Annotated in this window: 54 protein-coding genes and 3 tRNA genes (1 of these 57 cut by a window edge); 28 read left to right on the top strand and 29 right to left on the bottom strand. The window is 66.0% G+C overall.

The genetic code is table 11. The features are described 5' to 3' along the window. The first annotated feature begins 45 nt into the window (after positions 1 to 45). Positions 46 to 471, top strand: coding sequence for a DUF2752 domain-containing protein (locus ABB30_RS09870; protein ID WP_057638138.1), 426 nt, complete (start codon positions 46 to 48; stop codon positions 469 to 471). A gap of 22 nt (positions 472 to 493) precedes the next feature. Here the strand turns inward: ABB30_RS09870 and ampE are convergent, their stop codons facing one another. The 5 genes from ampE to ABB30_RS09845 are packed head-to-tail and all read right to left on the bottom strand — an operon-like array spanning position 494 to position 3875. Beyond that, the gene (ampE, locus tag ABB30_RS09865) at positions 494 to 1339 is read right to left on the bottom strand and encodes a regulatory signaling modulator protein AmpE (RefSeq protein ID WP_057638137.1); all 846 of its coding nucleotides are present in this window, start codon (positions 1337 to 1339) and stop codon (positions 494 to 496) included. Between the two features lie 25 nt (positions 1340 to 1364). Then, the gene (nudC, locus tag ABB30_RS09860) at positions 1365 to 2264 is read right to left on the bottom strand and encodes an NAD(+) diphosphatase (protein ID WP_057638136.1); all 900 of its coding nucleotides are present in this window, start codon (positions 2262 to 2264) and stop codon (positions 1365 to 1367) included. 43 nt (positions 2265 to 2307) lie between these two features. Further along, on the bottom strand, positions 2308 to 2697 hold the full coding sequence (gene erpA / locus ABB30_RS09855) for an iron-sulfur cluster insertion protein ErpA (RefSeq protein WP_057638135.1): 390 nt from the start codon (positions 2695 to 2697) through the stop codon (positions 2308 to 2310). 33 nt (positions 2698 to 2730) lie between these two features. Beyond that, positions 2731 to 3147, bottom strand: a complete 417-nt coding sequence (locus ABB30_RS09850) for a bactofilin family protein (RefSeq protein WP_057638134.1) — start codon at positions 3145 to 3147, stop codon at positions 2731 to 2733. Between the two features lie 5 nt (positions 3148 to 3152). Beyond that, positions 3153 to 3875 carry a DUF6776 family protein gene (locus ABB30_RS09845; RefSeq protein WP_057638133.1) on the bottom strand — a complete coding sequence of 241 codons (723 nt, stop codon included), beginning with the start codon at positions 3873 to 3875 and terminating at the stop codon, positions 3153 to 3155. A 140-nt stretch (positions 3876 to 4015) separates the two neighbouring features. Here ABB30_RS09845 and ABB30_RS09840 point away from each other — a divergent pair, with 140 nt between their 5' ends. The 3 genes from ABB30_RS09840 to ABB30_RS09830 are packed head-to-tail and all read left to right on the top strand — an operon-like array spanning position 4016 to position 8992. Further along, positions 4016 to 4636 (top strand): DUF4126 domain-containing protein, encoded by a 621-nt coding sequence (locus tag ABB30_RS09840; protein ID WP_057638132.1) that lies wholly within the window; start codon positions 4016 to 4018, stop codon positions 4634 to 4636. 33 nt (positions 4637 to 4669) lie between these two features. Further along, entirely contained in the window at positions 4670 to 6643 is a 1974-nt protein-coding gene (locus tag ABB30_RS09835) for an EAL domain-containing protein (RefSeq protein ID WP_057638131.1), read from the top strand. A 6-nt stretch (positions 6644 to 6649) separates the two neighbouring features. Further along, the gene (locus tag ABB30_RS09830; RefSeq protein WP_057638129.1) at positions 6650 to 8992 is read left to right on the top strand and encodes a hybrid sensor histidine kinase/response regulator; all 2343 of its coding nucleotides are present in this window, start codon (positions 6650 to 6652) and stop codon (positions 8990 to 8992) included. A gap of 91 nt (positions 8993 to 9083) precedes the next feature. On the opposite strand, the gene bfr is transcribed toward ABB30_RS09830, so the two are convergent. From bfr to ABB30_RS09815, 3 genes are all read right to left on the bottom strand, one after another. Further along, a complete protein-coding gene (gene bfr / locus ABB30_RS09825) occupies positions 9084 to 9554 on the bottom strand; it encodes a bacterioferritin (protein ID WP_057638128.1) in 471 nt (156 codons plus the stop codon). A 205-nt stretch (positions 9555 to 9759) separates the two neighbouring features. Next, on the bottom strand, positions 9760 to 9969 hold the full coding sequence (locus tag ABB30_RS09820) for a (2Fe-2S)-binding protein (protein WP_057638146.1): 210 nt from the start codon (positions 9967 to 9969) through the stop codon (positions 9760 to 9762). 99 nt (positions 9970 to 10068) lie between these two features. Then, the gene (locus ABB30_RS09815) at positions 10069 to 10689 is read right to left on the bottom strand and encodes an RNA pyrophosphohydrolase (protein ID WP_057638127.1); all 621 of its coding nucleotides are present in this window, start codon (positions 10687 to 10689) and stop codon (positions 10069 to 10071) included. 120 nt (positions 10690 to 10809) lie between these two features. Between ABB30_RS09815 and ABB30_RS09810 the strand changes: the two genes are divergently transcribed. The 3 genes from ABB30_RS09810 to ABB30_RS09800 all read left to right on the top strand — a co-directional run bounded on the left by ABB30_RS09810 (position 10810) and on the right by ABB30_RS09800 (position 11135). Further along, positions 10810 to 10886 (top strand) — tRNA-Met (locus tag ABB30_RS09810). A 9-nt stretch (positions 10887 to 10895) separates the two neighbouring features. Then, positions 10896 to 10970 (top strand) — tRNA-Gln (locus tag ABB30_RS09805). Positions 10971 to 11060: 90 nt separating this feature from the next. Continuing rightward, positions 11061 to 11135 (top strand) — tRNA-Gln (locus ABB30_RS09800). A gap of 305 nt (positions 11136 to 11440) precedes the next feature. On the opposite strand, the gene rpsI is transcribed toward ABB30_RS09800, so the two are convergent. Further along, positions 11441 to 11833, bottom strand: a complete 393-nt coding sequence (gene rpsI, locus ABB30_RS09795) for a 30S ribosomal protein S9 (RefSeq protein ID WP_057638126.1) — start codon at positions 11831 to 11833, stop codon at positions 11441 to 11443. A 2-nt stretch (positions 11834 to 11835) separates the two neighbouring features. Then, positions 11836 to 12264: a 50S ribosomal protein L13 gene (gene rplM / locus ABB30_RS09790; protein ID WP_057638125.1), complete on the bottom strand. Its 429-nt coding sequence runs from the start codon at positions 12262 to 12264 to the stop codon at positions 11836 to 11838. Between the two features lie 192 nt (positions 12265 to 12456). Between rplM and coq7 the strand changes: the two genes are divergently transcribed. Beyond that, positions 12457 to 13101, top strand: coding sequence for a 2-polyprenyl-3-methyl-6-methoxy-1,4-benzoquinone monooxygenase (gene coq7, locus ABB30_RS09785; RefSeq protein ID WP_057638145.1), 645 nt, complete (start codon positions 12457 to 12459; stop codon positions 13099 to 13101). 81 nt (positions 13102 to 13182) lie between these two features. Here coq7 and speD read toward each other — a convergent pair whose 3' ends face one another. Further along, positions 13183 to 13977 carry an adenosylmethionine decarboxylase gene (gene speD / locus ABB30_RS09780; protein ID WP_057638124.1) on the bottom strand — a complete coding sequence of 265 codons (795 nt, stop codon included), beginning with the start codon at positions 13975 to 13977 and terminating at the stop codon, positions 13183 to 13185. Positions 13978 to 14180: 203 nt separating this feature from the next. On the opposite strand from speD, the gene crp reads away from it, so the two are divergent. Both crp and ABB30_RS09770 read left to right on the top strand, forming a co-directional pair. After that, the gene (gene crp / locus ABB30_RS09775; protein ID WP_057638123.1) at positions 14181 to 14870 is read left to right on the top strand and encodes a cAMP-activated global transcriptional regulator CRP; all 690 of its coding nucleotides are present in this window, start codon (positions 14181 to 14183) and stop codon (positions 14868 to 14870) included. A 42-nt stretch (positions 14871 to 14912) separates the two neighbouring features. Further along, positions 14913 to 15680 (top strand): sulfite exporter TauE/SafE family protein, encoded by a 768-nt coding sequence (locus ABB30_RS09770; protein ID WP_057638144.1) that lies wholly within the window; start codon positions 14913 to 14915, stop codon positions 15678 to 15680. Positions 15681 to 15698: 18 nt separating this feature from the next. Here ABB30_RS09770 and ABB30_RS09765 read toward each other — a convergent pair whose 3' ends face one another. The 7 genes from ABB30_RS09765 to ABB30_RS09735 form a co-directional block, all read right to left on the bottom strand. Then, a complete protein-coding gene (locus tag ABB30_RS09765; protein WP_057638122.1) occupies positions 15699 to 16418 on the bottom strand; it encodes a haloacid dehalogenase-like hydrolase in 720 nt (239 codons plus the stop codon). After that, positions 16415 to 17209, bottom strand: coding sequence for an indole-3-glycerol phosphate synthase TrpC (trpC, locus tag ABB30_RS09760; protein WP_057638121.1), 795 nt, complete (start codon positions 17207 to 17209; stop codon positions 16415 to 16417). Before trpC ends, ABB30_RS09765 begins: the two co-directional genes overlap by 4 nt. Positions 17210 to 17251: 42 nt before the next feature. Then, on the bottom strand, positions 17252 to 18289 hold the full coding sequence (gene trpD / locus ABB30_RS09755; protein WP_057638120.1) for an anthranilate phosphoribosyltransferase: 1038 nt from the start codon (positions 18287 to 18289) through the stop codon (positions 17252 to 17254). A gap of 11 nt (positions 18290 to 18300) precedes the next feature. Then, positions 18301 to 18816 (bottom strand): DUF1543 domain-containing protein, encoded by a 516-nt coding sequence (locus ABB30_RS09750; RefSeq protein WP_245626476.1) that lies wholly within the window; start codon positions 18814 to 18816, stop codon positions 18301 to 18303. Beyond that, positions 18813 to 19397: an anthranilate synthase component II gene (locus ABB30_RS09745; protein ID WP_057638119.1), complete on the bottom strand. Its 585-nt coding sequence runs from the start codon at positions 19395 to 19397 to the stop codon at positions 18813 to 18815. Before ABB30_RS09745 ends, ABB30_RS09750 begins: the two co-directional genes overlap by 4 nt. A 9-nt stretch (positions 19398 to 19406) precedes the next feature. Continuing rightward, positions 19407 to 20882, bottom strand: coding sequence for an anthranilate synthase component I (gene trpE, locus ABB30_RS09740; RefSeq protein WP_057638118.1), 1476 nt, complete (start codon positions 20880 to 20882; stop codon positions 19407 to 19409). Positions 20883 to 21076: 194 nt separating this feature from the next. Then, a complete protein-coding gene (locus ABB30_RS09735) occupies positions 21077 to 23179 on the bottom strand; it encodes a Tle-like phospholipase domain-containing protein (RefSeq protein ID WP_057638117.1) in 2103 nt (700 codons plus the stop codon). Between ABB30_RS09735 and ABB30_RS09730 the strand changes: the two genes are divergently transcribed. Further along, the gene (locus ABB30_RS09730; RefSeq protein ID WP_245626475.1) at positions 23178 to 24188 is read left to right on the top strand and encodes an ankyrin repeat domain-containing protein; all 1011 of its coding nucleotides are present in this window, start codon (positions 23178 to 23180) and stop codon (positions 24186 to 24188) included. The genes ABB30_RS09735 and ABB30_RS09730 overlap by 2 nt on opposite strands. Positions 24189 to 24196: 8 nt before the next feature. Then, positions 24197 to 25090, top strand: a complete 894-nt coding sequence (locus ABB30_RS09725) for an ankyrin repeat domain-containing protein (protein ID WP_057638116.1) — start codon at positions 24197 to 24199, stop codon at positions 25088 to 25090. Here ABB30_RS09725 and yegS read toward each other — a convergent pair. The 4 genes from yegS to ABB30_RS09705 form a co-directional block, all read right to left on the bottom strand. Continuing rightward, the gene (gene yegS, locus ABB30_RS09720; RefSeq protein ID WP_057638115.1) at positions 25087 to 26022 is read right to left on the bottom strand and encodes a lipid kinase YegS; all 936 of its coding nucleotides are present in this window, start codon (positions 26020 to 26022) and stop codon (positions 25087 to 25089) included. The genes ABB30_RS09725 and yegS overlap by 4 nt on opposite strands. 202 nt (positions 26023 to 26224) lie before the next feature. Beyond that, on the bottom strand, positions 26225 to 26743 hold the full coding sequence (locus tag ABB30_RS09715) for a GNAT family N-acetyltransferase (protein ID WP_425477395.1): 519 nt from the start codon (positions 26741 to 26743) through the stop codon (positions 26225 to 26227). Further along, positions 26736 to 27410, bottom strand: coding sequence for a ribulose-phosphate 3-epimerase (rpe, locus tag ABB30_RS09710; protein WP_057638113.1), 675 nt, complete (start codon positions 27408 to 27410; stop codon positions 26736 to 26738). The genes ABB30_RS09715 and rpe overlap by 8 nt, the downstream gene beginning before the upstream one ends. A gap of 11 nt (positions 27411 to 27421) precedes the next feature. Then, positions 27422 to 27754, bottom strand: coding sequence for a J domain-containing protein (locus tag ABB30_RS09705; protein ID WP_057638112.1), 333 nt, complete (start codon positions 27752 to 27754; stop codon positions 27422 to 27424). Between the two features lie 148 nt (positions 27755 to 27902). Between ABB30_RS09705 and ABB30_RS09700 the strand changes: the two genes are divergently transcribed. The 6 genes from ABB30_RS09700 to ABB30_RS09670 all read left to right on the top strand — a co-directional run bounded on the left by ABB30_RS09700 (position 27903) and on the right by ABB30_RS09670 (position 33355). Further along, complete coding sequence (locus ABB30_RS09700) at positions 27903 to 28829, top strand: phosphoribosylaminoimidazolesuccinocarboxamide synthase (RefSeq protein WP_057638111.1); 927 nt, start codon at positions 27903 to 27905, stop codon at positions 28827 to 28829. 178 nt (positions 28830 to 29007) lie between these two features. Then, entirely contained in the window at positions 29008 to 29640 is a 633-nt protein-coding gene (locus ABB30_RS09695; RefSeq protein ID WP_057638110.1) for a hypothetical protein, read from the top strand. 40 nt (positions 29641 to 29680) lie between these two features. Beyond that, positions 29681 to 30118 (top strand): hypothetical protein, encoded by a 438-nt coding sequence (locus ABB30_RS09690; protein ID WP_083489797.1) that lies wholly within the window; start codon positions 29681 to 29683, stop codon positions 30116 to 30118. A 256-nt stretch (positions 30119 to 30374) separates the two neighbouring features. Continuing rightward, positions 30375 to 30869 (top strand): hypothetical protein, encoded by a 495-nt coding sequence (locus ABB30_RS09680; protein WP_245626474.1) that lies wholly within the window; start codon positions 30375 to 30377, stop codon positions 30867 to 30869. A gap of 72 nt (positions 30870 to 30941) precedes the next feature. Beyond that, positions 30942 to 32789: a peptidoglycan-binding protein gene (locus tag ABB30_RS09675; protein WP_057638107.1), complete on the top strand. Its 1848-nt coding sequence runs from the start codon at positions 30942 to 30944 to the stop codon at positions 32787 to 32789. Positions 32790 to 32875: 86 nt separating this feature from the next. After that, positions 32876 to 33355 (top strand): Mpo1 family 2-hydroxy fatty acid dioxygenase, encoded by a 480-nt coding sequence (locus tag ABB30_RS09670; protein WP_057638106.1) that lies wholly within the window; start codon positions 32876 to 32878, stop codon positions 33353 to 33355. Here ABB30_RS09670 and ABB30_RS09665 read toward each other — a convergent pair. Continuing rightward, a complete protein-coding gene (locus tag ABB30_RS09665) occupies positions 33349 to 34236 on the bottom strand; it encodes an NAD-dependent epimerase/dehydratase family protein (protein ID WP_425477394.1) in 888 nt (295 codons plus the stop codon). The two genes, ABB30_RS09670 and ABB30_RS09665, sit on opposite strands and share 7 nt — an antisense overlap. 65 nt (positions 34237 to 34301) lie before the next feature. Here ABB30_RS09665 and ABB30_RS09660 point away from each other — a divergent pair, with 65 nt between their 5' ends. The 9 genes from ABB30_RS09660 (at position 34302) to ABB30_RS09620 (ending at position 42507) form a co-directional block, all read left to right on the top strand. Continuing rightward, complete coding sequence (locus tag ABB30_RS09660; protein WP_057638104.1) at positions 34302 to 35222, top strand: universal stress protein; 921 nt, start codon at positions 34302 to 34304, stop codon at positions 35220 to 35222. An 80-nt stretch (positions 35223 to 35302) separates the two neighbouring features. Then, positions 35303 to 38134 (top strand): monovalent cation/H+ antiporter subunit A, encoded by a 2832-nt coding sequence (locus ABB30_RS09655; RefSeq protein WP_057638103.1) that lies wholly within the window; start codon positions 35303 to 35305, stop codon positions 38132 to 38134. Continuing rightward, entirely contained in the window at positions 38134 to 38523 is a 390-nt protein-coding gene (locus ABB30_RS09650; protein WP_057638102.1) for a Na+/H+ antiporter subunit C, read from the top strand. Before ABB30_RS09655 ends, ABB30_RS09650 begins: the two co-directional genes overlap by 1 nt. Further along, the gene (locus ABB30_RS09645; RefSeq protein WP_057638101.1) at positions 38520 to 40061 is read left to right on the top strand and encodes a monovalent cation/H+ antiporter subunit D; all 1542 of its coding nucleotides are present in this window, start codon (positions 38520 to 38522) and stop codon (positions 40059 to 40061) included. The genes ABB30_RS09650 and ABB30_RS09645 overlap by 4 nt, the downstream gene beginning before the upstream one ends. Next, on the top strand, positions 40058 to 40561 hold the full coding sequence (locus ABB30_RS09640) for a Na+/H+ antiporter subunit E (RefSeq protein ID WP_057638100.1): 504 nt from the start codon (positions 40058 to 40060) through the stop codon (positions 40559 to 40561). The genes ABB30_RS09645 and ABB30_RS09640 overlap by 4 nt, the downstream gene beginning before the upstream one ends. After that, positions 40558 to 40842 (top strand): K+/H+ antiporter subunit F, encoded by a 285-nt coding sequence (locus tag ABB30_RS09635; RefSeq protein ID WP_057638099.1) that lies wholly within the window; start codon positions 40558 to 40560, stop codon positions 40840 to 40842. The genes ABB30_RS09640 and ABB30_RS09635 overlap by 4 nt, the downstream gene beginning before the upstream one ends. Further along, a complete protein-coding gene (locus tag ABB30_RS09630) occupies positions 40839 to 41231 on the top strand; it encodes a Na+/H+ antiporter subunit G (RefSeq protein WP_057638098.1) in 393 nt (130 codons plus the stop codon). The genes ABB30_RS09635 and ABB30_RS09630 overlap by 4 nt, the downstream gene beginning before the upstream one ends. Positions 41232 to 41591: 360 nt before the next feature. Further along, positions 41592 to 41897 carry a hypothetical protein gene (locus tag ABB30_RS09625; RefSeq protein ID WP_057638097.1) on the top strand — a complete coding sequence of 102 codons (306 nt, stop codon included), beginning with the start codon at positions 41592 to 41594 and terminating at the stop codon, positions 41895 to 41897. A 10-nt stretch (positions 41898 to 41907) separates the two neighbouring features. Continuing rightward, complete coding sequence (locus tag ABB30_RS09620) at positions 41908 to 42507, top strand: hypothetical protein (protein WP_152980684.1); 600 nt, start codon at positions 41908 to 41910, stop codon at positions 42505 to 42507. Here the strand turns inward: ABB30_RS09620 and hmgA are convergent. From hmgA to hppD, 3 genes are read right to left on the bottom strand one after another with little or no spacing between them, the layout of a single operon-like run. Beyond that, on the bottom strand, positions 42456 to 43751 hold the full coding sequence (gene hmgA / locus ABB30_RS09615) for a homogentisate 1,2-dioxygenase (RefSeq protein ID WP_057638140.1): 1296 nt from the start codon (positions 43749 to 43751) through the stop codon (positions 42456 to 42458). The genes ABB30_RS09620 and hmgA overlap by 52 nt on opposite strands. 41 nt (positions 43752 to 43792) lie before the next feature. Beyond that, positions 43793 to 44251 carry a hypothetical protein gene (locus ABB30_RS09610; protein ID WP_057638095.1) on the bottom strand — a complete coding sequence of 153 codons (459 nt, stop codon included), beginning with the start codon at positions 44249 to 44251 and terminating at the stop codon, positions 43793 to 43795. A gap of 31 nt (positions 44252 to 44282) precedes the next feature. Beyond that, the gene (hppD, locus tag ABB30_RS09605; protein WP_338062348.1) at positions 44283 to 45383 is read right to left on the bottom strand and encodes a 4-hydroxyphenylpyruvate dioxygenase; all 1101 of its coding nucleotides are present in this window, start codon (positions 45381 to 45383) and stop codon (positions 44283 to 44285) included. A 119-nt stretch (positions 45384 to 45502) separates the two neighbouring features. Here hppD and ABB30_RS09600 point away from each other — a divergent pair, with 119 nt between their 5' ends. Further along, positions 45503 to 45985 (top strand): MarR family winged helix-turn-helix transcriptional regulator, encoded by a 483-nt coding sequence (locus tag ABB30_RS09600; RefSeq protein WP_057638093.1) that lies wholly within the window; start codon positions 45503 to 45505, stop codon positions 45983 to 45985. Between the two features lie 25 nt (positions 45986 to 46010). Here ABB30_RS09600 and ABB30_RS09595 read toward each other — a convergent pair whose 3' ends face one another. The 3 genes from ABB30_RS09595 to ABB30_RS09585 form a co-directional block, all read right to left on the bottom strand. Continuing rightward, the gene (locus tag ABB30_RS09595; RefSeq protein ID WP_083489796.1) at positions 46011 to 47192 is read right to left on the bottom strand and encodes a hypothetical protein; all 1182 of its coding nucleotides are present in this window, start codon (positions 47190 to 47192) and stop codon (positions 46011 to 46013) included. 140 nt (positions 47193 to 47332) lie between these two features. Then, on the bottom strand, positions 47333 to 48841 hold the full coding sequence (locus tag ABB30_RS09590; RefSeq protein ID WP_057638091.1) for a peptide MFS transporter: 1509 nt from the start codon (positions 48839 to 48841) through the stop codon (positions 47333 to 47335). A gap of 128 nt (positions 48842 to 48969) precedes the next feature. After that, a protein-coding gene (locus tag ABB30_RS09585; RefSeq protein WP_057638090.1) for an AbgT family transporter crosses the window boundary here: on the bottom strand, positions 48970 to 50520 show its 3' portion. 21 nt of this gene lie beyond the right edge of the window; the window shows 1551 of its 1572 coding nt (coding positions 22–1572); its start codon lies off the right edge, out of view; its stop codon occupies positions 48970 to 48972.

Genomic DNA, 50520 nt, shown 5'->3' with positions numbered 1-50520 from the left:
GCGTGCAATGACCGCTGCCGACACCGGCAGCGGTCATTGCACGCCATGCTCAAGCCACTGCAATCGTTGATGCAGCACCGCTTCGCCACTGCCGGGGCCATTGCCGTGGCCGCCGTCGGTGCGTTCGTGGTGCTGCGTCATATCGACCCGAACCAGCCGGGCAGCGTGCTGCCGCCGTGCCCGATCCATGCCTTCACCGGGCTGTTCTGCCCCGGCTGCGGGGCTACCCGCACCCTGCACGCCCTGGCCCATTTCGACCTGGCCACGGCAATGGCGATGAACCCGCTGCTGGTGCTCAGCCTGCCGGCACTGGCCGTGCTCACCGCCTACGGTGCCGGCGTGTTGCCGGCCGTGCTGCTGCCACTGGCCCGCCAGCTGTGCCGGCCCATTGCCTGGGGCGTGCTGCTGGCCGCCTATGCCGTTGCCCGCAACCTGCCGTGGGCACCGTTAAACTGGCTGGCACCGGGCTGAGCGACAGCCGCTGTTGCCAGCCTCAGCCCAGCCATACCGCCAGCTGCCAATACAGCATCAGCGCACACCACAGGCCCACCGTACGCCAGCTCAGGCGCATGGCCCGGCGCAGGTCCGGCTGCCGCTCCCATACCGGTTGCTCGCGCGGGGCCGGTTCGGTGTGCGCCGGCAGGGCCGCGGCCATGCTGGCACCGAGCAAGCTTTCCACTGACGGGGCCTGCCAGCGCCCCTGGCCCTGCCAGGCCCGGATCACCGGGCTGCAGTTGCCCATCAGGGCAAAGGAGAACACCGCCAACTGGCTGACCGGCCATTCGGCCAGGGCCAGCACCCCACGCAGGCGTTCGTGCGCGGCCAGGCTCAACGGCCCGGGCTGCTGCGCGGCACTGGCCAGCAGACGGTAGGCCAGCACCCCGACCGGGCCGATCACGATGAACCAGAACATCACCCCCAGCGCGCGCCGCAGCAGGGCCACGGCCACGGCCTGGGTGATCGGCGCGCTGTCGCGGTCCGGCTCGTTCATGTCCTGGCGCAGCACCGCCTGCCCCTGCGCCTGGCTGGACGCATCCTCGGCATAGATCAGCGCTTCGACATCACGTTCCAGGTCACGCGGGCCCCAGCACAGCACCACCATCAGCACGCTGAAAACCGCGCCGGGCATGCCATACAGCCAACCATGCAACGCCCATTGCAGCAGCCCCACCAGAAACAAGGGGGCCAGCCAGGCCGGCAGCCAACCCCAGGCCGACTGCCCGGCCACCAGCCGCAGCCAGTGCGGCCACCAGGCCAGTGCCGCCTGCCGCCACTGCGCCACCGGCAATACCTGGGCTACCAGAATGGCCAGCACCGTGGCCACGACTGCAACCAACATGTCATCTCCCGCAGCCTGGCCGCGCCTATTGATCGGCGCGATCGTACCAGTGGGCGATCAAACTCCGTGCGATGGAAAGTTCGCCCGGCAGGTCGATCTGCGGGTGTTTGCCGGCCAGCGCCAGGCCGATCTCTTCACGGCTGTACCAGGCGGCGTGTTCCAGCTCGCCATCCACCTGCGGCTGCCCGCCCTTGGCGCTGGCGGCAAAGCCGAGCATCAACGCGCCGGGGAACGGCCACGGCTGGGCCCCCTGATAGCGGCAACTGGACGGCACGATGTGGATCCGGGTTTCCTCGTGGACCTCGCGCACCACCGCCTGCTCCAGGGTTTCACCGGGTTCGACAAAGCCGGCAATCAGGGAATGGCGGCCCGGGGCCCAGCCGGCCTGACGGCCGAGCAACAACCGGCCCTCATGCTCCACGGCCACGATCACCGCTGGGTCCACGCGTGGGTAGTGCTCAAGCTGGCAGCCCTGGCAACGGGCGACAAAGCCGGCCTTTTCCAGCCGCAGCGGGTGACCACAGACACTGCAGAACCGGGTCCGCTGCTGCCAGTGCAGCATGCCGCGGGCATAGGCGAAGCGTGCGGCCAGCGCCGCCGGCCACTGGCTGGCCGCCTGGCGCAGCTCCAGCAAGGGCTCGGCCGCGCCCTGCGCATCGATCCGCGCAAACCACGGCACCTCGTCGCTGCGGTCGATGCCCAGGAACAGGGCGTCATCGGGCAGGGCATCGGGCTGGCTGGCGCTTGCCGGCTGCCATTGGCCATCGGCAGCCACCACCGCACGCAACTGTGGGTCCAGACGCAACACACGCGCACACGGCCACAACGCGGCCAGCGCGTCCGGGTCATTGCGCAGGGGGTCGGCTCGGTCCAGCCCGGCCTCGGTATAGGCGTGGGCGGCAAACGCGGCAAAAGTCGGGTTCATGTTTGCCAGCCTGCCCGCTTGCGGGCCGGCCGGCAAGCGCGCTTCAGACGCTGAAGCTGGAACCGCAGCCGCAGGTGGTCTTGGCGTTGGGGTTGCGGATCACGAACTGCGCGCCGGTCAGGCTCTCGCTGTAATCCACCTCGGCCCCCATCAGGTACTGCAGGCTGAGCGGATCCACCAGCAGGGTCACGCCCTCGGTGACGATGGCCAGGTCATCCTCGGCACGGTTCTCGTCGAACTCGAAACCGTACTGGAAGCCGGAACAACCGCCGCCCTGGATGTATACCCGCAGGGCCAGATCGGCATTGCCTTCCTCGGCGATCAGCTCGCGGACCTTGGCCGCCGCGGCAGCGGTGAACTGCATCGGGCGGTCAAGGGACTGGTAGTCAGGCGCCGGGGCGGCGGCCCCGGGCAGGGAAATCAGCGTGCTCATAACGCATCAGGATGGGGGTTGCCCCCCACCGATTCAAGCGTTGGATGCGGCCAGCTTCAGGCTGACAGGGGCCGATTCAGTCTCTTCGGCCGAAGTGTGCAGCAGACGCCCGGTCAGCTGGGCACCGGCAGCCATTTCCACCACCTGGTAGTGGACGTTGCCGTTGACCCGGGCCGAGGCGGTCAGTTCCACGCGCTCGCTGGCGTGCACATCGCCGTCCATACGGCCACTGATGACCACGGTGGAAGCCACCACCTGGCCCTCGATCACGCCGTTTTCGGCGATGGTCAGCACCGCCTGGGCACCCTCGGTGGCGATCAGCTTGCCGATCACCTTGCCCTCGACGTACAGGCCGCCGGCAAATTCCACGTCGCCACGAATGACGACCTGCGGGCCGATCAGTGCGTCCACGACCATCTGGCTGTCACGCCCGTTCTTCTTCCCCAACATGGATGTCATCCCCCTCTGGCGCCGGTGGCCAGTTTCCAATCAAAAACCTGCGTGGTATTGCCGCCCGAGCCGGAAAGGCTGACCCGTACCCGCTGCGGCGTGAAATCGGCAGGCAGCATCACGCTGCCATTGAGCTGCTGGAAGTAGCGGAACGAATACGCCTGTCCTGCCACCGCCTGCCGTTGATGCAGCCCGTCCCAGCTCACCGTGGTCAGCTTGCCGCCCTGTACGCCCTCCACGGAGAAGCGCATCTGTCCCTGGCTGATCGCACCACGGTTGAGGTTCTGGGTAAGCACCACAGTGTAGTGCCAACTTCCCGCCGCTTCCTGGCTGAATTCCACAGAATGGGCATTGAGGCCTTTGCGTTGGCTGGTGGATCCGACCAGACGCTCGTAAAAAGCCACATCGGCACGCAGGCCGGCAATCTCTTCCTCACGCTCGGCAAGCGAGGCCTGCACATCGGTCAGGGCGGCCCGGCTGATCCGGTCCGAGGCCTGGGCGGTGGCCTGCTGGCGGGTCAGTTGTTCGATCTGCGATTGCGCCTTGGCCAGGGCCTGCGACTCCTGACGGGATCCACCGCCAGCGGCGCCACCCATGCCGGCAGCCAGCCAGGCCACCAGCAACAGGGACAGCAGCCACAGTGGCAGCAGCCACCAGTAACGCCGCCATGGCGTGACCTGCGGGCCATCGGGCACGATCCTGAAGCGTTTCGGGCTGGGGGATGTCATCACCTTCTCCTGACAACAGCCGTGTGGGATACGGCCGGCAAGCGAGTGTAGCCAGCAAGCCGTGGACAAGGGAAAACTGGCAATGTCTGCCGCCATCGCAGATAGTTGTGGTCCTCACTCCCGTTCATGGGTGTATTGCCATGTCTGAAGCCCATATCTTCACCATCGGTATCCTGCTGGCATGGCTGGCCGGCATCCGTGTCTACCTGACCGTGTTCGGCGTGGGCATTGCCGGTGCCATGGGCTGGGTGGACCTGCCGCCGGCCCTGCAGGCCACCACCTCGTGGTGGGTGCTGGGCACCTCCGGCGCGCTGGCCGCGGTGGAGTTCTTCGCCGACAAGCTGCCCGGCGTGGATTCGATCTGGGACCTGCTGCAGACCCTGACCCGGGTCCCGGCAGGTGCCTTCCTGGCGGCCGCCGCGCTGTCCCCGGACGGCGAACTGAGCAATGGCGTGCTGGCCGCTGGTGCCGGCGTGGCCCTGACCAGCCACAGCATCAAGAGCGGCACCCGGATGCTGCTCAATACCTCCCCTGAGCCGGCCAGCAACTGGCTGGCCTCGCTGTGGGAGGATGCCGTCGCTGTTTTTTCCCTGTTGCTGGCCGCTATCTCCCCTGTAGTGGCCCTGGTCTTCGTGCTCGGTGCCAGTGTGCTGATCGCCGCGTTGATCTGGATGACCTGGTCGCTGCTGCGACGTGGCATCCGCCGCTTCCTGGCACGCCCCGAGCGTGATGTTTCCGTCTCACCGAACGCTTCCCCCTGATCCACCGGGTTGGCGGCCTGTAAAGGAGTTTTCATGGCCAAGCACGACACCCCCTCGCGTCCCGTCCGGGCGGAAACCCCGCCGGCCGATTACGCACAGCGCTGGAACAATGCCCCGGCAACCGCCGGGATAGCGACCGCTGCGCAGGAAAGCGCAGCCACGCCCGCCAGCGCCGAGGCTCCTGCCGCCATCGCATCGTCCATCAACCCGCCGGAACTGCCGCCGGCCATGCCTGCCGCCCCCATGGCTGCCCCGGCACCGGCGCCGGTACTTGCTCCGGCCACCCCTGCCCCGGCCGCCACGCCCGCGCTGGCCGATGTCACCGCGACCCCGTTCCGCGTGCTGGTGGTCGAGGATGACCGCTCCCAGGCCCTGTTCGCGCAGAGCGTGCTGCATGGTGCCGGGATCGAGGCGGTGGTGGAGAACGACCCGTTCGCCGTGCTCACCCGCCTGCCGGAGATCAAGCCGGACCTGATCCTGATGGACCTGCACCTGCGCGAGATGGACGGCATCGCCCTGACCCAGAAGATCCGCCAGCAACCGCACCTGCAGCTGCTGCCGATCGTGTTCCTGTCCGGTGACCCGGACCCGGAACGCCAGTACGAGGTGCTGGCCATCGGTGCCGATGACTTCCTGGCCAAGCCGATCCGCCCGCGCCACCTGATCGCCGCGGTCTCCAACCGCATCGCCCGTGCCCGCCAGCAGGCCATGGCCCTGGGCCTGGCCCACCCGCCGGTGGCCATTGCCGTGGACAGCGCACCGCCGGCACGCCCCAACACCAACCCGGAGACCGGCCTGCCCACGCGCCAGTTCGTGCTCGGCCAGCTGGACACCCTGCTGGCCGAAAAGCGCAGCGGTGGCCTGCTGTTTGTCGAAGTGGCCGGCGCGATCGGCCTGCGCGAGCGTTACGGCTATGCCCATTTCGAACGCCTGATGGTCAAGGCCGGCCACCTGCTGCTGGGTGCGGCCCGCCCGCACAGCCTGGCCCGCCTCAATGACAACAGCTTCCTGGTCCTGGCCCCGGGAGTGGAGCCGGTGCAGCTGGTCAGCCTGGCCCAGACCCTGCGTGACGGTCTGGCCAGCGAGGCCCTGCCGGCCGGCCAGAGCGACCACATCAAGCTGCGCGCCAGTGTCGGTTATGCCCCGCTGGATGCCGGTTTTGCCGATGCCAGCCAGGCCATCGATGCGGTCGAGCGCACCACCCTGGATGCACGCCTGCTGCCCGGTGCGGTCGCCCAGTGGCAGCCGCGCCCCACCCCCAGCCAGCAGGAGCACCTGAAGCTGCTGGAAGGCCACCTGGAACCGGCCTACCAGCCGATCGTGGCGGTGGCCGACAGCAGCAGTGCCCAGTTCCAGGTGCTGCTGCGCCTGCGCCAGGCTGACGGCACCCTGCTGCCCGCCGCCCAGGTGATTCCGGCCGCCGAGGCCGCCGGGCGCATCGCCGACCTGGACCACCAGGTGATGGAGCACGCGCTGGACCTGCTGGACCGCTATCGCCACGCGACCCTGCCGATGCGCCTGTTTGTGACCCAGTCCGCACGCACCCTGATGGCCGACGGTTATGCTGAATGGATCAGCCAGGCCCTGCGCAGCCGCAATGTCGGCGGCTCCAGCGTGGTGATCGACATCCGCATGCCCGATGCCCTGGTGCACGGCTTTGTACTGGCCCAGCTGGCCGACCGCCTGGGCCAGTCCGGCATCCGCCTGTGCCTGAGCCAGTTCGAGGCCTGCAACGACGCCAATGCACTGCTGACCATGATGCCGGTGGCCTATGTGCGTCTGTCCGCGCGCTTTGCCAGCGACCATGCCGATCCCCAGGTGCGCCAGTTGCTGGCCAGCACCATGGAGCTGGCACGCAGCGTCAATGCCCAGCTGATCGCCCAGCAGATCGAGGACGCCCAGGCGGCCGCGGCGATGTGGATCAGTGGCATCGATTACATCCAGGGCAACATGGTCCAGTCCGTCGGCAACGACCTGGACTTTGATTTCCACAACAGCACCTTGTAAGGCCACATGAACCGCATCGTCGTCCGCCCTGAATTGATTGCCCCCGGGCTGGCCGCTGCGGCCGTGCTGATTGCCCTGCTGGCCACCGTTGGCCTGGCCCCCCAGCTGCTGGCCTTCGTGGCCGGCGGCCTGGCCGCCGCGGCCGGCTGGTATGCCTGGCATGCCCACCTGCGGGCAGTGGCGCACAGTGCCAGCCAGGACGATGCGGTCACCCATGCACTGAGCAACCAACGCCGGCTGCAGGCCGAGAACGAACGCCTGACCCGCGAGCTGCGCCGGCATGACCAGCTCAAGGCCGAGCTGGTCCAGGCCAAGCAGGCCGCCGAAGCGGCGGTGCTGGCCAAGGGCGAATTCCTGGCCACCATGAGCCATGAGATCCGCACCCCGCTCAACGGCATCATCCCGATGCTGGACCTGCTGGCCCGCGGCAACCTGGACCGGGCCCAGCAGCAGATGCTGCATACCGCCACCCTGAGCTCGCAGCAGCTGCTGAGCATCGTGGACGACATCCTTGATTACTCCAAGCTGGAAGCCAACAAGCTGGAGCTGGAAAACACCGCGCTGAACCTGCGCGGCGTCTGCAACGAGGTGATGAACCTGCTGCAGGGCTCGGCCGAGCAGAAGGGCCTGCGCATGCAGGTGGAGATCGACCCGGCGGTACGCCTGTCGGTGCGTGGTGATCCGGTCCGCCTGCGCCAGGTGCTGGGCAACCTGGTGGTCAATGCGATCAAGTTCACCGAAAAGGGCCAGGTCGGGATCAAGGTCCGTCGCCTCGGCGAGACCCCGACCCAGCACCTGCTGCGCTTCGAAGTGATCGATACCGGCATCGGCATCGAGCCGGACCAGCTGAGCCGGCTGTTCTCTTCCTTCGCCCAGGCCGATGCCTCCACCACCCGCCTGTACGGCGGTACCGGGCTGGGGCTGGCGATCTGCAAGCGCATCATCGACCTGATGGGCGGGCGCATCGGCGTGCACTCGCAGCCGGGCCAGGGCTCGACCTTCTGGTTCGAGGTGCCGCTGGCCAAGGTGGTCGGCGACCTCAACCTGGATGACGAACAGGCCCGTGCCCTGCAGATCCTGCTGGTGGGCAACGAACACCGCCTGCGCCAGCGCCTGGAGCGTCTGGTGCCGGGCTGGGCGGCCAACCTGATCTGCGTGGATACCGCCCACGAGGCCCTGGAACACCTGCGCCTGGCCGGCCAGGGCCAGCTGGTGCGACCGGACGTGGTGGTGGCCGATTGCGACGCCCTGCGCCAGACCGTACACGCCCTGCACCGTGCGGTGACCCGCGGCGACGCCTCGCGTCCGCTGCGCCTGGTCTGGCTGCTGGGGCAGACCCCACTGGCCGACGAACTGCACGAGGACAGCCAGCAACTCAGCCGCAGCGCCGGCGATGGCGAGCTGCGTCATGCGATCGCCCCGATGCCGGTGCAGGAACAGCCGGCCAGCGTGCTGCAGGCCGCGCCTGCAGCCAGCCCGGTGGCCGACGTGGTGGAACACAACCTGTTCGACCTGTCCGGCATGCGCGTGCTGCTGGTGGAGGACAACCCGGTCAACCAGATGGTGGCCCACCGCATCCTGGATACCTTCGGCATCGAGGTGCTCAGCGCCGACAACGGCGCCCAGGCCCTGGCCCTGCTGCAGGACGAGCTGGTCGATGTGGTGCTGATGGACTGCCAGATGCCGGTGCTGGACGGCTACAGCGCCACCCGCCAGTGGCGCGACCGCGAACTGCTCAGCGGGCAGAAGCGGCTGCCGATCATCGCCATGACCGCCAACGCCATGGCCGGCGACCGCCAGCGCTGCCTGGAAGCCGGCATGGACGACTACCTGTCCAAGCCGGTGGAACCGGCCGGCCTGGCCAAGTGCCTGCGCCGCTGGTGGCAGGCCGAGCGTCCGGTAGCTGCGGCACATGCCCCCGGCGCGGAAGGCGCTGCGACCAACGGCAGCAACGAGACGACCGAAGCCATGCCGTCGGCACCGCTCTCGCAGAGCGCCCTGCCAGCGCTGGACAGCAGCGTGCTGGACGAGCTGGCCCAGGTGATCGGCAGCCAGACCGCCAGCGTGATCAAGCTGTTCCTGGATGACGCCCCGGTGCTGGTGGACCGCATGCAGCTGGCCAGCCAGGACCACGACCTGGAAGCCTTGCGCGAGGCCGCGCACAGCCTGAAATCAGCCAGTGCCAATGTCGGTGCCCTGGGCCTGGCCGATGCAGCGCGCCGCATCGAACTGGGCGCACGCGGCAATGCCCTGGACAACCCCAGCGTCGCCGTGGCCCTGTTGATCGCCGAATTCGCCCGCGCACGCATGGCCCTGCGTGGCTGGCTGGCACGCTTCCAGGCAAGCTGACCACCTCGCACAGCGCAACTACCGGGCATGAAAAAGGCGGGCAAGTGCCCGCCTTTTTCGTTGCCCCGCGGCCGGCTGGCCGTTGGCCCCTTCAGTCTTCCAGCTTGGTCAGCAGGTAGTTGGCCTCACCGATGCGCTCGATCAGCTCCAGCTGGGTATCGGCCCAGTCGATGCGCTCTTCCGACTCGTCCAGCAGGCGGCTGAACAGGTCACGGCTGACGTAGTCACCCACCTGTTCGGCGTGCACCACGGCTTCGCGCAGGATCACCACCGCATCCTGCTCCAGGGCCAGGTCGCAGCCCAGCACTTCGGTCGGGTTCTCGCCGATGCGCAGCTTGCCCAGGGCCTGGAAATTGGGCAGCCCTTCCAGGAACAGGATCCGCTCGGACACGGTGTCGGCGTGCTTCATCACCGCGATCGAGGCCTTGTAGTCATGCCTGGCCAGGCCATTGATGCCCCAGTTCTTGAGCATCTTGGCGTGCAGGAAGTACTGGTTGATTGCGGTGAGTTCGTTGTAGAGCACCTTGTTCAGATGCTGGATGACCTTGGCATCGCCCTTCATGGCCGTGTCCTGTGCAAATCGTGGGAACCGCTGCACTTTACCCAAAGCCGCAGCGCAATGAAGGAACGCGAATCGTGATCAACTGCAATCGCCTTGCCCCGGGCGGGCAGCGCCTGGCGCACAGGCCGGGCCAGCATCGCCAACGCAACGAAAAAGCCCCTGGCCAGGGCCAAGGGCTTTCATCACTACGCCAGCAACGGCAGGCTCAGGCGACCTTGGCCAGGCCCAGCACCGGCAAGCCCAGCGGGGCGGTGTTGCGTGCCTTGTCCAGCAGCTCGGCGGCCATGTCCAGGCAGGAGCCACAGGTGGCGCCGCAACCGGTACGCATGGTCAGCTCGGCCACGCTGGCAACGCCCTGTTCGGCGGCCTCGCGAATCTGGTGGTCGGTAACTCCATTGCAGATGCAGACGTACACGTGATTGACCCAGCAACTGGCCGGAATGGCCTGATGGGCATTTGAATGCAAATGAGAACGGTTGTCAAACCCATGCGTGAATGCTTATCAACCACCCAGTCAGGTCGGGGCTGAGTCCGTTTTGACCTTTTTCGGCCAGTAGCCACGTTTGCGCGAACGCTTGCGCGGCCGCTCGTCGCCACCCACGCTGCCCGGCAGCCAGGCCTCGGCCACGCTGGTGGGCATGTTGCCGATCTGGGTGGAGGCGGCGGTGTCGGCCATCGGCGCCAGATGGCGCAGGGCCCGCGCATAGACGCCGCGTTTGAACATCACCACGTGCTCGACCGGATACCAGAAATCCACCCAGCGCCAGTTGTCGAACTCCGGCGTCTCGTTGGCATCCAGGCGCACGTTGTCCTCGTCACCGGTCAGGCGCAACAGGAACCAGACCTGCTTCTGGCCGATGCAGACCTGGCGTTCATTGCGACGGATCGCCCGCGGCGGCAGCCGGTAGCGCAGCCAGCCGGGCGTGCAGCCGAGTACCTCGACGTGCTCTGGGAGCAAGCCGGTCTCTTCCTGCAATTCACGGTACATGGCCTCAACCGGGGTCTCGTCACTGTTCATGCCACCCTGGGGGAACTGCCACCCGTCACGGCGTACCCGGCGCGCCCAGAACACCTGGCCATCACCACGCATCAGAACAATGCCGACATTCGGCCGGTAACCGTCCGGATCGATCACGATGCGGACTCCTGAAATGACTCTACTGGTAAGGACAATGCCACGCGGTGCGATTTGCCACAAGGTTACAGAAAAGTGTTGACATGGCAGATTGAGTGCTCAATAATGGCGTCCTCCCAAGGCTATGTAGCTCAGCCGGTTAGAGCACAGCACTCATAATGCTGGGGTCGGTGGTTCGAGTCCACCTATAGCCACCATGGGAGTATAGCCCCGTCGCCAAGCGGTAAGGCATCTGACTCTGACTCAGACATTCGGAGGTTCGAATCCTTCCGGGGCTGCCAAATTCAAAGACCAGATCACTGATCTGGTCTTTTTTTTCCAGGACCCCAACCTGCCCTGCGGGACGTCAGCACTGGAAACGCAACACCCCTAGCCCCGTCGCCAAGCGGTAAGGCATCTGACTCTGACTCAGACATTCGGAGGTTCGAATCCTTCCGGGGCTGCCAATTCAAAAGACCAGATCATCGATCTGGTCTTTTTTTATGCCCGCCACATGCAGCACACGCCAACAAGACGCAGCGCGCAAGGCCTTCGGCCATAAATGCCAGAAACATTACACCGGACTTGAGACCACATCCGGCATCCGGCATCCGGCATCCGGCATCCGGCATCCGGCATCCGGCACAAGCCAACAACCCGCCCGCACCGCCCACAAGACCCCAGGCCACGGAAACGAAAAAACCCGGCACGAGGCCGGGTTTTTCCTGTCGCAACCTGGCCCACCGAAGTGGACCAGACAGCCTCGCAGCGATTAACGCTTGGAGAACTGGGTAGCGCGACGTGCCTTGTGCAAGCCGACCTTCTTACGCTCGACTTCACGGGCGTCACGGGTCATGAAGCCAGCCTTGCGCAGCTCGGACTTCAGGGTTTCGTCGTACTCAACCAGAGCGCGAGCGATGCCCAGACGGATCGCACCGGCCTGGCCGGTGGTGCCGCCGCCAGCGGCGGTGACCAGGATGTCGAACGACTCGGTGTTGTTGGTCAGTTCCAGCGGCTGACGCACGATCATACGTGCGGTCTCACGACCAAAGAACTCGTCCAGCGGACGGCCATTGACGGTGATGTTGCCGGTGCCCTTGCGCAGGAACACGCGGGCGGTGGAGGACTTGCGGCGGCCAGTGCCGTAGTTTTGAGTGATAGCCATGATTAGATATCCAGAACCTGCGGCTGCTGTGCGGCGTGCGGATGCTCAGTGCCAGCGTAGACCTTGAGCTTGCGGTACATGGCGCGACCCAGCGGGCCCTTCGGCAGCATGCCCTTGACGGCGATTTCCAGAACGCGCTCCGGGTGACGCTCCAGGGCCTGCTCCAGGGATTCGGTCTTCAGGTTACCGATGTAACCGGTGAAGCGATGGTACTTCTTGTCCTTCAGCTTCTTGCCGGTAACGTGGATCTTCTCGGCATTGATGATGACCAGGTAATCACCGGTATCAACATGCGGGGTGTAGGTCGGCTTGTGCTTGCCGCGCAGACGGCGAGCCAGCTCGGTGGCCAGACGGCCCAGGGTCTTGCCCGAGGCGTCAACGAGGTACCAGTCGCGCTGGACGGTCTCGTTCTTTGCAGTGAAAGTGCTCATAAAGAACTCTAGTTAGGTCGGGCTGATTGCGGCGGATTGCCCACCGGAACTTTGCCACGCGTTGTAAAGGGTGAAGCTCAAGCGGCGAGATTGTACGCGAGCACCCGCGGCAATGCAAGTTGTCCACAGACTGGCTTGGCAGTGCCCCCTGCCGGCGGCGACAATCGTTCATCCCTACCGGAGGCCATCCAGATGCCCGCCGTGCGCACCCCCACCCCGATCGACCACCTGTTCACCGAAGCCCAGCGGGCACTGGACACGGTATTTGGCAACCCGCCAGCACAACGCGCCTATCCCGGCCGCGATACCGCCGATGTGGTCATGGACGCCCCGGCCCGCACCCATGCGGCCGGCCTGATGCGCATCAACCATGTCGGCGAGGTCTGTGCCCAGGGCCTGTATTTCGGCCAGGCCGCCGTGGCCCGCGAGCCGGCCACCCGCGCCCACCTTCTGGAAGCGGCCCAGGAAGAAACCGACCACCTGGCCTGGTGCGCGCAGCGCCTGCGCGAGCTGGACAGCCGCCCCAGCCTGTTCAACCCGCTGTGGTATGCCGGCAGCTACAGCATCGGCCTGCTGGCCGGCCTGCGTGGCGATGGCTGGAACCTGGGCTTTGTGGTGGAGACCGAGCGTCAGGTCGAGGCCCACCTGGACGAGCACCTGGTTGACCTGCCGGCCGAGGACCTGCGCAGCCGCGCCATCCTGGCGGTGATGAAGGAAGACGAGGCCCGTCATGCCGACCACGCCGAACAGGCCGGTGCGCGCATCCTGCCCTTCCCGATCCCTGGCGTGATGGCCCTGGCCTCCAGGGTGATGAAGGGCGTGGCCTACCGGCTATAAGCGCCGCGCCATCGCACATGCGCAAAAGCAACAAGGCCCGGGCTTGCGCACCGGGCCTTGTCGTTTGCAGCGTACCTGCGCTTATTCGCTCAGGTTGCGGCCGTGGAACAGCTCTTCGATCTCGCGCTTGAGCAGCGCTTCGATCTTCATGCGTTCCTTGAACGAGATGTTCTTGGCCTTCTCTTCGAACAGGTACTGGTCCAGGTCGAAGTCCTTCAGGTGCATCTTGGTGTGGAAGATGTTTTCCTGATAGACGTTGACGTCGAACATCTCGTAGCGCGACTTGATGTTCTTGGCCAGGAAGTTCTGGATCGAGTTGATCTTGTGGTCGATGAAGTGCTTCTTGCCCTTCACGTCACGGGTGAAGCCGCGCACGCGGTAGTCCATGACCACGATGTCCGAGTCGAAGCTCTCGATCAGGTAGTTCAGGGCCTTCAGCGGCGAGATCACACCACAGGTGGCCACGTCGATGTCGGCACGGAAGGTGGCGATGCCTTCCTGCGGGTGGGTTTCCGGATAGGTGTGCACGGTGATGTGCGACTTGTCCATGTGCGCCACCACGGCATCGGAGATCAACTCCTTGCCGGCGGCCTTCTTGTCGATCACCGGTTCCTCGGAAATGAGGATGGTCACCGACGCGCCCTGCGGATCGTAATCCTGGCGGGCGATGTTCAGGATGTTGGCTCCGATGATCTCGGCCACATCGGTGAGGATCTGCGTGAGACGATCGGCGTTGTACTCCTCGTCGATGTACTCAATGTAACGCTGACGTTCTTCTTCCGTACGTGCGTAGCAGACGTCATAGATGTTGAAGCTCAGCGCCTTGGTGAGGTTGTTGAAACCCTGCAGCCTCAGGCGAGGCAACGGCTTGACCACGGGCGTGGTTCCTGTAGTTGGGAAAAGGGGGGGCATTATGGGGCAAACATCGGTGCAGCGGAACGTAGTCACGTTCACAAGTCAGCCTGCACCCCGGAATGTGACACTCTATACCCTGTCAATTGCCAAACCGTGCGCCACCGCACGGTTTGCCGCTGTCCCTCCCCGCGTTTAAGCTTCAGAATCCTCGCCGTGAAGTCACTATGAATACAGGGAATGCCCACATCGTGTCTGCCGTGCGTATAACGACAAGTCCGCTCATGCTCGACAACGTTACCGTTGATCGTTTCCTGGCCTACAGCCATCGCCGCCGTTATCCGACCAGGACCGACATCTTCCGCCCGGGCGACCCGGCCGGGACGCTGTACTACGTGATCAGTGGCTCGGTCAGCATCATCGCCGAGGAAGACGACGACCGCGAACTGGTCCTGGGCTACTTCGGCCCCGGCGAATTCGTCGGTGAAATGGGTCTGTTCATTGAATCCGATGCCCGTGAGGTGATCCTGCGCACGCGCAGCACCTGCGAGCTGGCCGAAGTCAGCTATGAACGCCTGCACCAGCTGTTCCTGGGCCCGCTGGCCCCGGATGCGGCCCGCATCCTGTATGCGATCGGTTCGCAGATCTCCAAGCGCCTGCTGCACACCAGCCGCAAGGCCAGCCGTCTGGCCTTCCTGGACGTCTCCGACCGTATCGTGCGCACCCTGCACGACCTGGCCGAAGAGCCCGAATCGATGAGCCACCCGCAGGGCACGCAGCTGCGCGTCTCGCGCCAGGAACTGGCCAGGCTGGTCGGTTGCTCGCGCGAAATGGCCGGGCGTGTGCTCAAGAAACTGCAGGTCGATGGTGTGCTGCATGCCCGCGGCAAGACCGTGGTGCTGTACGGTACACGCTGAGGATACCGGCGTGTTGCCGGCCTGAAGGGGGCGGCAACCTTGATCGAACTGTCTGGCGAGCTGTTCTACTGGTTCATCCTGATCGGCCTGGGCGCGCAGCTGGTGGATGGCGCACTGGGCATGGCCTTTGGCCTGGTCTCTTCCTCGGTACTGCTCAGCCTGGGCGTGCCGCCGGCGGCCGTCAGCGCCGCGGTACACAGCGCCGAAGTGTTCACCACCGGCGCTTCCGGCCTGTCCCACCTGGTCGCCGGCAATGTGGACAAGCGCCTGTTCCTGCGCCTGGCCGGCGCCGGCGCGCTGGGCGGCATCTGCGGGGCCTATGTCCTGACCCAGCTGCCGGCACACATCATCCGCCCGCTGATCTACCTCTACCTGTTTGCGCTAGCCCTGCTGATCCTGCTGCGCGCGGCCGGCAAGCTGATGCCCAAGGGCCAGGTGCGCCGTGTTGGCCTGCTCGGCTTTGTCGCCGGCCTGCTTGATGCCAGCGGCGGCGGTGGCTGGGGCCCGGTGGCCACCTCGACCCTGCTGGCCCGGGGCGGCACCGCCCGCACCACCATCGGCACGGTCAATGCGGCCGAATTCGTGGTCACTCTGGCCATCTCCCTGACCTTCCTGCTGACCATGGGCATTGCCCACCTGGAAGTGGTGGCCGGCCTGCTGATCGGCGGCATGCTTGCCGCGCCGCTGGCGGCCATCCTGGTCAAACGGGTACGTGAGCAGTGGGTGCTGGTCGCCGTGGGCATTCTGGTGCTACTGATCAGCAGCTACAACATCACCATGACCCTGCTGCGCTGGCCCGGTACCAATTGAGCACCGGGCTACGAGTGCTCAGCCAACGCGATCCCCGCCACGTTCCACACAGCCCCAGTTGAGGATGGGCGTGCCCGGTGGCAGCACCTGGCGGAAGAAGGCGACCTTGCCGGGCTTGGGATTGACCACCACCGGCGAGCGCGCCGCCAGCAGCAAGGGCAGGTCGGCACTGGAATCGGTGTAGGAACGTTCGATGTCGCCGTAGCCGCGCTCGCGCAGCATGCGCATCTTTTCCTCGTTGTGGCAGTGGCGGGTGGCGATCATGGCGCCGGCACGCGGGCCGACCTCGCTGCCGATCACCGGCACCTCGTGCTGGGCGACAAAGCGCAGGATCTCCCGCGCCAGCTCCGGCGGCGCGCCGGTGGCCACCACCACCCGGTCACCGGCATCGCGGTGGGCCTTGAACACATCCAGCGCCTTGGGCAGCAGGCGCGAGCGTATGTCCGCCTCGTGCCGGTGCACATACTGGTCGATGATGCGGTTGAACTGACGCGCACCACGCAGGCCGAAGGTGGCAATCCACACATAACCGGAGATACCCCGGCGCCGGGTCGGCAGCATGGCCACCAGCGGCCCCAGCAGCGGCGTGGCCAGCACCGCTGCGGCAAGGCGCAGCGGGTTGCGCTTGAGCAGCCACGCAAACAGGTGGCTGCCCGAATCCCCGTCGTACAGGGTGTGGTCGAAATCGAAAACGACTAGCGGGGCATCGGCCCGCGGCGGCGGATAAGCGTCACTCATGCCGCAAAGAATAGCTCACGCAGGCCCGCGCCGGGCTCGTCAAAACGCATGAAGGCCTCGCCGACCAGGAAGGCATTGACGTTGGCCGCGCGCATCCGCGCCACGTCGGCCGGGCCGGTGATGCCGCTTTCGGTGACCAGCAGGCGGTCAGCCGGGACCATGTCCTTCATCGCCAGGGTGTTTTCCAGCGATACCTCGAAGGTGCGCAGGTTGCGGTTGTTGATGCCAATCAGCGGCACCGGCACCTGCAGGGCGCGCTCCAGCTCGTCCACATCATGTACTTCCACCAGCACATCCAGGCCCAGCTCCAGCGCGGTGTTGGACAGGCTGGCCAGCTGCAGGTCATCCAGCGCCGAAACGATCAGCAGGATGCAGTCGGCGCCCAGCACCCGGGCCTCGACGATCTGGTAGGGATCAACCACGAAATCCTTGCGCAGCACCGGCAGGCTGCAGGCCTCGCGTGCCTGCTGCAGGTAGGCGTCGCTGCCCTGGAAGAAATCCACATCGGTGAGCACCGACAGGCAGCTGGCGCCGCCCATTTCATAGCTCATGGCAATCTCGGCCGGACGGAAATCCGGGCGGATCACCCCCTTGGACGGGCTGGCCTTCTTGACCTCGGCAATCACCGCCGGTTCGCCGTTGGCAATGCTCTCGTGCAGGGCACGGGCAAAACCACGCAGCGGCGGCGCATCGGCCAGACGCGCCTGCAGTTCGGCCAGCGGCACGGCGGCACGGCGGCCGGCCACTTCTTCGGCCTTGCGGGCCAGGATGGTGTTGAGGATGTCGCTCATCGCATGGTTCCTGCAAAACGGGGCGCCGCGAGGCGCGAGTGATCAAGCCAGACCGGCCAGCTGGCGGGTGGTGGCAACAAAGGCATGCAGGCGGGCGCGGGCACTGCCATCGGCAATCACCGCCTGCGCCCGGGCCAGGCCATCGGCAATGGAGTCGGCCACGCCCCCCACATACAGCGCCGCGCCGGCATTGAGGGCAACAATGTCACGCGCCGGGCCAGGCTGGTTGTCCAGCACGCCACGCAACATGGCGATGGACTGCTCCGGGCCATCCACGGCCAGGTTGCGGCTGGCCGACATGGCCAGGCCGAAATCCTCCGGGTGGATGTCGTATTCGATGACCTTGCCATCGCGCAGCTCGCCGACATAGGTGGCCGCGCCCAGCGAGATCTCGTCCATGCCGTCACGGCCCCAGACCACCAGCGCCCGCTGTGCGCCCAGCTGCTGCAGCACACGGGCCTGGATGCCGACCAGGTCGGGATGGAACACGCCCATGACGATGTTCGGCGCACTGGCCGGGTTGGTCAGCGGGCCGAGAATGTTGAAGATGCTGCGCACCCCCATCTCGCGCCGTACCGGCGCCACCACCTTCATCGCCGGATGGAAGATCGGCGCGTACATGAAGCCGATGCCGGCCTGCTCGATGCAGGCAGCCACCTGAGCAGGTTCCAGTTCGATGGCCGCGCCCAGGACCTCGAAAGCATCGGCGCTACCGCTCTTGGAAGAGACGCTGCGCCCACCGTGCTTGGCCACCCTGCCGCCGGCAGCGGCAATGACGAAGGTCGATGCGGTGGAAATGTTGAAGGTGTTGGCGCCGTCACCCCCGGTGCCGACGATATCCACCAGGCCGGTGGTGTCGGCCAGCTCGACCTTGCGCGAGAACTCGCGCATCACCTGCGCCGCACCGGCGATTTCGCCAACGGTTTCCTTCTTCACCCGCAGGCCGGTGAGGATGGCCGCGGTCATCAGCGGCGAGACCTCACCGCCCATGATCTGGCGCATCAACTCGACCATTTCGTCGTGGAAGATCTCGCGGTGTTCGATGGTGCGCTGCAGGGCCTGTTGTGGGGTGATGGCCATGGACAACTCCTTCAGTTCAAGACGATGTAATCGCACAGCACCGGCTGCTCGGTGTAATCACCGCGCTCCAGGTGCACGTGCAGGCGGCCGATGGCACCGATGTGCAGGCAGTCATCCACCTCCACCAGGGCATCGCGGTGCGGCTTGTCCCAGCCTTCGGCGCGAATGCGTGCCAGCGCCGCGGCCTTGGCCGCCGCGGCATCGTCGGCCACCACCAGCTCGTAGTGGTGTTCCTCGCCGAAGCGGCCGGCGATATAGCCGCCCAGGTTGACGAAATACAACTTCGGCGCCGCCGGATCCGGCGCGGACTCATCCAGCCGCACGCGCCAGCCATCCACCCCGGCAATCACCTGCCAGGCATCAATATGCAGGCCGGCGCTCTGGCCGAACCAGGCCTGGCGCAGCTGCGCGTACAGGCTTTGCAGGTCGCTGCCGACGGCAAACACCACGTCATGCAGCTCCACCGTGGCCCGCGGCGCACGCCCGCCGAGCATCACCCGGTACAGCTGCAACGGTTGGCCGCTCACCGCACACCGTCCAGGAAGTTCTTCAGCAGGGCATGACCGTGCTCGGTAAGGATGGACTCGGGATGGAACTGCACGCCCTCGATCGGCAGCGTCTTGTGGCGCAGGCCCATGATCTCCTCCATCGAACCGTCATCGTTCTCGGTCCAGGCGGTGATCTCCAGGCAATCGGGCAGGCAATCCTTGTCCACCACCAGCGAGTGGTAACGGGTGGCGGTGTAACCGTCCGGCAGACCGGTGAACACACCACGGCCGTGGTGGCGCATGGCCGAGGTCTTGCCGTGCATGATCTTGCCGGCGCGGATCACCTTGCCCCCGAACACCTGGCCGATGGACTGGTGGCCCAGGCACACGCCGAGCAAGGGAATGTGCGGGCCCAGCTGTTCGATCACCGCCAGCGAAACCCCGGCTTCATCCGGATTGCCCGGGCCGGGCGAAATCACGATCTGGTCCGGCTTCAGCGCGGCAATTTCTTCCACGCTCATGGCGTCATTGCGCACCACGCGCACATCGGCACCCAGCTGCTGGAAGTACTGCACGAGGTTGAAGGTGAAGCTGTCGTAGTTGTCGATCATCAAGAGCATGACGTTGCCTCACAGCCCCTTGGCGGCCTGGGCCACGGCACGGAACAGTGCGCGGCCCTTGTTCATGGTTTCTTCCCACTCTTTCTGCGGGTCGGAGTCGTAGACAATGCCGGCGCCGGCCTGCACATGCAGGCGGCCGTCCTTGATCACCGCGGTGCGGATCGCAATGGCGGTATCGGCATCGCCGTGCCAGCCGATGTAGCCGATGCTGCCGGCATACACGTTGCGCTTGACCGGCTCCAGCGCACGGATGATCTCCAGCGCCCGCACCTTGGGCGAGCCGGATACGGTGCCGGCCGGGAAGGCCGCGCGCAGCACATCGGTGTAGCTGAGGTTCTCGTTCAACTCACCGGTGACCTCGCTGACGATGTGCATGACATGGCTGTAGCGCTCGATCACGAACTGCTCGCCCACCGCCACCGTGCCGGCCTTGGAGATACGGCCGACATCGTTGCGCCCCAGGTCGATCAGCATCACGTGCTCGGCGCGCTCCTTGGGGTCGGCCAGCAGCTCCACTTCCAGCGCCTGGTCCTGCTCTGGCGTGGCACCGCGCGGGCGGGTGCCGGCGATCGGGCGCACGGTCACTTTGCCGTCCTGCAGACGCACCAGGATTTCCGGCGAGGACCCCACCACCTGCAGCTCACCCACATCCAGGAAGTACATGTAGGGCGAGGGATTGAGCGCACGCAGGGCGCGGTAGACATCCACCGGGCGCGCCTTGAACGGCACGCTCAGGCGCTGGCTCAGCACCACCTGGAAGATGTCACCGGCAACGATGTGCTCCTTGCAGGTGCGCACCGCATCGATGAAGCCCTCGTGGGTGAAGCCGGAGACGAAATCCGCCTCGTCCAGCACCTGCGAGGTGATCGGTGCCGGATAGGCCACGCCCTGGTCACGCAGACGGGCGGTCAGCGCATCCAGACGGGCCTGCCCGGCTTCCCAGGCATCGTCCTGCGCCGGCTGCGCGTGGGTGATCAGGTACAGCCGGCCCTTGAGGTTGTCCAGCACCGCCAGCTCATCGGAGAGCATCAGCAGGATGTCCGGGGTGCCCAACTCGTCACGCCCGGCCGGGCCGGCCAGACGCGGCTCGATGAAACCGATGCACTCAAAGCCGAACCACCCCACCAGCCCGCCGGTGAACCCCGGCAGTTCGGGCAGGCGCGGCACGCTGTGGGCGCTGCGCAAGGCCTCGACCTCGGCCAGCGGGTCGGCCACCTCGCGACGTTCAACCACCACGCCGTCATCCACCACCTCCAGCGTATGGCCGAAGAAGCGGTACACCCGGCGCGCGGGCAAGCCGATGATCGAATAGCGGCCAAAGCGTTCGCCGCCCTGGACCGACTCGAACAGATAGGTATTGGGACCGTCAGCCAGCTTCAGATAGACCGACAGCGGCGTGTCCAGGTCGGACAGCACTTCACGGACAAGCGGGATGCGGGTGTGGCCTTCAGCGGCCTGTTGCTGGTACCGGGCAAACGTGGACAAGGCAGGTTTCCTTCCAAACGGCGGCAGTGGAACGACGGACGACGGCTACGGGCCACCATCGCCAACCACGGCGAGCGGAAAGGGAAAACTGCTTGGTCGTCTGCGTAAACACGGCTCAACTTTACCGCAAGTTCCGCCTCCGGTGCAGGCAGATGCAAGCGGCTTCACGGTTGCATCTGCAAGCATCTGCCCACTCAGCGGGCGACACAGGCCGCCTGTACGGCCACCTCGCTCCCCTGTTCAAGCGCGCGCCCACACTGCTGCCGGTGCGCCTGCTCCTCCCACGCCGTGGTGCTGTGCTCCAGCGGCGTGCTGCGCCCCTGCACCACATCCACTAGGCTGCGCTTCTGATATTCAATTCCTGGCCCGGCAAAGTCCTCGGCAATGACCCGGCTGCAATCCCCACTGAGGCTGACCCGCTCTATCCGGGTCAAACCGTCCTTGTAGGCCTGTACCGCCACAACGCCGGCAAGCTGGTCGCTGTGGACATCCGAGACAACCCCGCACTGCTGGTCAAGCTTGTGAACCCCGGCCTGTGCCATGACAAACAGCCCATTGCCCTCATGCCCGGGCTGATCGATGCGGTAGTTGTCCAGCGGGCCATCCTCACGCCCACGTACCGCAGCCAATTCGGCATAAGCACGTTGCTCGCTGTTGTGGACCAGCACTTCGATGCTGGGAACAACCGAATCCCTCTGGCTGTGGGCAAATTCGGCCTGTCCCGCCGCCAGTGACATGGAACCCAGTATTTCCTTGGCCTGAAAACCATTGCTCACCAGGCCATAGGCCGCCAGCGCGGGGCTGTAGTGCATGTTGTCATCAACCACCTTGCGGGTGGCTGCCACGGTTGCTGCAGGCACACCGGCAGACAGCAAGGGCAGCGCCACCTCGGAATGGTCACCGACAGTGCGCAACTTGTCGGCATAGGCAGTCAAACCATCACTCACGCCGTTGCGAACACGCTCGGACAGCTCACGCGCTTGATGCAACAACCCTGGCCCGGTCATCCACGCCACGCCGCCGGGTGCAAACACGGAATCGGCGCCACCCAATGACGCGGCACGGTCAAACACCGTACCCATGCCATCCCGGGCCTGCCCCAACACCGCGCCCGGGTACCCAAGGCCAGTGTCGATTACCTCGCGTGCCGCATCAACGGCATTGGCCTGAAAATGATTGGCGCTGCTGACATAACTCCCCAGTGCCAGGCCAAGACCGACCGTTTTCCCTGCCGTATTGATCCCATCATGCAAGGCCGGCAACCACGGAGCCGCCCGGGCCACGGATGCACTCAGGGAATCCCCTGCAGGCTGTGCTTCCAGTTCATTGCTGACCGGGTTGCGCTGGTAGGCCGGCAACACCTGCATCTGCCCGACCGCCCGGGGCAGGCGCGCCAACGCCCCCTGCCCTTCCGGCCCGGCCAGATGGTCGAAAGCCTGCAGATACATGCCGACTTCACGCTCGCTCATGCTCTGGCCGAGCGTCTTGACCAACAATTCCCGGGCATTGGGCTCGGAGGCCATCCCCGCCAACATCCGCAACACCGGTTCAACCTCGTCACGGCTGTCCTCGGGCATACGCCCAACGGCATTTTGCAGGGTGTTGAGGATATCGTGCTTGACCTCGTAGCCACTGACCAATGCCTGCGCATCGTGCAGGGGCAGGCCATTTTCCTGGGTAAAGCGCAGCGCGGTATTCGGGTGCAGACCGGCCGGGTTGAACACGGTCGCCTGCACACCGGTAACCGCGGCAGCGGCAGCGGCCAGGCCGCCGCCAAGAGAATGTCCGGCCACTTCAAATTGGCCCGGGGCAATATTGTTCAAAGCAACTGCCAGTGACATTGCACGGTCGTAAATGTCACTGCGCAGGCCCAGGCCCTGCAGGGCATTGTTGCCGAAGTCCTCGGCGGTGGTATCGCGCAAGCCGCCCGGCGCTGTCGGGTCGAGGATTTCCCCGGCCGAGCCCTTGAACACGACTACCGGCTTGGCATCCGGGCCATGGATGGCCTTGTCCGGCAGATAGATTTCGGCGCGGAATGCGGAACCTTCTGGACGTAACAAGTCCTCTATTTCACTATCCGAAAGCTCAAAGCCGGCTGCACGCAGGGCTTCCGGGTCGGTACTGCCACGTGTCCAGCCGTGGGGAGGCTCACCCTGGCCCTTGGCAGCCTCGTACACATCTGCACACAACAAGGACTTTTGCTGCGCGGCGTGCAAGCTTGCCAGTTCAGCAGCCTGTGGCTCCAATCCTTGCTCGCGCAGGGAGGCCACCAACCCGGCCTGCTCCTGCAAAACCATGTCCTCTGCGCTTGGCCTGGCCGGCCGCAGTCGATCATCCATATCGAACTCCTTGTCCGCATTTCAGCTTGCCACCCGGCAACAAAGCCGATTCAATCAAGAAACACGGCCAAAGCGCGGGAAAATAGCGATGAAACCGACACATGCCAAAGCAGCACACATTTTCACCGTGCTGCTCATCACGCTTTTACTGAGCGCTTGTGATGCGATCAGCACGGCGCGCTCGCAGCACTTTGCCCACCGTTACTACGAGGGGCAGGCCCTGCAGCTGGCCATTGCCGCCGAGCATGGCGATGTACGCCGGGTGCAACGGCTGATGAAGGACAAAGGCGTCAACCCCGATACCGTTTTCGGTGGAAGCGACCGCTACCCGCTGGTGGCTTGGCCCCTGATGTCACGCAACCTGGAAGGCCTGCGTGCACTGCTGGAAAACGGTGCCGACCCCAATGCACGCTATCCCGAGCCAAGCCTTATTCGACACGGGAAGAAATACTATAAAAACAACGCCATGGTTTATGCCGCAAAAATAGAAGACCCGCGCTTCCTTGAGCTAATGCTTGAACATGGTGGCAACCCCGACACACGCAACTCCAACAATGAAACCCTGCTGTTTACAGCATTCATCAGCGGCAACCTTTGGAAAAACGTCCAAACCTTGGTCGAGCACGGCGCCAACATCAATGAAAAAAACATCATGCGTGCCGATACCATCCTGGGTAACTACACTGGCCGCGGTGGCTTCAACCAGGCCTGGTGGCTGATCCAACATGGCGCCGACCCCACCCTGACCATTGCCGCCAACAAGGTCACCGGCGCGCCAGAACGCATGCTCATGGCCGAAGCCATCTTCTGGGAAATCACCACCCCCGACCATGCCGAGGCCCAGCGTAACTGCCAGCAATGGCTGCTGGCCCGTGGCATCGAACGCATGCCCATGCCAGACCACCTGCGCCGCAAGCGCGAGGCTTTCGGCTATCCCACCGATGAAGCGGAAATTCCGCTGCTCTAGGAGACCGCATGCACGTCAGGCACATCCTGCATGCTTACCGCCATACCGCCAGCCTGCTGGCCCTATTGCTTGTTGGCAGCCTACTGAGCGCCTGCGATGCGATCAGCACGGCGCGCTCTCAGCATTTTGCCCACCGTTACTACGAAGGGCAGGCCCTGCAGCTGGCCATTGCCGCCGAGCATGGCGATGTGCGCCGGGTGCAACGGCTAATGAAGGACAAAGGCGTCAACCCCGACACTGTTTTCGGTGGAAGCGACCGCTACCCGCTGGTGGCCTGGCCCCTGATGTCACGCAACCTGGAAGGCCTGCGTGCACTGCTGGAAAACGGTGCCGAACCCAATGCGCGTTACCCAGAACCGAAGTCTTACGGAAAGGAGCGCATTTATTACTACAACAATGCAATGGTCTATGCCGCAAAACTCGAAGACTCGCGCTTTCTTGAGCTACTACTCGAACACGGCGGAGACCCAGATACGCGTGATTCCAACAACGAAATATTGATGGTTGATGCCTTTCTCAGCGGCAATCTTTGGAAAAATGTCCAAACCCTGGTCGAGCACGGCGCCAACATCAATGCAGAAAACATCGGCCGTGCTGACACCATCCTGCGCCATTACACATCCCGCGGCGGCTTCAACCAAGCCTGGTGGCTGATTCAGCATGGCGCCGACCCCACCCTGACCATTGCCGCCAACAAGGTCACCGGCGCGCCAGAACGCATGCTGATGGCCGAAGCGATCTTCTGGGAAATCACCACACCCGATCATGCCGAGGCCCAGCGCAACTGCCAGCAATGGCTGCTGGCCCGTGGCATCGAACGCATGCCGATGCCGGATTACCTGCGCCGCAAGCGCGAGGCCTTCGGTTATCCCACCGATGAAGCGGACATCCCGCTGCTCTAGGCCCGGCCGCGCAGCAGTGCAGTAGCGGCCGGCAGGTGCATGCGTACCCGCCCAGGGATGCAGTCGATGCGGAAGTGGTGGGCCTGCATCGGCTCGCCATCCAGGTTCAGGGTCAACGGGCTGTCACTGTGGATTTCCACCCAGGCCAGTGAGGCTTGACGGGCAACCTCGGCCAGAAAGCCGGCCTTGCCTTCGCTGAGCAAGGTACCCAGTGATCCCACCGCCTCGCTACCCAGCGGCGGCACGATGGTCAGGGCCAACAGCCCGTCATCGAGCAGGGCATCGGGACACAGCTGTTGGCCACCGCCGGCTTGACGGCCGTTGCCGATGCCCAGGGCGATGAATTCCCCTTCCCACTGGAAGCCTTCACCACTGAAACGGGCGGTCTGCGGCTCGATGGTGGCCAGTTTGGCCACCCCGGTGATCAGGTAGGCCAGGCCGCCCAGCAGCTTCTTCATGCCTTCCGGCGTTTCCACCGTGACTTCGGTACCGAAGCCGCCAGTGGCCAGGTTGGCGCACCAGTGCTCGACCCCGTCGCCACGCAGACGCAGCAGGTCCATCGGTTGCGGGGTGGATGCGGCAATCAGGTTCAGCGCCGCTTGCGGCTCGACGGCAATGCCGGTGGCAACGGCAAAATCATTGGCGGTACCCAGCGGCAACAGGGCCAGCGCTGGCAAGGCACCGGCATCGTGGCCACTCATCGCCATGGCTTCGGCCACCTCGCTCAGGGTGCCGTCACCGCCACCGGCAATGATCACCGCCACGCCATCGGCGATGGCCTCATCGACGTAACGCTTCTCGTCACCGGCCTCCCAGGTCACCCGCACCTGCAGGGTCTGGCCCTGCTCGCGCGTGGCCGTCACCGCCTCGCGCACCGCGTCGTCACCACTGGATTTACCGTTGAGGATCAACCGCCAAACGGGCTGGGTCATGGTCCGGTTCCTTGCCTGAATCCGGCTATCAGGCCAGAGCCCGGCTTCAGTGGCAGTGAAACCGATCGGGCCACTGCCATACCGCTGTCATCAACGCTGCGGAGAATGGAAGGCCATAGCAGGGATGACGGACGGGAGCAGGATCAGCTTCCATTATTCAGCGCAGGCCTGGCACGGCTCTCTCCCCGTGGCAGGTCAGCGATCAGCGGCTGCTGGCGAAGGTGCCCAATGCATCGCCGGTCAGGCGAAACACGGTCCACTCGCTTTGCGGCCGCGCGCCGACCGATTCGTAGAAAGCGATGGCCGGGGTATTCCAGTCCAGCACCGACCACTCCATGCGGCCACAGCCGCTGGCCACGGCCAGCTGGGCAAGGTGGCGCAGGATGGCCTTGCCCACGCCGCGGCCGCGCATGGCCGGGGTGACGTAGAGGTCTTCCAGGTACAGGCCATTGCGGCCCAGCCAGGTGGAGTAATTGGCAAACCACACCGCATAGCCCACCGGCTCACCGTCCAGCTCGGCAATCAGTGCGCGGGCGCTGGCACCCGGGCCGAACAGGCTGTCCGCGATACCGGCCTGGTCGGTGACCACCGCATCGGGTTCTTTTTCATAGACCGCCAGTTCGATGATGAAGCGCAGGATCAGCGCAGCGTCATCGGCCGTTGCCGGGCGCAGCCGCAGGCCCGGCACGGCATCAACAGCGCTCGCCTGCCACTCAGCCACGGGCGCCGGCCACATTGGCACGCATGGCATCGATCACCGCGCGGTAATCGGGCGCATTGAAGATGGCCGAGCCGGCGACGAAGGCATCGGCGCCGGCAGCGGCAATCTGGGCGATGTTGTCGGCCTTGACCCCGCCATCGACCTCCAGGCGGATGTCACGCCCGCTCGCATCGATCTTCTGGCGGACCACCCGCAACTTGTCCAGGGTGGACGGGATGAAGGCCTGGCCGCCGAAGCCCGGGTTGACCGACATCAACAGCACCAGGTCCAGCTCGTCCAGCACCCAGTCCAGTACGTCGACCGGGGTGGCCGGGTTGAGCACCAGGCCGGCCTTGCAACCGTGCGACTTGATCAGCTGCACGCTGCGATGGACATGGCGGCTCGCCTCGGGGTGGAAGCTGATGATGCTGGCCCCGGCCTTGGCGAAATCCGGAATGATGCGGTCCACCGGCTCGACCATCAGGTGTACGTCGATCGGTGCGGTGACCCCGTGCTTGCGCAGGGCCTCGCAGACCATCGGGCCGATGGTCAGGTTGGGCACGTAGTGGTTGTCCATCACGTCAAAGTGGACCCAGTCGGCGCCGGCGGCGATGACGTTGTCCACTTCCTCGCCGAGCTTGGCGAAGTTGGCCGACAGGATGGAGGGGGCAATGATGCAGTTGGACATGGCAATGGCCTTCAGCGCGGCTTGCGCAGTTGCTTGATGCGGTCGTAGGCGGCGTTGATCTCGCTGGCCTTGTGTTCGGCAGCGGCACGCAGTTCCGGTGCGGCACCGGCCACCTTGTCGGGGTGGTACTGGGAGATCAGGCGGCGGTAGGCGGTGTCGATCTCGGCGTCGCTGGCGGCCGGGTCCACCCCCAGCACCCGGTAGGGCGCATTGCGGCCCACGCCGAACCAGTTGGCGTCAAAGGCATGGCCGAGCAGCAGGCCGATCAGGCCACCGAACAGGGGGTTGGGGCGAAACAGCAGGGCACCGGCCACCGCTCCAAGCAACTTCCCGTACCAGCGCATTGCACCGCCACCTTGTTGTGGATGATCAAGGCGCACATTTTATCGCACACCACCCCGCTCTGGTCGTACACTAGGCCGCCCGCCGCGCCGCGGGCCCCGATGGCCCCGGATGCCGGCATCACATTGCCATAAAGCTCCAGGAGTGCCCGTGCCGACCACGTTGCTGCAATCCGATCTCCCCGGCCTGCCCTTGCGCCATCGCGGCAAGGTGCGTGATGTGTTTGATATCCCGCGTGAGCGGCTGCCGGCCGGCACTCCGCCGGGCGACTACCTGCTGATCGTGGCCACCGACCGCCTGTCGGCGTTCGACGTGGTGCTGCCCGACCCGATTCCGGGCAAGGGCGAGATGCTGTGCCAGGTGTCCAACTTCTGGTTTGAAAAGACCGCCCACCTGATGCCCAACCACCTGACCGGGATCAACGTGGCCGATGTCCTGCCCGAAGGCGTGGACCCGGCCCTGTACGCCAAGCGTGCGGTGGTGACCAAGAAGCTCAAGCCGGTACCGGTGGAGGCGATCGCCCGCGGCTACCTGATCGGCAGCGGCTGGAAGGATTACCAGCGCACCGGCAAGGTCAGCGGCATTGCCCTGCCCGACGGCCTGGAACAGGCGCAGAAACTGCCCGAGCCGATCTTCACCCCGTCGACCAAGGCCGCCGTCGGCGACCATGACGAGAACATCGATTTCGATGCGATGGTCAAGGCGGTGGGCGCGGACCTGGCTGAAAAGGTACGCGATGCCACCCTGCGCATTTACCAGTTCGCCGCCGACTACGCTGCACAGCGCGGCATCCTGCTGGCCGACACCAAGTTCGAGTTCGGCACCGATGCCGACGGCCGCCTGTACATCATGGACGAGATGCTGACGCCGGACTCCTCGCGCTACTGGCCGGCCGATGAATACGCCGTGGGCATCAGCCCGCCCAGCTACGACAAGCAGTTCGTGCGTGATTACCTGGAAACCCTGGACTGGGGCAAGACCGCCCCCGGCCCTGCACTGCCGGCCCAAGTGATCGAGCGTACCCGCGACAAGTACGCCGAAGCACTGCAGAAGCTGGCCGGCATCGTCATCGACTGACCCACCCGGCCACTGCAGCAAAACAAAACGCCACGCAGGCATTGCGTGGCGTTTTTGTTTATGGCCTTCCCCAATAACTGTGGCACGCCGCACAAATACGGCACACAGGGGCAAAGACTTACAGAATCTGAATGCCTTTTCTGGGAAAAATGGGCACCTCTTTGCCAAGGAATGCTCCATGCCCACGCTTGCGCACACATTTGCAGCCGGCGCGCTGGCCGTACTGCTGGCGGGCTGCCAAGCCGACACCCCGCCCACCGCAACGGGCCAGGCCGAACCAATGCCCGCCACCACATCGGCTTCGCAAGCCGCGGAAGCGTCGCCGCCGGATGCACCCGGCATACTGACCGCCGCCGGCATCACCTGCCCGCAGACAGCACCGGGCCCGGACAGCACCGGCTGCAGCGCCGGGCTGGCCGACAACGGCCAGGCTTACGAGGTGGAACTGCAAGCCGGTTGCGGCGATGACGGCTTCTTTGCCGCCGTTTTCCAGGCCGGCGGCGCCGTCGTGGTGCCACAGCTGTCGAGCCCCTCCGATGCTGCGCAGGCACAGGCTGCGTCACTGCCCGACAAGCAGTTTGTCTGCATCCAGGCCATTGCCCGCCAGGGCCAGCGCGCGGCGTATTACCACGTACAGGCCATGGATCCGGCCCAGGTGGATGCCTGCCGTGACGATGCCACCTGCGCCGAACACCGCCCCGCAGCCGATGCCGCGTGCACCATGGCCACACCCCAGGGCTGCGCCAGCGGCTGGGTGAAGGCCGATGCGCTGGAGGTTTTCAGCAACGGCATCGGTGCCAGCGCACTTTGATCGCGTACCGCCTTCCACCGACGCTCTGGATCCCCAACGCATGCGCCTGATACCTGCCCCTGCAGCACTGTGTCTTGTGGCCGGCATGACCCTGGCCGGCCCGGTCATCGCAGCCACTGCCGGTGCCGATGTCCATTGCCCGACCACCGATTTTCAAGCCTTCCTTGAACAGTTCAGCGCAGACATCGCGGTGCAGGAGCGCGCCACGGCCGATCCGGTGCTCGTCCATCGGCTTGACCCTTCCGCCGAGCCCGAACCCCGCCCGTACAGCGAAACCGTCGCCCTGGCCGATGTGCTGTGGCCGGTAATGCCCAACCTGGTGATCGCCAGGCGGTATGGCAAACAGGTTCTGGTCAGCGGCGATGGCAACCAGCGCCAGGTCACCGTGCGCGAGCCGGACAACGGCAACCAGCTGCGTTATGTCTTCGGCCGGCAACCCTGCTGGACCCTGCTGGCCGTACACGATGAGGCGTTGTAGGCGCCGATCGTCCCTTCACATTTGTTCACTGTTTTTGATCAGGACACCCGCCATGCCCCCGATGTCAAAGCGCCTGCTGGCGCTGAGCCTGAGTATCTCCGCCGTGTTGGCTGCCTGTACTGCCGATACTCCCTCCACTCCGGCGGCCCCTGACGCGGCCACGCAAACCGCCGCGCCGACCGCCACTGACTCTGCCAAGGAAGCAGTAATGCCCACACTGATGTCTGACGACATCCACCAGCTTGTTCCTGCCGGAATGACACTGGTTGATAGCGTTCGCGGCGATCTCACCGGCAAGGGCCTGGACGATGCCCTGCTGGTTGCCGCACCACCCACCGCACCGGAGGCCGAACTGGGCCAGGGCAGCCCACGCAGCGTGCTGCTGCTGCGCAATGATGGCAGCGGCCAAATGCAGGTTGCTGCCCGCAACGACCGCCTGGTCCCCTGCGAGCGCTGCGGCGGCATGGCGGGTGATCCGTATGCCTACAGCCGCATCGAAGCCGGCCACTTCACCATCTCGGTCTCCGGTGGCTCGCGCCAGCGCTGGGCCAGCGATTACCGGTTCCAGTACCAGCCGCAGAGCAACAGCTGGCAACTGGCTTCGGTGACCCGGGAAATCACCGATACCGTGACCGGACAGAACCAGCGCCAGGAGCTGGAAGCCAGCGCACTGGGCGGCGCACTGTCCTTTGCCGATTTCGACCCGGCAAGCCTGCCGGCGGCACCCGAGCTGGAAGAGCAATTGAATTGATCTTGTAGGAAGCAAGACCCCAACGGACAAGGACCGGTCCATCCATGTTGCTGAAAACACAGGAGCGTCACCATGGCAACCGATAGACAGAACCACCTGCTGCAGACGGCGTACAACGCCGGTATCACCTCGCCGAAGGAACTGGCCAACTTCATGGCCCAGGTCGGCCACGAATCAGGCAACCTGAGCCGCCTGAACGAGAGTTTCCGCTACACCAAGAGTGCCGAGCAGGTCAGCTCGGTGGTGCGCTCGGCCATGCGCGAAGGCCGCGCCAGCCTGGAGGAGGCCCGCCTGGAAGCCCTGGATGGCAAGCCCCAGGCCCTGGCCGAACTGATGTACGGCGGCCGCATGGGCAATGACCAGCCCGGTGATGGCTACCAGTACCGTGGCCGTGGCTATATCCAGCTCACCGGCAAGAACCAGTACGAGGCCGCCGGCCAGGCCCTGGGCATGGACCTGGTCAAGAACCCGGACCTGGCTGCCGAGCCTGAAAATGCGGCACGCATTGCCGTGTGGTACTGGCAGCAGAACGTGCCGGCACAGACCCGCGAAAATGTGCGCACGGCCGGTGCCGCGATCAATGGCGCCAACCCGCCCAACGGCCTGGCCGACCGCGAACAGAAGTTCGACAGCTGGCAGGCACGCCTGACCCCGGAGCTGATGGGCACCCTGCAGGCAGGTTCGCTGGGGCGCGGCACTCCGGCACCGGCTGCACCGGCCATCCCCGCGCCCGGCACCGGCAGCCCGGCCGCCACCACGCCCGGCAATGACCTGCTCAACGAAACCCGCAAGCATTTCTTCGAATCCGGCCGGCAGTACGAATACGGCCGCCCGGATGTGCAGCTCAAGGCCGGCAATGACCGCAGCCGCCTGGAGCGCGACAGCGATGGCGATGGCCGCTTTGGTGTGGACTGCTCGGCCTTCGTCTGGCGTGGGCTGAAAAACGCCGGCTTCGCCGTTCCCGGTGACAGTGCGGCCAACTTCACCACCCATTCGTTGTTCGTGGGCAACAACCCGACCGCCTTTGCCAAGCAGAACTTCGACACCATTGCCGCCGGTGATGCACGCAAGCCCAACGGTGACCTGCAACCCGGTGACCTGATCCTGTTCAAGTCACGCAGCGGCAGCGGCCAGCATATCGGCGTGTTCTCCGGCTACGACCAGAACGGCAACATCAAGTACCTGGGTTCGCAGGTCAGTACCGGCCCGGACGAGGTCACCATCCGTCCTGGTGGCTACTGGGACGGCAAGACCATGGACATCGTCGGTGCACTGCGCCCGAAGGAATCCTTCCAGGTACGCGAGCCGGTGCATGGCAGCCAGGCCCCGGTCAGCGGCCGCGAGCCGGCCACCACGCTCTTGCGCGAAGGCAACCAGGGCAATGCCGTACAGACCCTGCAATCCCAGCTCAACCAACTGGGCTTCACCGATGGCCGTGGCCGTGCGCTGGCCACGGATGGCAAGTTCGGCAACAACACCGAGCAGGCGCTGGAGGCCTTCCAGAAGGCCAATGGGCTCAAGGCCGATGGCGTGGTCGGGCCGTTGACCCGTCAGGCGCTGGAAAATGCCCTGCAAAAAGCCCCGCAGCAGGCCACCCCGGCACCGGCTGCATCCCTGCAGGACATGCCGCTGTTCCAGAAGCTCAAGGGCTGCATGCCTGACGGGCTGTCCCTGGAGAAGATCGGCCAGGCCACCACCTGTGCGATCAAGGCCGGCATCGACAGCGCCGAAAAGGTCCAGCAGGTGCACGTCAACGGCAACATGGCCCACGTGATCGGCACCACCGCCGGTTTCCGTGCCAGTGTTGACCTGGCAGCCAATCCGCCCTCGCTGGAAGCCAGCAACCAGCAGCTGCTGGCCCTGAACCAGGAGCGCGAACAGCAGCGCAGCCAAAGCCAGGCCGCCACCCTGTCCGCCTGATCACGGCCACAGGCCACGCTGCCCTGCAGCGTGGCCTGTCTGCTGCAATCCCGTTACCCTCCTCGGCAACACCGGCGGAGGCCACCATGTCACCCACCCTGTCTGCACGTCTGGCACAGCTGTTTGCCAGCTACAACGGCGACCATCGCAACGCCACCAACCAGGCCATCCATGTGATTGCCGTGCCGGCCATTGCCTGGTCGGTGATTGCCCTGCTGTGGTGCGTGCCGCCGCTGATCACCTGGTTCAAGCCCGGCGTCTGGGCCGCAGTGGCCATGTTCGCGGCCTGGTGCTGGTACAACCGGCAATCACGCAGCCTGGGCTACGGCATGCTGGCCGCCTTCTTCCTGGCCGCCATGAGCTGCCGCGTGATCGAGCAGCAGCTGGGGCTGCACATCCTGTGGAAACTGGCCCTGGGCGTGTTCGTGATCGCCTGGATTGCCCAGTTCATCGGCCACCATATCGAGGGCAAACGCCCGAGCTTCCTGACCGACCTGGTGTACCTGCTGGTTGGACCGGTCTGGGTCCTGGCCAAGGCCTACCGCAAGCTCGGCTGGGCTTACTGATCCATGCCCAGCTCGGCAGGATTCGGGGCAAACCCGCGCGGCGCGTAGCCGAAATCACGTTGCGCCGGGCCGATGTCGAACACCAGGTCCTGCTGCATGCGTGCCTGCATGGCTGGACCGAAACCAGCCATTTTTCCGCTGGCCGCAGCAACACGGACCAACAGGCTGAAAAATGCACCCGGTACGCACCACAGCCGAGGCTGGCCCGGCAATGCGGCCAGCACCTGCCGTACCATCTGCTGATAGCTCAACACCTGGCCGCCCCCCAGTGCGTAGACCTGGCCATGGCTGGTCGGGCAATCAATCACCGCCATCGCTGCTGACGCCAGATCCGATACATGTACCGGCTGGCGCTTGCCGCGTGCACTGTTGGGCAACACAAACAGTCCCCAGCGCCCTGCCAGTGCGGCAATGCGGCTCAAGCTGCGGTCCATGCCCGCCCCCCAGACCAGGGTCGGACGCAACAATGTCGCAGCAGTCTGCACGGTCAAGGCACGTGTCAGCACCGCCTGCTCCCCGGCAGCCAGACGGGCGGCCAGGTCACGCTCGAAAGGATCCTGCGAATCCTGCTTGACCATGACACTGGTCGAACTGAAGGCAATGACCCGAGGACACTGCAGCGCGGCGTGAGCATACCACTGCGAAAATGCATCCAGCGGGCCGCAACTGAAGACCACATCGACAACCGCCGGCAATGCCGGTGGCTCGCCCAGACTGCCCTGCAACCAGTGCACACCGGCTGGCGAAGAGCGCTGCTGACGTGACACGGCGTGGACATGCCAGCCATCGCGTACCAGGCGTGTCACCAGCTCGGTACCAATTTGTCCGCTGGCACCAAACACCAAGGCAGTTCGCGGCGGATTTTCAGCTGTCATTGGCATCTGCAGAGCATACCCGCTGACCAACCGATAGACTGGCATCCTGTTCATGCCCGCAGGATGCCCCCATGCCCATCGCTCCGCCGCAGATGCCCCGCAGCCTGCTGCTGGCCACTGACCTGGGTGCCCGCTGTGACCGTGCCCTGGAACGCGCCCTGGACCTGGCCCGGCGCTGGCAGGCGCAACTGGTGGTGGTCAGCGTGCTGCCGCCGCTGGAACAGCACGAGCTGAGCGAGGAGCTGTTCGGCCAGGCCGACTGGGGCCCTTCGCTGGGCCCGCTGCAGTACGCCCAGCGCCGCCTGCAACGTGATCTGGGCGAGCTGGCCGCCGGGGTGGAGGTGAGCCTGCGCCTGGAGCAGGGCGCGGTGGGCCCGGCCATTGCCCGGGTCGCGCAGGAAACAGGCTGCGGCCTGGTCATCACCGGGCTGGCCCGCGATGCCATCTTCGAACAGCCGCGGCTGGGCTCCACCGTGACCTGGCTGGCCCGGCACAGCGAGGTCCCGGTGCTGCTGGTGCGCAACCGCGCCCACCAGGCCTACCGCAGCATGGTGCTGGCCAACGACCACTCGGCGCACTGCCAGCATGCCCTGCACACCGCGCTGGAACTGTTCGGCGAACCGCTGCAGCTGAGCCTGGTGCACGCCCTGGAACTGCCCCGGGCCGGCCTGCTCACGACCCCGTACACACAGCTGGAAGAGCAGGCCCGGCGTCAGGCCGAACAGGACGGCCGCAGCTTCCTGGCCGGCTGCCGGATCGACGATGCGCTGCGCCAGCGCACGCAGCTGGTCAGCGATGACGGCGAGCCAGCACGGGTGGTCAGCCGCTACGCGCGTGACCACGACAGCGACCTGGTGGTGATCGGCACCCATGGCCGCAGCACCCTGTCGCACCTGCTGCTGGGCAGCGATGCACAGCGTCTGCTGGCACAGGCGCAGACCGACACCCTGCTGGTACGCCGCCCGGCCGCTGCTACCGACAAAGCTGAATAATCCATTAAAAAAACACTGTCTTCGTGTAAAAACAGGCTGTTAGACTGGCCGGCCTGCCAGCGGAATGACGTACTCCCTGCATGCCGTCCATGCTCTTGCTGCTGTTGATCCTCCCCTTCCTCGCCGCCACCGCCCTGGCGGTGACGCCGCGCCTGTCACGCAACCAGGCAGGCTGGCTGGCCTTGTCGGCACCGGTCATCGGCCTGGGCATCCTGTCCCTGCTCACCCCCGGGGTGTTCGACGGCGCGGTGCACAAGATCAGTTATCCCTGGGTCGAGTCGCTGGGGCTGCACATCACCCTGCGCATGGATGGCCTGGCCTGGATGTTCGCCGGGCTGGTGCTGGGCATCGGCGCGCTGGTGGTGCAGTACGGCCGCCATTACCTGGCCCCGGAGGACAGCGCACAGCGCTTTTTCTGCTACCTGATGCTGTTCATGGGCGCCATGCTGGGCATGGTGATCTCCGGCAACCTGCTGCTGCTGATGGTGCTGTGGGAGCTGACCTCGATCAGCTCGTTCCTGCTGATCGGCTTCTGGTCACACCGCAAGGATGCCCGCGAGGGCGCGCGCATGGCCTTGATCATCACCGGCGGCGGCGGCCTGGCCCTGCTCGGCGGCGTGCTGTTGATCGGCCGCATTGTCGGCAGCTATGACCTGGATGCGGTGCTGGCCGCCGGCGATGTGATCCGCGCCAGCGCCCTGTATCCCTACGCCCTGGCCCTGGTGCTGATCGGCATCTTCACCAAGAGCGCGCAGTTCCCGTTCCACTTCTGGCTGCCGCATGCGATGGCCGCGCCGACCCCGGTCTCGGCCTACCTGCACTCGGCCACCATGGTCAAAGCCGGCGTGTTCCTGCTTGCCCGCCTGCACCCGGCCCTGGCCGGCACCGACCTGTTCACCTATGTGGTGTGCTCGGTCGGCGCCACCACCCTGCTGATCGGCGCGGTCAATGCGCTGCTGCAGCATGACCTGAAGGGCGTTCTGGCCTATTCCACCATCTCCCATCTGGGCCTGATCACCCTGCTGTTCGGCCTGTCCGCGCCGATGGCGGTGGTGGCCGGTGTGTTCCACATCCTCAACCACGCCACCTTCAAGGCCTCGCTGTTCATGGCCGCCGGCATCGTTGACCACGAAACCCACACCCGCGACCTGCGCCGCCTCGGCGGGCTCAAAGCACTGATGCCGGTGACCGCGCTGCTGACCGTGGTCGGCAGCCTGGCCATGGCCGGCTTCCCCCTGCTCAACGGCTTTTTGTCCAAGGAAATGCTGCTGGCCGAAGTGCTGGTGGCCCCCGGCCCGGCCGGCTTCCGCAACGCCCTGATCGCCGCCGCCGCACTGGCCGGCCTGCTCGGCGCCGCCTACAGCCTGCGCATGGTCTGGGAAACCTTCTTCGGCAAGGGCCCGCGCGAGGTGGACGGCCATCCGCACGACCCGCCGGCCGGGATGTGGATCCCGGTCGCTATCCTGGTGGCCCTGTGCCTGGCCGTGGGCATCGCCCCGGCCCTGATCGCCGGCCCGACCCTGCATACCGCCGCCGGCGCGATCCTCGGCGCGGCCCAGCCGGACTACCACCTGGCCCTGTGGCACGGCATCAACACCCCGCTGCTGATCAGCCTGGGTGGCATTGCCGGCGGCATCGCCCTGTATCTGGGCGTGCGCAAGCTCGCCGCGGTCTACCGCAGCACCCCGCGCTCGCAGGGCAAGGCGGCCTTTGACCGCCTGCTGCTGGCCCTGTTCACCGCCACCAACCGCAGCACCCAGTGGCTGGCCAACGGCAGCCTGCAGCGCATGCTCGGCGCCCTGTTCGTGGTCGCCATCTGCGTGGGCGCTGCCCCTTGGGTGGGCGAGAACGTGGTGCGGCCGACCTGGCCGGCACCGCAGCCGCTGCCCCTGCTGGGCTGGCTGCTGTGGGTGGTGATGATGGCCTGCGCGGTGGCCGGCCTGTTCCTGTACCGCCAGCGCCTGCTGGCCGTGCTGGTGATCGGCGGCACCGGGCTGATGGTGAGCATGGTGTTCGTGTTCCTGTCCGCACCGGATCTGGCCCTGACCCAGCTGATGGTGGAAATGGTCACCCTGGTGCTGATGCTGCTGGGCATGAACTACCTGCCGGCCACCTCGCCGGGCGAGCGCTCGCGCTGGAAGATCCGCCGCGACGCGGTGATCGCCATTGCCGGTGGTGCCGGCATGGCCGCCCTGGCCTATACCGCGATGACCTTGCCGCCCAACACCATCTCTGGCGAGATGCTCGCCCGCGCCCTGCCCGAGGCCTATGGCAGCAACGTGGTCAACGTCATCCTGGTGGACTTCCGCGGCTTTGATACCTTCGGCGAGATCACCGTGTTCGGCATTGCCGCGCTGGTGGTGCACGCCATGCTGCGGCGCAGCCGCATGGCCCCGGAGCAGATCATGCCCGGCCCGCCGCTGCAGCTGCCGGTACCGGCCGACCTGGCCCAGATCATGTTCCCGCTGACCCTGACGGTATCCATCTTCATCTTCCTGCGTGGCCACAACGCCCCGGGTGGCGGCTTCATCGCCGGCCTGATCCTGGCCGTGCCGCTGCTGATCCAGTACGTGATCCAGGGCACCGCCTCGGTGGAATCGCGCTTCGGCTTTGACTATGTGCGCCTGATCGGTGTCGGTCTTCTGGTGGCCATCGTCTCGGGCATGGCCTCGATGCTGTTCGGGGTGCCGTTCCTGACCTCCGGCCATGCCGACCTGGACCTGCCGCTGATCGGCCATGTGCCGCTGGCCAGCGCCATGGGCTTTGACACCGGCGTCTACCTGGTGGTGTTTGGCGGGGTGATGCTGATCCTGTCGATGATGGGCACGATCAAGCCCTCGCGTACCCATATCGCCCGTCACGGGCAAATCGATGTCAACCGCCGTTCGGCGCGCACCGGGGAGATGCACTGATGGAACTGGCCCTGGCAAGCGCGATCGGCGTGCTCGGCGCGATCGGTATCTACCTGTGCCTGCGCGCGCGCAGCTTTGACGTCATCCTCGGCATGACCTTCCTGTCCTACGCCACCAACCTGCTGATCTTTGCCGGTGGCCGCCTGGTCTCGGGCAAGGCCCCGGTCCTGCGTGACGGTCTGGAAAGCACAGCCAACAACTACACCGACCCGCTGCCGCAGGCCCTGGTGCTGACCGCCATCGTGATCGCCTTTGCGATGACCGCGGTGTCGATCGTGCTGGCCATGCGCAGCCGCGCCGACAACCACTCCGACCATGTCGATGCACACGAGCCGGACGCGCCCAGCCCGCGCAACCGTGCGGTCAGCGATGCGGAGGAGCAGGCATGAACCACCTGCCGATCCTGCCGATCCTGCTGCCGGTCATTGGCGGTGCGGTATCGCTGTTCGTCGAACACCGTCGCTACGGGCCGGTGGTACAGCGCTCGGTGGCCTGGGCCTCGATGGCCGCGCTGGCCATTGCCGTGGCCCTGCTGGCCGCCAGCACCGCCGATGGCAGCATCAGCGCCTACCTGCTGGGCGACTGGCCGGCACGCCTGGGCATCGCCCTGGTGGCCGACCGGCTGTCCAGCTGGATGCTGCTCACCACCCTGTTGCTGGCGGCCTGCTGCCTGCTGCATGCCTGTGCCGGCTGGGACCGCCGGGCGCCGCACTTCCATGCCCTGTTCCAGTTCCAGCTGGCCGGCATCAACGGTGCCTTCCTGACCGGCGACATCTTCAACCTGTTCGTGTTCTTCGAGGTGATGCTGATCGCCTCCTACGGCCTGCTGCTGTCCGGCGGGCGCGGCCTGCGCATGCGCATCGGCCTGCACTACGTGGTGTTCAACGTCACCGCCTCGACCCTGTTCCTGATCGCCCTGGGCCTGCTGTATGCGGTGCTCGGCTCGCTCAACATGGCCGAACTGGGCCCGCGCATTGCCGCCCTGCCGGCCGACCACCAGGCCCTGGCCGGCAGTGCCCTGGGCCTGCTGCTGCTGGTGTTCTGCGCCAAGGCCGCGCTGGGGCCGATGTACCTGTGGCTGCCCGAGGCCTACACCCGCGCTCCGGCGGCGGTGGCCGCGCTGTTTGCGATCATGACCAAGGTCGGCCTGTACGCGGTGCTGCGCATCTCCAGCCTGTGGTTCGGCGAGGGCGCCGGTGCGTTTGCCGGCTTTGCCCAGGACGTGCTGCTGTGGGCGGGCATCATCACCGTGATCATTGCCGCCTTCGGCGTGCTTGGCTCCACCCGCCTGCGCATGATGATCTCCTACCTGGTGGTGCTGTCGGCATCGACCCTGTTCATCGCCTTTGCCCTGGGCAGCCCCGGCACCATCGCCGCCGGCCTGTACTACCTGCCGCATTCCACCTTCGTGGCCGCCGCCCTGTTCCTGGTCGCCGACCTGATCCGCCGCCGCCGCGGTGGCGCCAGCGACCACAAGGACGTGATTGCCCCGCTGCCGGGCAAGTCCATTCCCAGCCTGCTGTTCCTGGTGGCCGCGGTGGCCATTGCCGGCCTGCCGCCGCTGTCCGGCTTCCTGGCCAAGGCCGCCCTGCTGGCGGCGGTGCCGCCGCAGTGGAGCGCCGTCATCTGGGCCACCATCCTGGGCAGCAGCCTGCTGGTGATCATCGGCATCACCCGCGCCGGCATCCGCCTGTTCTGGCGCGTGCCCGGTGATGATGACCATGTGCCGCATCCCAACCCGGCCGCCGCGCCGGCGCGACCGACCGAGACCGTGGCCACCGTGCTGTTGCTGCTGCTGGTGGTGGGCATGACCGTGGCGGCCGGCCCGCTGATGCGCCACACCGGCGCCATCGCCGGACAGCTGCTGCAACCGACGCAGTACATCGAGCAGGTCCCCACCACCGAGCTGGAGATCCGCCGCCCATGAGACGTCCTTCCCTGCTGCGGCGGGCCTTCCCGTCCTGGACCCTGTCGCTGACCATCCTGGCCTTCTGGCTGATGCTGGCCGACAGCTTCAGCACCGGCCAGTTCCTGTTCGGTGCCCTGCTCGGCCTGGTGATTCCGCTGTTTGCCGCGCGCATCGACCGCGAGTTCGCCCGCATCGGCAAGCTGCGGGTGATCCCCAAGCTGCTGGCGGTGACCCTGTGGGACATCCTGGTCTCCAACCTGCGCGTGGCCCGCCAGGTGCTGGGCAAGGAAGAGCGGCTCAATTCCGGCTTCATCTGGATGCCGCTGCAGATCAACAACATCCACGGCATCGCCGCGCTGACCAGCATGATCACCCTGACCCCGGGCACGGTCTCGGTGGCCCTGTCCAATGACCGTCGCCACCTGCTGATCCACGTGCTGCACATCGAGGACGAGGCGGCGATGGTGGCCGAGATCAAGCACCGCTACGAACAACCGTTGATGGAGCTGTTCCCATGAATGCCAACCTGATCATCGAGACCACCATCGTGGTCTGCATGCATGGCGTCGGCGTGGCCATGCTGCTGGCCCTGTGGCGGCTGCTGCGCGGGCCCACCGTGCCCGACCGCATCCTCGCCCTGGACACCCTGTCGGTCACCGCCATTGCCCTGCTGATGCTGTTCGGCATGCACCTGGATTCGCCGATCTACTTCGAGGCGGCACTGGTGATCGCCATGCTCGGTTTCTGCTCCACCGTGGTGCTGTCCAAGTACGTGCTGCGCCGGGATATCGTCGAATGAACTACGAAGACCTGTTCAAGATCCTGCTGTCCGGGGTGCTGCTGTTCGGCACCTTCTTCATCGTCATCGGTGCCTTCGGCCTGGTGAAGCTGGACGATTTCTTCCGCCGCCTGCATGCCCCGACCAAGGCCTCCACCCTGGGCGTGGGCTGCATCCTTGCCGCCTCGGTGGGCTACCACCTGGTGCTGGGCGAGGACCCGCAGCCGCGCGAGCTGCTGATCACCGTGTTCCTGTTCATCACCGCCCCGGTCAGTGCCCACCTGATGGCCAAGGCCGCACTGTCGCTGATGATCGACAAGCGCCCGCTGCCGCCGCAGGCCGACCCGGACCAGGGCCAGTGCACGCTGCCGCTGCCGGCCGAGCACCCGGAAAAGCAGGACCGCTGCTGAGCCATTGCCGCGTCCGCGATTGCCGGGCGCATGGCCATTGACCCGCCGCCATGGCCGTGGCGCAGTATCGGCATGCGTGCCCGCAGCAGCGCATCGACAGCCTGGATCGGCGCAGACACGCCGCGCACAGCAGCAACCAGGCACCCGCCCCGTCGCAAAGCTCCCGCCATCGGCGCCGGGGCCAGTGATCCACTGCGCGCCCAGGGCCGCCACGGCGCTGACTGCCCCGTGCTGCCCCGGGCGGGGCTGCACATACCCGGCTGCTGCCCAAACCAGCACACCAACACCAAGACTCGGCAAAGCCAGTCCGCGCGCCGGCGGGCATCCTGCCCGCCCCGAACTCCCGCGCGAGCCCGGCCCATGTTCCTGCTCCCGATGCCGTCCGGCCTGGCCGGATCACCTGACCTGTTGGCATCCCGCGCTGCCCAGGCAGCCGACACCCTGGTCAACGCCCTGCACGCTGGCCTGCAAACCCTGCTGATGCCGCTGTTGTGGCTGCCACTGCTGTCGGTGCTGGTGTTGACCACGCTGGTACTGCTGCGCAGCCTGCGCGCCCGTGGGCGCCTGGCCGTGCTGGCCACTGCGGTGGCCTGCGTGGTGCTGTTGCCCCAGGCCAACGCACAGGGCTGGCTGCAGGACATGACCCGGCTTGCCCTGTCGCTGTAAGGAGATGTCCATGGCCAGCAGCCAACCGCCCACCCCTGCCCTGCAGCCGCACCTGCGCCTGGGCAAGACCGCCCAGGCCTACAACAGCCTGCAGCACAACGTGCGCGGCGAACTGAGCCTGCTGCAGCGTCGGGCCCTGATCCTGGCCGATGGCCAGCGCAGCGTGCAGGAGCTGGGCCAGCTGCTCGGGCCCGGCAGCGGCGCGGTGCTGGAACTGCTGTACCAGCGTGGCTACCTGCATGAGCACGGCAACGGCCGCTACATCACCCCGGCCTCGGGCGTGATCAGCCAGGGCCGCCCTGCCCCGCGGCCGGAGCGCAGCTTCGAGGCTGCCCGCCAGCACCTGCTGGATCTGGTCGGCCAGCATGCCGAGCCGGTGGCACGCGGTTGGGAATGGCAACTGCAACAAGCCGGCGAAGGCGATGCCGGCTTGCGCATCCTGGCCAGCGTGCTGGATTGCCTGGCCCCGGCCATGGGCGAACGCACCGCCGACGAGGCCGAACGCAAGTTGCCCCAGCTGCTGCCGTATGCGCAGCTGGAGCGCCTGGAGCAGCTGCGTCAGTCCGCAGCGAAGCCCGCGGTCAAGCCACTCCAGCACTTCTGGTACTGAGCCTGGCGGTGCGCGGCGGTCAACGCCTGCGCGGCAGGGCGGATGATGCCGCGGCTTTCGAACATGAAGGCCATGGTGTCGCTGATCACGTCCGGCTTGGACAGATCGGCGTTGCTGGCCTTGTCGAAGGTCGCCGCATCCGGGCCATGCCCGCTCATGCAGTTGTGCAGTGAACTGCCACCGGGCACGAAGCCCTCGGCCTTGGCGTCGTAGGCGCCATGGATCAGGCCCATGAACTCGCTGGCGATGTTGCGGTGGAACCACGGCGGACGGAAGGTGTCCTGGGCCACCAGCCAGCGCGGCGGGAAGATCACAAAGTCGATGTTGCTGGTGCCGGGCGTATCGCTGGGCGAATGCAGAACCAGAAAGATCGACGGGTCCGGGTGGTCGAAGCTGATCGAGCCGATGGTGTTGAAGCGGCGCAGGTCGTAGCGGTACGGCGCGTAGTTGCCGTGCCAGCCCACCACATCCAGCGGGCTGTGGCCGATGTCGGCACGCCACAGGGCACCATCGAACTTGGCCACCAGCTCGAAATCCCCCTCCCGCTGCTCGAAGGCCGCCTGCGGGGTTTCAAAGTCACGCGGGTTGGCCAGGCCATTGGCGCCGATCGGGCCCAGGTCGGGCAGCTTGAGCAGCGCCCCGAAGTTCTCGCAGACATAGCCACGGGCGCTGCCATCGGGCAGGTCCACGGCAAAGCGCAGCCCACGCGGGATCACGGCAATCTGCTGCGGCTCGATCTCCAGCACCCCCAGCTCGGTGCGAAGCAGCAAGCGACCGGCCTGCGGCACGATCAGCATTTCGGCATCGGCGTTGTAGAAAAAACGCGCCGGCATCGAGGCACTGGCCGCATACAGGTGGATGCCCAGGCCGGTATGCGCGGCCGGGCCGCCATTGCCGCCCATGGTGTACAGGCCATCGATGAAATCCACCCCGGGCGCGGCGTCGGGCAACGGGTTCCAGCGCAGCTGGTCCGGCGGTGCCGGGCTGGCAAAATCGTTGTGGAAAGCCCCGGCCGGCAAGGCCGAGAAGCTGCCGTGCATCACCGACGGGCGGATGCGGTACAGCCAGCTGCGCCGGTTGGCCCCGCGCGGGGCGGTAAAGGCGCTGCCGGTGAGCTGTTCGGCATACAGGCCATGGGCCACCTTCTGCGGCGAGTTGCGCCCCAGCGGCAAGGTGCCGGGCACCGCCTCGGTGGCGAATTCGTTGCCGAAGCCGGTCATGTAGGCGGTGTGGTTCTGGGGCATGGTCTGGCTCACATGGAAAGCCCGGTCAGGGGCGGTCGCAATCAGCCGGCGCTGGCCGCCGGCGCCACCTGCAGGCCCAGCTCGGCGGCCAGGCTCAGGATGCGCGCGGTATCAGCACGGCGGACAATGAAGGTGTACACGTCGTCATCGAAGAAGTTGCCCCACAGCAGCAGCTCGTAGGGCTTGGCTCGGCCGGCCAGCTGCGCGTCCAGCCACTGGAAATATTCCTCCAGCGGCATCTGCGCATCGGTCAGGGCCGCCAGCGGGGCGGCGAACTGCTCGCTGATTTCCTCGTGCAGCTGCCCGGCCTGATGGCCCACGGCGAAGTAATCGCCCAGCTCGGCCAGCACCGCGAACTGCATGTACTCGGCCTCGCTGTCGCCCTCGATCCAGTCCAGCTCCGGATCCATCGGCGAGGCCTTGATCCGCGACACCGCGTCGGCCAGTTCCTTGCCCTGCATGTCATCGCAGGTCAGCAGGGTGATCAGTTCGCTCAACATGGCACAGTTACTCGCTAAAGGGCTGGCAACCTTACAGCACGCCGCGGCGCATCTGGTCGCGTTCGATCGATTCGAACAGGGCCTGGAAATTGCCCTCGCCAAAACCTTCGTTGCCCTTGCGCTGGATGATCTCGAAGAAGATCGGGCCGAATGCGTTCTGGGTGAAGATCTGCAGCAGCTTGCGGGTCTTGGTCTCCGGGTCGGCGTCGATCAGGATTGCGTTGCGGCGCAGGCGCTCCACATCCTCGCCATGGCCCGGCACGCGCACGTCGATCACGTCGAAATAGGTCTGCGGGGTATCCAGGAAGGCCACCCCGGCCGCGCGCATGGCTTCCACGCTGGCGTAGATGTCATTGGTGAACAGGGCGATGTGCTGGATGCCCTCGCCGTTGTAGGCACGCAGGTATTCATTGATCTGGCTCTTCTCGTCGGAGGACTCGTTGAGCGGGATGCGCACGATGCCGTCCGGCGCGGTCATCGCCTTGGACAGCAGGCCGGTCTTGGCGCCCTTGATGTCGAAGTAGCGGATCTCGCGGAAGTTGAACAGCTTCTCGTAGTAGTCCGACCAGCGCGCCATGTTGCCCAGGAACAGGTTGTGGGTCAGGTGGTCGATGAAGGTCAGGCCGAAGCCCACCGGGTGCTGGTCCACCCCGTCCAGCGGCTCGAAATCGGCATACACATCCTCGCTGCCGTCATCGACCAGATACAGCATGCAGTCGCCGATGCCCTTGATCACCGGGAAGTCCACCGCACGGCTTTCCAGCGCGTCGGCAAACACTTCCCCGCCATTGCCCAGGGCATGGGCCAGCACCTGGTCCGGCGCGGTCTTGAAGCGGATCGCAAAGCCGCAGGCCGACGGCCCGTGGGCAGCGGCAAACTCGGCGGCAAAACCACTGCTTTCCTGGTTGAGCAGGAAGTTGATGGTGCCCTGACGGAACAGGGTGATGGCGCGCTTGCGGTGCTGTGCGATGGCGGTGAAACCCAGGCTGCGCAGGTACTGCGCCATGCCGGCAGCCTGCCCTTCGGGGGCGGCGAATTCGACGAATTCAAAGCCGTTGATGCCCATCGGGTTGTCGAAAGTAGTGACAACCATCCCCGGATCGGGCGAGGTGTGGGAAAGTACGCTGTTCATGGATTACCTCCGCTGGCCATCCCGTTACCGCGCCGGCATCCGGGAGGAATGACATTGATCCCCGTAGGGTTGCCAAGGTTATAGTTACACATGAAACCACCAGCAAGGTGCACTGCAGCATGAGCAAGCCTGAAGCCAGCGTTCCCTCCCGCGTTTTGCTGGACCTGGAACAGTTTTTGCCGTTCCGCCTGAGCGTGTTGTCCAACCGCGTCAGCGCCAACATTGCCCGCCTGTACGGCGAGCGTTACGGCCTGGCCATCCCGGAATGGCGGGTGATCACCATCCTGGCGCTGTATCCGGGCTCCTCGGCCAGCGAGGTCTCCGACCATTCGGCGATGGACAAGGTGGCCGTCTCGCGCGCCGTGGCCCGCCTGCTGGAACGCGGCTTCATCAAGCGCGAGACCCACGGCGATGACCGCCGCCGCTCGGTGCTGGCCCTGTCGGCGGCCGGCTACGAGGTCTACGAGACGATTGCGCCGATGGTGCTGGAGATGGAGCGCCGCCTGATGAGCGTGCTCAGCGAGGAAGAAGAGGCGCTGCTGGAGACCCTGGTGCTGCGCCTGGGCGAACACGGCGTGGCGCGGATGCCGCCACAGGAATGAGGTGCTGCCGGCCCGCGAGGCCGGCTCAGTTCACGTCACGCTGGCGCGCGATCACCCACGGCACCGCCAGCGCGGCCACCGCGCCGCCGGCAAAGCCGAGGATCGCCGCCACCGCGGCCGCTTCAATGGCGCGCGGCAGGGCCAGCATGGCCAGCAGCAGGAACAGCACCGGCAGGCCGATGAAGCTGGACAGGAAGAAGCGCCAGCGCGGCACCCAGTTGCGCATCTGCAGCAGGTTGGTGCTGACCCAGCGCATGCCCAGCGCCTCGCGCGTGAGCCGCTGCGACAGCGCGGCCAGGTCCACTTCCGGCACGCCCTTGCCACGGCATTCGGCCAGGGCCTGGGCCACCGCTTCGACCGGCGGCCAGCTCTCCGGCCACGGCTTGGGCTCGGCCACGCCATAGCCATTGAGCAGGGGCACGCTGAGCCAGTGTGCCTCCAGCCGGCGCAGCTGACGCTGGTCCAGCACGCACCACACCTGCGAATGCCCGCCCGGGGCCACCGCGTACAGCGCCAGCTGGCTGGGGGAGGGATAGGCCAGCGCGGTGACCCGCGCGGCCATGCTGGCCGCGCCCATCTGGCGCAGGAAGCCGACCCGCGACTTGCCCTGGGTGGGTACGCAAAGGCCCAGCGGCGAAATCAGGCTGACCTCGGCCAGGTCCGGCTTGCCGGTGATGGCACGTTCGTCTGCCCCCAGGCGCTCGGCCAGCGCCCGCGGCCGGGCCACCTGGCTGCGGCCCCAGCGGCTGTCATCGCCCAGGGTGTACTTGAGGTTGACCCGGCCGGCGGCCACCTGGCCCTGGCCGTTTTCCGGAATGAACGGCAGCACCGACTGCACGAAGGCGGACAGGTCGATGCTGCGCCCGTCCAGGCCCAGCCAGGACACCGGCCACAGGCCATCGAGCTGGCCCTCGCGCACGATCGCGTCGATGCGCTGCTTCTGCACCACCAGCCGCGCCACCGCGGTCTGCAGGCGCAGGTTGTCGGGAATGGTCACCGCCGGCAGGCGCCATTGCCCCCACTGCGGCTCGCCCTCGTCGGCGATCCCGCCTTCCGGCCCGTCCTGCTCCGGGTCCAGCTCCGGTGCATCGCCCTGCCCCAGCACGGCATCGGGCGGGGCGTGGTCGTCGAGCAGGCTGGCCACGGGCGGCAGCGACACGGTGGTCGCTTCGGTCAACGGCGCGGGGGCAAGTGCAGTGTCGGACATGGGGCCAGGGCGGTAGCGACAGTGATGGGCCGCCAAGGCGTCCCTGACCGGGTTAGCGGCCGCCGGTGGATTTTCTTGATCCACAAAAAAGCGGCGCCCGTTGCCGGACGCCGCCTTGCAGGTCACCTGCGGGCAGGGACTTACTTGACCCCGTGCATCAGCTTGTTGACCAGCGGAGCGATCAGGAACAGGACCACGCCAGCGCCAACCAGTGCATAGAAGCCGAAGGTGTAGCCGGACTGCGCCGAGGCCGCGGTCATGCCGTCCTCGCCGCTGACCTTGCCGGCGAAGATACCGGCCAGGTTGTTGCCGATGGCGATGGACAGGAACCAGCAGCCCATGGCCATGCCGCTCAGGCGTGCCGGAGCCAGCTTGGTGGTCATCGACAGGCCGATCGGCGACAGGCACAGCTCACCGATGGACTGGATCACATACACCGCGAACAGGGTCCAGAACGGAATCTTGCCGCTGCCATCGACCATGCTCGACAGGGCCACCATCAGCAGCAGGAAGGCCAGGCCGTTGAAGATCAGGCCCAGGCCGAACTTGCGCGGGATCGACGGATTGGCGCGGCCCATCTTGACCCACATCCAGGCCATGACCGGGGCAAAGGCGATGATGGCCACCGAGTTGACCGACTGGAACCATTCCAGCGGGAAGGTCCAGCTGCCGAATTCGCGGTTGACGATCTTGTCGGCGAGGAAGGTGAACGAGCTGCCGGCCTGTTCGAAGAACATCCAGAACAGCACGTTGAACACGAAGATGATCAGCATCGCGATCACCATGTCGCGGGCCACCTTGCCGCCGCGGATGCCTTCGATGAGCAACATCACCGCCGGCACCACGAACAGCGTCATCAGGATGGTCTGCAGGATGCTGGCATCGATGGTGAGCAGGAAGAAGAACAGCGGGATGCCGACCAACGCACCGAGGATGGCGACCATCAGCACGCGGCCGATGCCCTGCTGGCCGGCAGCCGGCAGGCCGATGCCCTTGAGCTGGCTGCGGCCGAACCAGAACCAGACCAGGCTCAGCAGCATGCCGATGCCGGCGCTGATGAACACCCACTGGTAGTGCGGGTCATCATTGGTGCCGAACACCTGGCGGGCGAGCCAGCCGGTGATCACCGGCGCAATCATCGCGCCGATGTTGATGCCCATGTAGAAAATGGTGAAACCCGCATCGCGGCGGCTGTCGCCCTGCAGGTACAGCTTGCCGACCATGGTGGAGATGATCGGCTTGAACAAGCCGTTGCCGACGATGATCGTGGCCAGGCCCAGCTTGAACACCACGTCGGTGGGCGAGGTCAGCATGAACAGGCCGACGGCCATGAACAGCGCCCCGAGCAGGATCGAGCGCTGGAAGCCGATCAGCTTGTCGGCCACGTAACCGCCGAAGATCGCACCGGCATACACCAGCGCCAGGTAGGCGCCGTACAGTTCGGCGGCCGGCTTCTCACCGGCGGCATCGCCGCCGTGGAACTGGGCCACGATGTACAGCACCATCGCCCAGCGGATGCCGTAGAACGCGAAGCGTTCCCAGAATTCGGACATGAACAGCATCCACAGCGGCTTGGGATGGCCGAGGATGGTCTGGAATTCCGGCAGCGGCGCCGGTGGTGATTCGGTGGTCGGCGCAGTAGCGCTCATGCGGGTGTCCCCAAAAAACAGTTCAGTGAAAGACGAACCCCGGCCGGGGCCGGGGGGCTGGAGGAGGATTACCGACCCTCGCGGCCGGCGTCAAATGCGCCGCGGCCCGGATCCGGGCCGCAACCTGTTCAGCCGGCCGGATAGGCGTAGCTGGCGCCGATCCCCAGCGGGATGCCCAGGCCCCAGAAGGCCAGCAGCAGCAGGGTCCAGAAGAAGGTCAGGGCAATGGAGTACGGCACCATGATCGAGACCAGGGTGCCGATGCCGGCGCCGGTGACATAGCGCTGGCAGAACACCACGATCAGCGGGAAGTACGGCATCAGCGGGGTCAGGATGGTGGTCATCGAGTCACCCACCCGGTAGGCGGCCTGGGTCAGGTCCGGGGACACGCCCAGCTGCATCATCAGCGGCACCATGATCGGTGCCAGCAGCGCCCACTTGGCCGAGGCCGAGCCGATGAACAGGTTGACGATGCCGGTCATCGCGATCAGGCCGATGATGGTCAGCCACATCGGCAAGCCCAGACCCTTGAGGAAATCCGCGCCCTCCACCGCCATCAGGGTGCCCAGGCCCGAGCCGTTGAAGCCGGCCAGGAACTGGGCGATGAAGAAGGCGATGACGATGTAGTAGCCCATGCCGGCCATCGACTTGCTCATCGCCCCGATCACGTCGCGGTGGGTCTTGAAGCTGCCGGCCACATAGCCGTAGACCACGCCGGGCAGCAGGAAGAACACGAAGATCAGCGAGACGATGGACTGCATCACCGGCGCGGCGGCCACCAGCAGCGGGTGGCTGCCTTCGGGCACGGCCCCGGCGGCGGCCCGCCACGGGCTGGATTCGGGCAGCAGGGTGGCCACGAACAACACCGCGGCCACCACCATCGCCGCCAGGGCCCAGCGCAGGCCACGGGCTTCCAGTGCGGTGAGCGGCTCCATCTTCGGCAGGTCAGCGGTGTTGCCGTCCAGCGTCATCGCCTGCAGGCGCGGCTCGACGATGCGGTCGGTGACAAACCAGCCGATGGCCACGATCAGGAAGGTCGAGACCGTGGTGAAGATCCAGTTGTTGAGCGGGTTGATCACCACCGACGGGTCCAGGATGTGCGCGGCGCCCTGGGTGAAGCCGGCCAGCATCGGGTCCAGCGAGGACGGAATGAACAGCGTGGCAGAGAAGCCACCGGAGACACCGCAGAAGGCGGCGGCAATACCGGCCAGCGGGTGGCGCCCGGCGGCGTAGAAGATCACCCCGCCCAGCGGGATCACCAGCACATAGCCGGCATCCACCGCCACGTGGGAGAGCACCGCCACCGCCACCAGGGCCGGCGTCAGCAGGGCCTTGGGGGTCACGCTCAAAGCCCGGCGCAGGCCGGCGTTGATGAAACCGGAGTGCTCGGCCACCCCCAGGCCGAGCATGGCCACCAGCACCACGCCCAGCGGCGCAAAGCCGAGGAACACCTTGACCATGTTGGCCATGAAGGCGGTCAGCGACTCACCGGACACCAGGTTGACCACCTTGATCGGCTCGCCGCTGCGCGGATCGATGGCCTCGAAGCTGATCCCGGACAACGCCCAGGACAGGCCCCACACGGCCAGCATCAGCAAGGCAAACAGGGCTGCCGGGTCAGGCAGGCGGTTGCCGGCCTTCTCGATCACGTCGAGAAAACGGGCCATCACGCCGCGCGG

The sequence above is a fragment of the Stenotrophomonas ginsengisoli genome (assembly GCF_001431485.1).
Lineage (GTDB): Bacteria > Pseudomonadota > Gammaproteobacteria > Xanthomonadales > Xanthomonadaceae > Stenotrophomonas > Stenotrophomonas ginsengisoli.
The sequence above is the reverse complement of the archived record's forward strand: the minus strand, read 5'-3'. Positions and strand labels throughout refer to the sequence as shown.

Excerpts from the sequence above, each read along its gene's own strand:
- ABB30_RS09600 (WP_057638093.1), top strand. The coding sequence starts at position 45,503 with ATGAGCAAGCCTGAAGCCAGCGTTCCCTCCCGCGTTTTGCTGGACCTG.
- ABB30_RS09830 (WP_057638129.1), top strand. The coding sequence starts at position 6,650 with ATGAACCGCATCGTCGTCCGCCCTGAATTGATTGCCCCCGGGCTGGCC.
- ABB30_RS09625 (WP_057638097.1), top strand. The coding sequence starts at position 41,592 with ATGTTCCTGCTCCCGATGCCGTCCGGCCTGGCCGGATCACCTGACCTG.
- ABB30_RS09695 (WP_057638110.1), top strand. The coding sequence starts at position 29,008 with ATGCCCACGCTTGCGCACACATTTGCAGCCGGCGCGCTGGCCGTACTG.
- crp (WP_057638123.1), top strand. The coding sequence starts at position 14,181 with ATGAATACAGGGAATGCCCACATCGTGTCTGCCGTGCGTATAACGACA.
- hppD (WP_338062348.1), bottom strand. The coding sequence starts at position 45,383 with ATGAACAGCGTACTTTCCCACACCTCGCCCGATCCGGGGATGGTTGTC.
- rpsI (WP_057638126.1), bottom strand. The coding sequence starts at position 11,833 with ATGGCTATCACTCAAAACTACGGCACTGGCCGCCGCAAGTCCTCCACC.
- ABB30_RS09690 (WP_083489797.1), top strand. The coding sequence starts at position 29,681 with ATGCGCCTGATACCTGCCCCTGCAGCACTGTGTCTTGTGGCCGGCATG.
- bfr (WP_057638128.1), bottom strand. The coding sequence starts at position 9,554 with ATGAAGGGCGATGCCAAGGTCATCCAGCATCTGAACAAGGTGCTCTAC.
- ABB30_RS09705 (WP_057638112.1), bottom strand. The coding sequence starts at position 27,754 with ATGCGCTGGTACGGGAAGTTGCTTGGAGCGGTGGCCGGTGCCCTGCTG.
- ABB30_RS09765 (WP_057638122.1), bottom strand. The coding sequence starts at position 16,418 with ATGAGTGACGCTTATCCGCCGCCGCGGGCCGATGCCCCGCTAGTCGTT.
- trpD (WP_057638120.1), bottom strand. The coding sequence starts at position 18,289 with ATGGCCATCACCCCACAACAGGCCCTGCAGCGCACCATCGAACACCGC.
- ABB30_RS09675 (WP_057638107.1), top strand. The coding sequence starts at position 30,942 with ATGGCAACCGATAGACAGAACCACCTGCTGCAGACGGCGTACAACGCC.
- ABB30_RS09665 (WP_425477394.1), bottom strand. The coding sequence starts at position 34,236 with ATGCCAATGACAGCTGAAAATCCGCCGCGAACTGCCTTGGTGTTTGGT.
- ABB30_RS09680 (WP_245626474.1), top strand. The coding sequence starts at position 30,375 with ATGACACTGGTTGATAGCGTTCGCGGCGATCTCACCGGCAAGGGCCTG.
- ABB30_RS09840 (WP_057638132.1), top strand. The coding sequence starts at position 4,016 with ATGTCTGAAGCCCATATCTTCACCATCGGTATCCTGCTGGCATGGCTG.
- ampE (WP_057638137.1), bottom strand. The coding sequence starts at position 1,339 with ATGTTGGTTGCAGTCGTGGCCACGGTGCTGGCCATTCTGGTAGCCCAG.
- ABB30_RS09645 (WP_057638101.1), top strand. The coding sequence starts at position 38,520 with ATGAACCACCTGCCGATCCTGCCGATCCTGCTGCCGGTCATTGGCGGT.
- yegS (WP_057638115.1), bottom strand. The coding sequence starts at position 26,022 with ATGACCCAGCCCGTTTGGCGGTTGATCCTCAACGGTAAATCCAGTGGT.
- ABB30_RS09655 (WP_057638103.1), top strand. The coding sequence starts at position 35,303 with ATGCCGTCCATGCTCTTGCTGCTGTTGATCCTCCCCTTCCTCGCCGCC.
- ABB30_RS09745 (WP_057638119.1), bottom strand. The coding sequence starts at position 19,397 with ATGCTCTTGATGATCGACAACTACGACAGCTTCACCTTCAACCTCGTG.
- hmgA (WP_057638140.1), bottom strand. The coding sequence starts at position 43,751 with ATGCCCCAGAACCACACCGCCTACATGACCGGCTTCGGCAACGAATTC.
- ABB30_RS09670 (WP_057638106.1), top strand. The coding sequence starts at position 32,876 with ATGTCACCCACCCTGTCTGCACGTCTGGCACAGCTGTTTGCCAGCTAC.
- trpC (WP_057638121.1), bottom strand. The coding sequence starts at position 17,209 with ATGAGCGACATCCTCAACACCATCCTGGCCCGCAAGGCCGAAGAAGTG.
- ABB30_RS09595 (WP_083489796.1), bottom strand. The coding sequence starts at position 47,192 with ATGTCCGACACTGCACTTGCCCCCGCGCCGTTGACCGAAGCGACCACC.
- ABB30_RS09725 (WP_057638116.1), top strand. The coding sequence starts at position 24,197 with ATGCACGTCAGGCACATCCTGCATGCTTACCGCCATACCGCCAGCCTG.
- erpA (WP_057638135.1), bottom strand. The coding sequence starts at position 2,697 with ATGAGCACGCTGATTTCCCTGCCCGGGGCCGCCGCCCCGGCGCCTGAC.
- ABB30_RS09845 (WP_057638133.1), bottom strand. The coding sequence starts at position 3,875 with ATGACATCCCCCAGCCCGAAACGCTTCAGGATCGTGCCCGATGGCCCG.
- ABB30_RS09660 (WP_057638104.1), top strand. The coding sequence starts at position 34,302 with ATGCCCATCGCTCCGCCGCAGATGCCCCGCAGCCTGCTGCTGGCCACT.
- ABB30_RS09835 (WP_057638131.1), top strand. The coding sequence starts at position 4,670 with ATGGCCAAGCACGACACCCCCTCGCGTCCCGTCCGGGCGGAAACCCCG.
- nudC (WP_057638136.1), bottom strand. The coding sequence starts at position 2,264 with ATGAACCCGACTTTTGCCGCGTTTGCCGCCCACGCCTATACCGAGGCC.
- ABB30_RS09640 (WP_057638100.1), top strand. The coding sequence starts at position 40,058 with ATGAGACGTCCTTCCCTGCTGCGGCGGGCCTTCCCGTCCTGGACCCTG.
- ABB30_RS09635 (WP_057638099.1), top strand. The coding sequence starts at position 40,558 with ATGAATGCCAACCTGATCATCGAGACCACCATCGTGGTCTGCATGCAT.
- ABB30_RS09870 (WP_057638138.1), top strand. The coding sequence starts at position 46 with ATGCTCAAGCCACTGCAATCGTTGATGCAGCACCGCTTCGCCACTGCC.
- ABB30_RS09735 (WP_057638117.1), bottom strand. The coding sequence starts at position 23,179 with ATGGTTTTGCAGGAGCAGGCCGGGTTGGTGGCCTCCCTGCGCGAGCAA.
- ABB30_RS09630 (WP_057638098.1), top strand. The coding sequence starts at position 40,839 with ATGAACTACGAAGACCTGTTCAAGATCCTGCTGTCCGGGGTGCTGCTG.
- ABB30_RS09610 (WP_057638095.1), bottom strand. The coding sequence starts at position 44,251 with ATGTTGAGCGAACTGATCACCCTGCTGACCTGCGATGACATGCAGGGC.
- ABB30_RS09850 (WP_057638134.1), bottom strand. The coding sequence starts at position 3,147 with ATGTTGGGGAAGAAGAACGGGCGTGACAGCCAGATGGTCGTGGACGCA.
- rpe (WP_057638113.1), bottom strand. The coding sequence starts at position 27,410 with ATGTCCAACTGCATCATTGCCCCCTCCATCCTGTCGGCCAACTTCGCC.
- ABB30_RS09650 (WP_057638102.1), top strand. The coding sequence starts at position 38,134 with ATGGAACTGGCCCTGGCAAGCGCGATCGGCGTGCTCGGCGCGATCGGT.
- coq7 (WP_057638145.1), top strand. The coding sequence starts at position 12,457 with ATGCCCGCCGTGCGCACCCCCACCCCGATCGACCACCTGTTCACCGAA.
- ABB30_RS09620 (WP_152980684.1), top strand. The coding sequence starts at position 41,908 with ATGGCCAGCAGCCAACCGCCCACCCCTGCCCTGCAGCCGCACCTGCGC.
- rplM (WP_057638125.1), bottom strand. The coding sequence starts at position 12,264 with ATGAGCACTTTCACTGCAAAGAACGAGACCGTCCAGCGCGACTGGTAC.
- ABB30_RS09730 (WP_245626475.1), top strand. The coding sequence starts at position 23,178 with ATGTCCTCTGCGCTTGGCCTGGCCGGCCGCAGTCGATCATCCATATCG.
- ABB30_RS09590 (WP_057638091.1), bottom strand. The coding sequence starts at position 48,841 with ATGAGCGCTACTGCGCCGACCACCGAATCACCACCGGCGCCGCTGCCG.